This window comes from Klebsiella oxytoca NBRC 105695, assembly GCF_001598695.1.
Lineage (GTDB): Bacteria > Pseudomonadota > Gammaproteobacteria > Enterobacterales > Enterobacteriaceae > Klebsiella > Klebsiella oxytoca.
On the sequence record NZ_BCZK01000005.1, the window covers coordinates 227311 to 283794 of the forward strand.

Annotated in this window: 57 protein-coding genes and 1 pseudogene (2 of these 58 cut by a window edge); 24 read left to right on the forward strand and 34 right to left on the reverse strand. The window is 55.1% G+C overall.

Going from position 1 to position 56484, the window contains the following annotated elements:
• From fecA to fecI, 3 genes are all read right to left on the reverse strand, one after another.
• On the reverse strand, nt 1-2120 hold the 5' portion of the coding sequence (gene fecA, locus KO1_RS10975; protein WP_023320729.1) for a TonB-dependent Fe(3+) dicitrate receptor FecA. The gene continues 211 nt to the left of window position 1, outside the view; only the first 2120 of its 2331 coding nucleotides appear in the window; its start codon is at nt 2118-2120; its stop codon lies off the left edge, out of view.
• A 97-nt stretch (nt 2121-2217) separates the two neighbouring features.
• On the reverse strand, nt 2218-3165 hold the full coding sequence (gene fecR, locus KO1_RS10980) for a ferric citrate uptake sigma factor regulator FecR (RefSeq protein WP_004101218.1): 948 nt from the start codon (nt 3163-3165) through the stop codon (nt 2218-2220).
• Nucleotides 3162-3683, reverse strand: a complete 522-nt coding sequence (gene fecI / locus KO1_RS10985; RefSeq protein WP_004101219.1) for a ferric citrate uptake sigma factor FecI — start codon at nt 3681-3683, stop codon at nt 3162-3164. The genes fecR and fecI overlap by 4 nt, the downstream gene beginning before the upstream one ends.
• A 257-nt stretch (nt 3684-3940) precedes the next feature.
• On the opposite strand from fecI, the gene KO1_RS10990 reads away from it, so the two are divergent.
• The 4 genes from KO1_RS10990 to KO1_RS11005 all read left to right on the forward strand — a co-directional run bounded on the left by KO1_RS10990 (nt 3941) and on the right by KO1_RS11005 (nt 7302).
• Nucleotides 3941-4729: a class I SAM-dependent methyltransferase gene (locus KO1_RS10990; RefSeq protein WP_023320730.1), complete on the forward strand. Its 789-nt coding sequence runs from the start codon at nt 3941-3943 to the stop codon at nt 4727-4729.
• 538 nt (nt 4730-5267) lie between these two features.
• A complete protein-coding gene (gene lpxP / locus KO1_RS10995; RefSeq protein ID WP_004101221.1) occupies nt 5268-6182 on the forward strand; it encodes a kdo(2)-lipid IV(A) palmitoleoyltransferase in 915 nt (304 codons plus the stop codon).
• An 89-nt stretch (nt 6183-6271) separates the two neighbouring features.
• Complete coding sequence (gene leuE / locus KO1_RS11000; RefSeq protein WP_023320731.1) at nt 6272-6910, forward strand: leucine efflux protein LeuE; 639 nt, start codon at nt 6272-6274, stop codon at nt 6908-6910.
• 128 nt (nt 6911-7038) lie between these two features.
• On the forward strand, nt 7039-7302 hold the full coding sequence (locus tag KO1_RS11005) for a DUF2534 family protein (protein WP_004112248.1): 264 nt from the start codon (nt 7039-7041) through the stop codon (nt 7300-7302).
• Nucleotides 7303-7350: 48 nt separating this feature from the next.
• On the opposite strand, the gene KO1_RS28145 is transcribed toward KO1_RS11005, so the two are convergent.
• The 4 genes from KO1_RS28145 to KO1_RS11010 all read right to left on the reverse strand — a co-directional run bounded on the left by KO1_RS28145 (nt 7351) and on the right by KO1_RS11010 (nt 8863).
• On the reverse strand, nt 7351-7476 hold the full coding sequence (locus tag KO1_RS28145; RefSeq protein WP_085955747.1) for a hypothetical protein: 126 nt from the start codon (nt 7474-7476) through the stop codon (nt 7351-7353).
• 140 nt (nt 7477-7616) lie between these two features.
• Nucleotides 7617-7691 (reverse strand): protein YoaJ, encoded by a 75-nt coding sequence (yoaJ, locus tag KO1_RS28910; protein WP_100248259.1) that lies wholly within the window; start codon nt 7689-7691, stop codon nt 7617-7619.
• Nucleotides 7691-7792 carry a YoaK family small membrane protein gene (locus KO1_RS28155; protein ID WP_004101234.1) on the reverse strand — a complete coding sequence of 34 codons (102 nt, stop codon included), beginning with the start codon at nt 7790-7792 and terminating at the stop codon, nt 7691-7693. The genes yoaJ and KO1_RS28155 overlap by 1 nt, the downstream gene beginning before the upstream one ends.
• 57 nt (nt 7793-7849) lie before the next feature.
• Nucleotides 7850-8863, reverse strand: coding sequence for a sensor domain-containing diguanylate cyclase (locus KO1_RS11010; protein WP_023320733.1), 1014 nt, complete (start codon nt 8861-8863; stop codon nt 7850-7852).
• 296 nt (nt 8864-9159) lie between these two features.
• On the opposite strand from KO1_RS11010, the gene KO1_RS11015 reads away from it, so the two are divergent.
• On the forward strand, nt 9160-9399 hold the full coding sequence (locus tag KO1_RS11015; RefSeq protein ID WP_023320734.1) for a putative hemolysin: 240 nt from the start codon (nt 9160-9162) through the stop codon (nt 9397-9399).
• A gap of 3 nt (nt 9400-9402) precedes the next feature.
• Here the strand turns inward: KO1_RS11015 and KO1_RS11020 are convergent, their stop codons facing one another.
• Both KO1_RS11020 and KO1_RS11025 read right to left on the reverse strand, forming a co-directional pair.
• Nucleotides 9403-9750: a DUF488 domain-containing protein gene (locus KO1_RS11020; protein ID WP_004101238.1), complete on the reverse strand. Its 348-nt coding sequence runs from the start codon at nt 9748-9750 to the stop codon at nt 9403-9405.
• Entirely contained in the window at nt 9737-10246 is a 510-nt protein-coding gene (locus tag KO1_RS11025; protein WP_004101240.1) for a 2-thiouracil desulfurase family protein, read from the reverse strand. The genes KO1_RS11020 and KO1_RS11025 overlap by 14 nt, the downstream gene beginning before the upstream one ends.
• A 162-nt stretch (nt 10247-10408) precedes the next feature.
• Between KO1_RS11025 and KO1_RS11030 the strand changes: the two genes are divergently transcribed.
• Nucleotides 10409-11101: a CTP synthase C-terminal region-related (seleno)protein gene (locus KO1_RS11030; protein WP_004101242.1), complete on the forward strand. Its 693-nt coding sequence runs from the start codon at nt 10409-10411 to the stop codon at nt 11099-11101.
• Between the two features lie 37 nt (nt 11102-11138).
• Here the strand turns inward: KO1_RS11030 and KO1_RS11035 are convergent, their stop codons facing one another.
• Nucleotides 11139-12323 carry a CynX/NimT family MFS transporter gene (locus KO1_RS11035; protein ID WP_004101244.1) on the reverse strand — a complete coding sequence of 395 codons (1185 nt, stop codon included), beginning with the start codon at nt 12321-12323 and terminating at the stop codon, nt 11139-11141.
• A gap of 100 nt (nt 12324-12423) precedes the next feature.
• Here KO1_RS11035 and KO1_RS11040 point away from each other — a divergent pair, with 100 nt between their 5' ends.
• The gene (locus KO1_RS11040) at nt 12424-13215 is read left to right on the forward strand and encodes an AraC family transcriptional regulator (RefSeq protein ID WP_004101246.1); all 792 of its coding nucleotides are present in this window, start codon (nt 12424-12426) and stop codon (nt 13213-13215) included.
• Here the strand turns inward: KO1_RS11040 and KO1_RS11045 are convergent.
• From KO1_RS11045 to dgcJ, 3 genes are all read right to left on the reverse strand, one after another.
• Nucleotides 13199-13645, reverse strand: coding sequence for a DUF441 domain-containing protein (locus KO1_RS11045; protein WP_004101248.1), 447 nt, complete (start codon nt 13643-13645; stop codon nt 13199-13201). The two genes, KO1_RS11040 and KO1_RS11045, sit on opposite strands and share 17 nt — an antisense overlap.
• Before the next feature lie 179 nt (nt 13646-13824).
• Nucleotides 13825-14325 carry a YbaK/prolyl-tRNA synthetase associated domain-containing protein gene (locus KO1_RS11050; RefSeq protein WP_023320736.1) on the reverse strand — a complete coding sequence of 167 codons (501 nt, stop codon included), beginning with the start codon at nt 14323-14325 and terminating at the stop codon, nt 13825-13827.
• Between the two features lie 33 nt (nt 14326-14358).
• Nucleotides 14359-15855, reverse strand: a complete 1497-nt coding sequence (gene dgcJ, locus KO1_RS11055; protein WP_004101251.1) for a diguanylate cyclase DgcJ — start codon at nt 15853-15855, stop codon at nt 14359-14361.
• A 454-nt stretch (nt 15856-16309) separates the two neighbouring features.
• On the opposite strand from dgcJ, the gene KO1_RS11060 reads away from it, so the two are divergent.
• A complete protein-coding gene (locus KO1_RS11060) occupies nt 16310-17467 on the forward strand; it encodes a glycosyltransferase family 9 protein (RefSeq protein WP_004101253.1) in 1158 nt (385 codons plus the stop codon).
• A 45-nt stretch (nt 17468-17512) separates the two neighbouring features.
• Here KO1_RS11060 and KO1_RS11065 read toward each other — a convergent pair whose 3' ends face one another.
• Nucleotides 17513-18796: a YeaH/YhbH family protein gene (locus KO1_RS11065; protein ID WP_004101255.1), complete on the reverse strand. Its 1284-nt coding sequence runs from the start codon at nt 18794-18796 to the stop codon at nt 17513-17515.
• 130 nt (nt 18797-18926) lie between these two features.
• On the reverse strand, nt 18927-20861 hold the full coding sequence (yeaG, locus tag KO1_RS11070) for a protein kinase YeaG (protein WP_004101257.1): 1935 nt from the start codon (nt 20859-20861) through the stop codon (nt 18927-18929).
• Between the two features lie 427 nt (nt 20862-21288).
• Here yeaG and KO1_RS11075 point away from each other — a divergent pair, with 427 nt between their 5' ends.
• A complete protein-coding gene (locus KO1_RS11075; protein ID WP_004101263.1) occupies nt 21289-22035 on the forward strand; it encodes a MipA/OmpV family protein in 747 nt (248 codons plus the stop codon).
• 93 nt (nt 22036-22128) lie between these two features.
• On the forward strand, nt 22129-22983 hold the full coding sequence (locus tag KO1_RS11080) for an aldo/keto reductase (RefSeq protein WP_004101265.1): 855 nt from the start codon (nt 22129-22131) through the stop codon (nt 22981-22983).
• Between the two features lie 163 nt (nt 22984-23146).
• On the opposite strand, the gene KO1_RS11085 is transcribed toward KO1_RS11080, so the two are convergent.
• Complete coding sequence (locus KO1_RS11085) at nt 23147-24031, reverse strand: D-hexose-6-phosphate mutarotase (RefSeq protein WP_004112268.1); 885 nt, start codon at nt 24029-24031, stop codon at nt 23147-23149.
• A gap of 269 nt (nt 24032-24300) precedes the next feature.
• Complete coding sequence (gapA, locus tag KO1_RS11090; protein WP_004101269.1) at nt 24301-25296, reverse strand: glyceraldehyde-3-phosphate dehydrogenase; 996 nt, start codon at nt 25294-25296, stop codon at nt 24301-24303.
• 339 nt (nt 25297-25635) lie between these two features.
• Here gapA and msrB point away from each other — a divergent pair, with 339 nt between their 5' ends.
• On the forward strand, nt 25636-26049 hold the full coding sequence (gene msrB / locus KO1_RS11095; RefSeq protein ID WP_004101271.1) for a peptide-methionine (R)-S-oxide reductase MsrB: 414 nt from the start codon (nt 25636-25638) through the stop codon (nt 26047-26049).
• 43 nt (nt 26050-26092) lie between these two features.
• The gene (locus tag KO1_RS11100; protein WP_004101272.1) at nt 26093-26368 is read left to right on the forward strand and encodes a YeaC family protein; all 276 of its coding nucleotides are present in this window, start codon (nt 26093-26095) and stop codon (nt 26366-26368) included.
• A 49-nt stretch (nt 26369-26417) separates the two neighbouring features.
• Here the strand turns inward: KO1_RS11100 and yajD are convergent, their stop codons facing one another.
• Both yajD and chiD read right to left on the reverse strand, forming a co-directional pair.
• Nucleotides 26418-26762, reverse strand: a complete 345-nt coding sequence (gene yajD, locus KO1_RS11105; protein WP_004101273.1) for an HNH nuclease YajD — start codon at nt 26760-26762, stop codon at nt 26418-26420.
• A 100-nt stretch (nt 26763-26862) separates the two neighbouring features.
• On the reverse strand, nt 26863-28116 hold the full coding sequence (chiD, locus tag KO1_RS11110) for a chitinase ChiD (protein ID WP_024274039.1): 1254 nt from the start codon (nt 28114-28116) through the stop codon (nt 26863-26865).
• 323 nt (nt 28117-28439) lie between these two features.
• Between chiD and KO1_RS11115 the strand changes: the two genes are divergently transcribed.
• The 8 genes from KO1_RS11115 (at nt 28440) to KO1_RS11150 (ending at nt 37183) form a co-directional block, all read left to right on the forward strand.
• The gene (locus KO1_RS11115) at nt 28440-29516 is read left to right on the forward strand and encodes a zinc-binding dehydrogenase (protein ID WP_064406927.1); all 1077 of its coding nucleotides are present in this window, start codon (nt 28440-28442) and stop codon (nt 29514-29516) included.
• Between the two features lie 26 nt (nt 29517-29542).
• On the forward strand, nt 29543-30922 hold the full coding sequence (locus KO1_RS11120; protein WP_004112274.1) for an MFS transporter: 1380 nt from the start codon (nt 29543-29545) through the stop codon (nt 30920-30922).
• Between the two features lie 17 nt (nt 30923-30939).
• Nucleotides 30940-31983 carry an NAD(P)-dependent alcohol dehydrogenase gene (locus tag KO1_RS11125; protein ID WP_024274041.1) on the forward strand — a complete coding sequence of 348 codons (1044 nt, stop codon included), beginning with the start codon at nt 30940-30942 and terminating at the stop codon, nt 31981-31983.
• 24 nt (nt 31984-32007) lie between these two features.
• A complete protein-coding gene (locus KO1_RS11130; RefSeq protein ID WP_024274042.1) occupies nt 32008-32844 on the forward strand; it encodes a ketose-bisphosphate aldolase in 837 nt (278 codons plus the stop codon).
• A gap of 4 nt (nt 32845-32848) precedes the next feature.
• Complete coding sequence (locus KO1_RS11135; RefSeq protein WP_024274043.1) at nt 32849-33796, forward strand: carbohydrate kinase family protein; 948 nt, start codon at nt 32849-32851, stop codon at nt 33794-33796.
• A 9-nt stretch (nt 33797-33805) separates the two neighbouring features.
• The gene (gene ydjG, locus KO1_RS11140) at nt 33806-34789 is read left to right on the forward strand and encodes an NADH-dependent methylglyoxal reductase (protein ID WP_023320744.1); all 984 of its coding nucleotides are present in this window, start codon (nt 33806-33808) and stop codon (nt 34787-34789) included.
• Nucleotides 34790-34924: 135 nt separating this feature from the next.
• Nucleotides 34925-35683, forward strand: coding sequence for a DeoR/GlpR family DNA-binding transcription regulator (locus tag KO1_RS11145; RefSeq protein ID WP_004101292.1), 759 nt, complete (start codon nt 34925-34927; stop codon nt 35681-35683).
• 141 nt (nt 35684-35824) lie between these two features.
• Nucleotides 35825-37183: an MFS transporter gene (locus KO1_RS11150; protein ID WP_024274044.1), complete on the forward strand. Its 1359-nt coding sequence runs from the start codon at nt 35825-35827 to the stop codon at nt 37181-37183.
• A gap of 36 nt (nt 37184-37219) precedes the next feature.
• Here the strand turns inward: KO1_RS11150 and pncA are convergent, their stop codons facing one another.
• From pncA to sppA, 3 genes are all read right to left on the reverse strand, one after another.
• Nucleotides 37220-37861: a bifunctional nicotinamidase/pyrazinamidase gene (pncA, locus tag KO1_RS11155; protein ID WP_024274045.1), complete on the reverse strand. Its 642-nt coding sequence runs from the start codon at nt 37859-37861 to the stop codon at nt 37220-37222.
• Between the two features lie 10 nt (nt 37862-37871).
• Nucleotides 37872-38888: an asparaginase gene (gene ansA, locus KO1_RS11160; protein WP_004101295.1), complete on the reverse strand. Its 1017-nt coding sequence runs from the start codon at nt 38886-38888 to the stop codon at nt 37872-37874.
• 253 nt (nt 38889-39141) lie between these two features.
• Nucleotides 39142-40995, reverse strand: coding sequence for a signal peptide peptidase SppA (sppA, locus tag KO1_RS11165; RefSeq protein ID WP_004112300.1), 1854 nt, complete (start codon nt 40993-40995; stop codon nt 39142-39144).
• A 166-nt stretch (nt 40996-41161) separates the two neighbouring features.
• On the opposite strand from sppA, the gene KO1_RS11170 reads away from it, so the two are divergent.
• Nucleotides 41162-41713 carry an NAD(P)H nitroreductase gene (locus KO1_RS11170; protein WP_004101297.1) on the forward strand — a complete coding sequence of 184 codons (552 nt, stop codon included), beginning with the start codon at nt 41162-41164 and terminating at the stop codon, nt 41711-41713.
• Nucleotides 41714-41944: 231 nt separating this feature from the next.
• On the opposite strand, the gene phoC is transcribed toward KO1_RS11170, so the two are convergent.
• Entirely contained in the window at nt 41945-42691 is a 747-nt protein-coding gene (gene phoC, locus KO1_RS11175) for an acid phosphatase PhoC (protein WP_004101298.1), read from the reverse strand.
• A gap of 227 nt (nt 42692-42918) precedes the next feature.
• Here phoC and selD point away from each other — a divergent pair, with 227 nt between their 5' ends.
• A complete protein-coding gene (selD, locus tag KO1_RS11180; RefSeq protein WP_004101299.1) occupies nt 42919-43962 on the forward strand; it encodes a selenide, water dikinase SelD in 1044 nt (347 codons plus the stop codon).
• A 4-nt stretch (nt 43963-43966) separates the two neighbouring features.
• Nucleotides 43967-45899: pseudogene (locus KO1_RS11185) on the forward strand (DNA topoisomerase III); the annotation flags it as partial.
• A gap of 95 nt (nt 45900-45994) precedes the next feature.
• Here KO1_RS11185 and gdhA read toward each other — a convergent pair.
• Both gdhA and KO1_RS11195 read right to left on the reverse strand, forming a co-directional pair.
• Nucleotides 45995-47338: an NADP-specific glutamate dehydrogenase gene (gene gdhA, locus KO1_RS11190; RefSeq protein ID WP_004101304.1), complete on the reverse strand. Its 1344-nt coding sequence runs from the start codon at nt 47336-47338 to the stop codon at nt 45995-45997.
• Nucleotides 47339-47520: 182 nt separating this feature from the next.
• Nucleotides 47521-47931 carry a pyrimidine (deoxy)nucleoside triphosphate diphosphatase gene (locus KO1_RS11195; protein ID WP_023320747.1) on the reverse strand — a complete coding sequence of 137 codons (411 nt, stop codon included), beginning with the start codon at nt 47929-47931 and terminating at the stop codon, nt 47521-47523.
• Between the two features lie 86 nt (nt 47932-48017).
• On the opposite strand from KO1_RS11195, the gene KO1_RS11200 reads away from it, so the two are divergent.
• A complete protein-coding gene (locus KO1_RS11200; protein ID WP_017146086.1) occupies nt 48018-48635 on the forward strand; it encodes a CDP-alcohol phosphatidyltransferase family protein in 618 nt (205 codons plus the stop codon).
• A gap of 264 nt (nt 48636-48899) precedes the next feature.
• Here KO1_RS11200 and KO1_RS11205 read toward each other — a convergent pair whose 3' ends face one another.
• The 9 genes from KO1_RS11205 to xthA all read right to left on the reverse strand — a co-directional run.
• Nucleotides 48900-49127 carry a hypothetical protein gene (locus KO1_RS11205; RefSeq protein ID WP_017146085.1) on the reverse strand — a complete coding sequence of 76 codons (228 nt, stop codon included), beginning with the start codon at nt 49125-49127 and terminating at the stop codon, nt 48900-48902.
• Nucleotides 49128-49184: 57 nt separating this feature from the next.
• Entirely contained in the window at nt 49185-50480 is a 1296-nt protein-coding gene (locus KO1_RS11210) for a rhodanese-like domain-containing protein (RefSeq protein ID WP_023320748.1), read from the reverse strand.
• A gap of 78 nt (nt 50481-50558) precedes the next feature.
• Nucleotides 50559-51191 carry an ATP-binding cassette domain-containing protein gene (locus KO1_RS11215; protein WP_016808491.1) on the reverse strand — a complete coding sequence of 211 codons (633 nt, stop codon included), beginning with the start codon at nt 51189-51191 and terminating at the stop codon, nt 50559-50561.
• Nucleotides 51191-52726: an ABC transporter permease subunit gene (locus KO1_RS11220; RefSeq protein ID WP_023320749.1), complete on the reverse strand. Its 1536-nt coding sequence runs from the start codon at nt 52724-52726 to the stop codon at nt 51191-51193. The genes KO1_RS11215 and KO1_RS11220 overlap by 1 nt, the downstream gene beginning before the upstream one ends.
• The gene (locus KO1_RS11225) at nt 52699-53859 is read right to left on the reverse strand and encodes an ABC transporter substrate-binding protein (RefSeq protein ID WP_023320750.1); all 1161 of its coding nucleotides are present in this window, start codon (nt 53857-53859) and stop codon (nt 52699-52701) included. The genes KO1_RS11220 and KO1_RS11225 overlap by 28 nt, the downstream gene beginning before the upstream one ends.
• 9 nt (nt 53860-53868) lie before the next feature.
• The gene (locus KO1_RS11230) at nt 53869-54420 is read right to left on the reverse strand and encodes a carboxymuconolactone decarboxylase family protein (protein WP_004112333.1); all 552 of its coding nucleotides are present in this window, start codon (nt 54418-54420) and stop codon (nt 53869-53871) included.
• Nucleotides 54417-55115: a TVP38/TMEM64 family protein gene (locus tag KO1_RS11235; RefSeq protein ID WP_016808493.1), complete on the reverse strand. Its 699-nt coding sequence runs from the start codon at nt 55113-55115 to the stop codon at nt 54417-54419. The genes KO1_RS11230 and KO1_RS11235 overlap by 4 nt, the downstream gene beginning before the upstream one ends.
• Nucleotides 55105-55767, reverse strand: coding sequence for a TVP38/TMEM64 family protein (locus KO1_RS11240; RefSeq protein WP_017146083.1), 663 nt, complete (start codon nt 55765-55767; stop codon nt 55105-55107). The genes KO1_RS11235 and KO1_RS11240 overlap by 11 nt, the downstream gene beginning before the upstream one ends.
• 183 nt (nt 55768-55950) lie before the next feature.
• On the reverse strand, nt 55951-56484 hold the 3' portion of the coding sequence (xthA, locus tag KO1_RS11245; protein WP_004101319.1) for an exodeoxyribonuclease III. The gene runs 273 nt beyond the window's last position; the window shows 534 of its 807 coding nt (coding positions 274-807); its start codon lies beyond the right edge, outside the window; the stop codon is at nt 55951-55953.

Below are 56484 nucleotides of genomic sequence, written 5' to 3' on the forward strand. Positions count from 1 at the left end.
TCGGCGCTTTCGGCAACGGTATTGGCGTTATCGGCAAACTGGCTGGACTGGAAGTCGCCGTTAAGGTTAAACGTCCAGCTGCCGGGGCTGTAATCGACGCCAAGGGTGCCTTTGTGCTTCGGCGAGAAGGGAACCTGGTTTCCGTAGGTGTCGCCTTTCTCGCGGATTTCAGCATTAACGTACGCATAGCTGGCGTAGACCGAGAGATTATCAAGCGCGGGTGAGAGTTCGCCGAGGGCGTAACGGGTTTGCGCTTCCAGGCCGCTATGACGCGTTTTACCGCGGGCGGTAACCGTGTCATTGGTCTGGTTGGAATCGTACTGATTGTTGAAGTTAATCAGGAACAGCCCCATTTCGGCGGTCAGCGCGCCGTCGTCGTAGCGGGTGCCGACTTCCCAGGTACGCGCTTTTTCTGGTTCCACATTGCCGCTTTGTACAGCCTTGCCAATCTGGCTGTACTGTACGGTGCCGAATGAGCCTTCTGTGTTGGCATAAAGATTCCAGCTGTCGGTGAGGTGATAAAGAACATTCAGCGCCGGGAGCGGAGCGTTATAGCTGACCCGTTCGCGGGTGCCCAGCAGATTATTGTCCTGATAAGACTCCATGTGCTCAAAGCGCATTCCTGGCGTAATCGTCCAGTTGCCAATATCCACGCGATCGTCGATATACCAGGCGTGGGCTTCGGTACCGGAACGGGTATCGCGATCGTAGGGGCTGGCGGTGCTGGGCAGCTCGCCGCTGGTGGTTGCGGTGTAGTAACGCATCTCGTGGGTCGATTCGTTGACGTAGCGATAGCCGACGCCGACCTCGTGGGCGGATGGGCCGATCATAAAGCTTTGGCTGTAGCGCGGTTCGATGCCGCGGACCCAATATTCGCGCGGGGAGAGGGTAATGCGCTTACCCTGTTCCAGGTAGCCGCTGCGCAGGGTATGGGTATAGAACCCCTGAATATTAAATTTATGCTGCGCATCCGGCTGGTACTGGTAGCCGAGGCTGGCGAGCTGGCGGCGCCCCCAAAAACGGTCATAAGGACGCGTGGACTGCCAGCGGTCGGCGTTGTAGTCGGCGCGGGAGAGGCCGCCGGGCATATCGGCTTCTCCGTCATAGTATTGCAGCAGGCTGTTAAAGGTATGGACTTCGTTAGGCGCGTATTTGCTTTTCAGCATCACATCATCAATCCGCGTGGCGCTGTGTTCGCGCCAGTCGCTGCCCCGGGTGCCTGAGTAAAGCAGGGCGGAGCCGAAACCGTTGTCCGCCGTGCCGCCGATCGCGAGGTTATGCGTCTCTTTCGGGTTGTTTTGTGAAGAGGTGGGGCTGAGCTGCCCTTCCATGCCGCCCTGAATGCCAAAATCCTCGGGGATTGCGCGGGTGACGAAGTTCACCACGCCGCCGACGCTCTGCGGCCCGTAGCGCACCGCGCCGCCGCCGCGCACGACATCGATGGCGTCCATATTGCCGACCGAGACCGGCGCCAGCGAAAGCTGCGGCTGGCCGTAGGGGGCAAAGGGAACCGGGATACCGTCCATCAGCACCGTGGAACGGCTGGCAAGCCGCGGGTTGAGGCCACGAATACCGAAGTTCATTGCCAGATCGTGACTGCCGGTACCGGTATTTTCCGGCGCGTTGACGCCGGGGATCCGGTTCAGCACTTCGCGTATCGTGGCGGCTCCGGTTTTGGCGAAATCCTCCCGACGGATAACGTCGCGGGCGCCGGCGTGTTCAAAGACATCATTCTCGCGCGCGTCGCCAAGCCAGTCCCCGACGACGGTGAGGGTGGAGTCTGAACTGTCAGGAGCGGGCTCCAGGGTCCAGGCATTCTTGCCCAGCGGCTTTAGCCGTAATCCGCTGCCGTTCAGCAGCCTGCGTAACCCCTCTTCGGTTTCGAAGCTGCCGTGCAGGCCCGGGCTATGCTTGCCGCGCGTCAGGCTGGCGTCGGCGGAAAGCGTGATACCGCTGCGGGCGGCATATTGGTTCAGGGCGTTGTCTAATCCCCCGGCGGCGATGTCATACTGCACGGCGGCGTATATCGGCGCGGCAGCCAGCCCTGCTAGCGGCAGCAGCGTTAAACGGATTGCTATTACCAGAGGCATCGGTGTGCGTAAAACGCGTAAAGGCGTCATCTCTTCTCCACGAACGTTTATGGTTATATTCATCTAATAAGTCGAACGAGCCGGGAAAAGGGACAATAGATAATGAGAATTTTTTCGATTTTTCTTCTCAGGCTGGAACGAGCGTCACCCAGTAGCGAGTGACAAACCGTAATGAAATCGGCAGCGTTTGCGCAATAACCTTCAGAATGGCGTCAGGATCCTCCAGCGGAAAGGTGCCGCTCAGGCGTAATTCGGCCACCGCGGGATCGCAGCGCAACACCCCGGAGCGATAGCGGGCGAGGGTTTCGACCACCTCGCTTAGCGGGGCGTCGCGGAAGGTCAGCACGCCTCTGATCCAGCTATCCTCGCCGTCGTTGAACTTAACCAGGGCGAAGAAGCGATTGCGGGTAAACCACAGGCTTTCCCCGGCGTTGACGATTTGGACGCTGCCGGATGGTAAAACCACCTCCACGGCATGCTGCTGTACCGCCAGCCGGGTGCCGCCGGCAAACTGACGGACGGTGAATTCGGTACCGAGCGCGGTGAGCGTGCCTTCCCGCGTTTGCACGCGGAAAGGACGCTGCAGGCTGTCGTGAGCGGTCCTGATGGCGATTTCGCCGTAGCGTAAATGAACCATGCGCTGTCGTCTGTCAAAACGGACGTCGGCGGCACTTTCGCTATTCAGCGTTAGGAGCGAACCGTCGGCAAGCTGCTGCTGGCGAGGTATTTCTTTCGCCGTACGATAGTCGGCGCCCAGGCCCTCCGCCAGTTCGGAATCCCAGAGCCGCCAGCTGCCTCCGATGACCAGCAAAAGCATCAGACCCTTCAGTACGTGGCGACGCGCCAGTCGGCTATCGTTAAGGGCACGGCTGGCCAGGCCGCCCGGCAGTTGCCCCATCTGCTGTCGCAGGTTTTCTACCTGCTGCCAGGCCCACTGATTTTCTTTGTTTTGCTCATACCACTGCTGCCAGCGGGCCTCCTGCTGCGGACTCACGCATCCATCGCTGAGCACCGCGTACCAGTGCGAGGCGGAGCGCAGCGCCTGACGACGAGATTCGCTCAGCGTCGGTTTCACAGGCCATTCTCCAGTCGAAACAGTAGACAGTGCTCGGTGGCTTTCGCGATATATTTCTTAACCGAGCTTACGGAAACCGCCAGGCGGCTGGCGATTTCGGCATAGGTCAGCCCTTCAAGCTGCGAGAGCAAAAACGCTTCCCGGACTTTTGCGTTAAGCCCGTCCAACATGGCATCAATCTGCTGTAACAGTTCGAGCTGGCTCTGCCGTAGCTCCGGTGAGGGAGAGAGCTCTGGGGGAAGCTGCGAAAGCATGTCTAACCATGCACGCTCCAGGGCGTTACGGCGGAACAGGTCGATCATCACCCGTTTAGCAATCGTGCAGAGAAAGGATTTTGGATCGCGAATCGTCAGCAGCGACTCGTTGGCCATAATTCGGACAAAGGTATCCTGCGCTACGTCGTCGGCGTCATAAGCGGATTGCAGCTTACAGGTAAGCCATTTTTTCAGCCAACCATGATGATCGCTATAGAGCGAGGCAAGCGTTAGCGGAGAGGCGATGGCGGAAGAAGAGGGCATAGCCAGGTTCAGGAGAGTTGATCAATACGGCACATGCTAATATGAGAATGGTTATCATTTCAATAAGTCGCGCCAGCAATACAGGCCATACAGAACTTTAGTAACGATAAGTAATTGTTAAACATTGAATATATTTTATTCCTCATTGCACCTTTTCTTTAACCTCGTCCTTAATGCAAATAAAATTCATTATCATTATTCCCTCTCTCACTTTAATGTTGTATTTATAATGCATCTTATGAGGTAAGGAGAGTCAGATGAACGCTAGCGAAAAAGCCGGACATACTTTTTTGGCAAGTTTGGGGAAAACCCGCTTACGTCCCGGCGGCATTGAGGCCACTGAGTGGCTATTTAAGCAGGCAGGGTTTAGCGCCGACAATAAAGTCCTGGAGGTGGCCTGTAATATGGGGACAACCTCTATTGAGCTGGCGCAGCGTTTTCACTGTACCGTTTACGCCATCGATATGGATAAAGGCGCGCTGGCGAAAGCCCGGCAAAATATCGTTCGCGAAGGTGTGGATCATCGGGTGATAGTGATGGAGGCGAATGCGGGTCGGCTGCCATTTGCCGACGAGACGTTTGATGTGGTGATAAATGAAGCGATGCTCACCATGTATGCGGATAAAGCCAAAGAAAAACTGGTGGCAGAATATTTTCGCGTTCTCAAGCCCGGTGGCCGTTTGCTGACGCACGATATCATGTATACGCATGATACGCTGGGAGAGGACGCCCGGCGACAGCTGCAGGGGGTCGTGAAATCCAACGTCAGCCCGCTGAGCGCTGCCGCCTGGCGGACCCTTTTCCAACGGAGCGGCTTTGATGCCGTAAGCATTCATCATGGACCGATGTCGCTGATGTCGCCGCGAGGGTTAATGAAAGATGAAGGTTTTATACAGGCGCTAAAAATTGTCTGCAATGGCTTGCTAAAGCGCGAGAATCGTCCGAGATTTTTATCAATGCTGCGCTTTTTTCAACGTCATAAAAAGCATTTAAACTTTATTGCCTGCTGCTCGGTTAAAGCAATTCAGGTAAAAAGTCCGAAATAAGGGTGACGAAATGGGTAATTGTCGATAATTATTAATTATTGTCAGGAAAGTAAAATAAGGTGATTCTTATTTCAACTTTGGCTTCGGGAAGCTTTCTTATATTCTTCTGTTAAATCAAAAAGCGTTAAGAGAGATGAATGGGTAGCGCAAGCGCTGACGTGGTTAAAGGGATAACGGAAAACCAAAATTATCCCGGTACCATTGCTGCGCAGCCCTGTCCTGACGCGGCCTCCGCCGTTGCCTGCAGGGAGCGCAGCGTTCTCCTGCTTTGAGAACAGCTTGCCTTATGATGAATGATTAGCGTGTTAATCATTCTTGTGGTGGATATTTGTAATGATTTATTCATTTTTTGTTTTACATTTTGTTACAGGTGTGCGGGTAATGTGTTTTTTTCTGTTGGCGTAGTTTTTTACTTGCCGCAGTGAATTTAACAGGATTATTATTGTCTGAACTGCTACACGTACCGCCTAATGACAGATGAAGGGACTCGTTTTTTCCTTAAGCGTTACCTCATGTTCTAATGTTTACAGGAAAAAACATGTCTTACGCTTTTAATAAAAGTCTTCTTCACCCTCGTAATTGGGGTACCTGGTTTGGCCTGGGCGTACTCTGGCTGATTGTCCAGCTTCCTTATCCCGTTTTGCATCTTATCGGCACCAGCGCGGGACGCGCCTCCCGGCGCTTCCTTAAACGTCGTGAGCATATCGCCAGACGTAATCTCGAACTCTGCTTCCCCACAATGTCGCCAGCGGCGCGCGAAAAGCTGATCGAGCAAAATTTCATGTCTCTGGGAATGGGGCTGATTGAAACCGGTATGGCATGGTTCTGGAGCGATGAGCGAGTGAAAAAATGGTTTGACGTCGAGGGGATGGTCAACCTCAACAATGCGCTGAGCGAAGGGAAAGGCGTGATGGTTGTCGGCGTCCACTTTATGTCTCTTGAACTGGGTGGCCGCACGATGGGGCTGTGTCGCCCCATGATGGCAACCTACCGTCCGCATAACAGTCCGTTGATGGAGTGGGTGCAGACGCGCGGTCGCCTGCGCTCGAACAAGGCGATGATCGACCGCCGAAATTTATCCGGACTCGTGCATGCATTAAAGTCGGGCGAAGCGGTGTGGTTCGCGCCGGATCAGGACTACGGCCCGAAGGGGAGCGTATTTGCCCCGTTCTTCTCGGTCCAGCAAGCGGCGACGACCAACGGCACCTACGTGCTTTCTCGTTTGTCAGGCGCAAAAATGCTGACGATCAGCATGGTGCGTAAAGCGGACCGCAAAGGTTATAGCCTGCATATCAGCGATGTGATGCGCGACTATCCTGGAGAAGATAAACAGGATGCGGCGAGCTATATCAACAAGATTATCGAGAAAGAGATCCTGCGCGCCCCTGAGCAATATCTGTGGGTTCATCGCCGTTTTAAAACCCGTCCGCTGGGCGAAACTTCGCTCTATTAAGCCCTCCGCACTCGCGGCGCTTTCAAAATGGTCCCGGTTGCGTTAACGTGCGCGGGATCATATTTTTGTTGTAAGCGAAGGAGTGCGTTGTGTTCGCTGAGTTTGGTGTACTGAATTACCTGACCTATCTGGTTGGGGCTATCTTTATCATTCTGGTGCCCGGTCCCAATACCTTTTTTGTCCTCAAGACGGGCGTCGCTCACGGCGTGAAAAAAGGCTATCTGGCGGCAGCGGGCGTGTTTATCGGTGATGCCATTCTGATGTTTCTGGCGTTTGCCGGGGTCGCGACCCTCATCAAGACCACGCCGGTATTATTCAATATCGTCCGCTACCTGGGGGCGATTTATCTACTGTGGATGGGCGGGAAGATGCTCTACGCGGTGTTGACGCAGCGCGATGGGCATTCGTCTTCTGATTCCGAGCCGGGGAGCGCGATTCTTAAGCGTTCGCTGACCCTCAGCCTGACGAATCCGAAAGCGATTCTTTTTTATGTCTCATTCTTCGTGCAGTTTATTGACGTCAATGCCAAAACTCCCGGGCTGGCGTTCTTTATTCTGGCGCTGACCCTGGAGATAATTAGCTTTATTTACATGAGCTTCCTTATCGTCTCCGGCTCTTTCGTCACGCGCTACGTAAAAACGAAAAAGAAACTGGCGAAAATCGGTAATAGCCTGATTGGCCTCGTGTTTGTCGGTTTTGCCGCTCGGCTGGCAACGCTACAGTCGTAATCGTTGGGGCCGGTATATGCCACCGGCCCGCCGCTGGCTCTCTGTGCTTTGTAACAAATTCCCTTCAATTTTGATTGCATTGGTGTTACATATACAGCCGATTATCGCTCAGAAAAAAGGGAACCCGGATGATTCTGCAGAAACTCACCAGCAATAAAAACAGCAAGAAGTTCTTTATGTCGATAGCGGCGATATTTGCCATCGCGCTTTTCGTGGTAGGGCGTGCAACCTTTGGCGGCGTGGTGAGCGAGTACAATATGCCGTACTCAGAGTGGACGACTTCAATGTTTTTCCTGCAAGGGGCGATGGTGACGGTTTATAGCATCGTGTTTACTCTGCTGTTCTCCATTCCGCTGGGATTCCTTTTTTTGGGCTCCGACCGCCGGGACTAATCGTATGCGACAAGGCGAACCGAAGTTCGCCTTGTGATGTTTTGCGCTTTATCGCCAGCCTCTGTCGTCGTGATGATGATGACGGTGCCCGTGGTGATAGCCTCTGTCGACGATACATCCCGATAATAGCGTGCAAAGCGCGAGCACTAACGGCAACACGATCGATTTTTTCATTTCTCACTTCTCCAGTTAAATCTGTCCGCGAACGGCGACAAGCGCAAACGGCTGATGAAGTGAGTCTATTCTTTTAAGTTATTGAGTAGATAAGAAAATCCCGCAATGTTTGCCAGTCTGAAGGGCGAATATTCCTGGTTTTACCACCAGCCCAGCTGCGTACCCGCCACGGCCACAATTGCGACAATAAGCATAATAATGGTGCTTTTCTTCATTACGCCCCGCCCGGTGCCGCATAGCCGCCGACAAAAAACCAGCCCAGAAAAACAACGGCGACGATAAAAATAGCCACCGGAAATAGAATACCCAGTCTCATTATTGAGCCCCTGTAGGTGCGAATCGTGCTTAATATGATACGGGATTTCACCGTATATTAGTCAATATGAAAAAATGTTCCCTGGCGACGTGACTTTTTATCCTGATACATCGCGTCGTCGGCGCTTCGTAGCGCTTGCTCAACGTCCATTGCCTGTGGGTCGGCTTCAATCACGCCAAAGCTGGCGCCGGGATAGTTAATTCGGTACGCGCCAAGGAAATAGATCCCCGTTAGCTCTTTACGTAAAGCGGCAATATACTCCTGTTGTTCCTCCGCTTCGGAACATAGGCCAACCAGCAAAAATTCATCGCCGCCCAGGCGGCCAACAATATCGCCGCAGCGGACGCGGGCCAACAGACGTTCTCCAACCTGAATGAGAAAGCTGTCACCGCAGGGGTGACCGAATCGGTCGTTGATTGCCTTGAAATCATCGAGATCGATAAAAATGAGCAGTACGCTGCGCTGGCGTTCTCTGGCCTGCGCAAACTGTGCGGCAAGATGCTTGAACAACGAGCGGCGATTCGGCAAACCGGTGAGTTCATCGGTGTACGAGTGCATCTCCAGCGCGACGTTTGCAGCCCGAAGCTGCTGCACCAGGGTCTCTTTCTCAACATAGTGCGAAATGAGGTTGGCAAACAGATTCATCACCTGCTCACCCTCAATGTTATAGGGTTGTCTTTCCCGGCTGGTGGCGCAGAGCGTGCCGAATAATGAGCCATCGGTCAGGCGCACGGGGATGCTGAAAAAGGTTGCGATACCCAAATCCTGGGCGGCGATACACGAACGCCAGCGCTCGGCGACATCGTTGCTGAATATGCAGCGGTCGTCCAGCGCACGTTTACACAGGGAGTCATTCCAGGGAACGGAGAAACCTTCAGGGATCTGCATTTCGCTGCTATTGTGCGCGTACATAATCTGCTGGCGCTGCGCCTCGAAGTCGATACGAGTCAGGTAGGTAGATTCCATTCGGGTAACAAGCTCCAGCATCTCAAGCAGCTGTCGCACCAATGTTTCCAGGGTGTGTTCATTGGCGAGCGTTTGCGAAACGCGAGCGAGGAGAAAATCGGACATGAGGAATACGGCTCCCGAACGCTAATCGTAACTACCGGCAAGCTATGCGAAACGACAATTAGCGCAGAATTAACAGAGATACACAAAATTTAACACATCTGTCGGGAGAATACCTGCATCGAGGGTGGGAAAAAAGCCCCGTCGGGGGCGACGGGGAAAAACTCATTGATTATGGAATGATCTGTTCTCTGGTCAGTTCGAGAACAGGGCTACTCTACGATGCAAAAGTGCAGCTAAAATGGAGAAAAGGTGGAGATTCAGGGCGAAAGTCCGTTTTGATCAATTAAGGAGTAGAAATGAAGTGGATGATAGCTATGTTGCCTCTGGCGATGGCCGGATGTACGCAGACTCAGCCGACGCAACCTGCGCATCCGGTGGGGATGGCTAACCCGGCTTCGGTTTACTGTCAGCAGCTCGGCGGCACGCAGGTTCCCATCCAAAGCCCGCAGGGCGTACGCACTGAATGTAAGCTGCCCAGCGGGGAAACGTTAGATGAATGGGCGCTCTGGCGGCGCGATCACCCGAATAAGCCGTAGCGTTTATTGTAGCGATTTTAGCCAGTCAGCCAGCACCTGCGCATGGTTTTGCCGGGTGTTTTTCGCCGCATAGAGTAACGTCAGCGGCTGTTGACTGGCCAGGGCCGCCAGGCGTTTGCCTTCCTCCCGTTGAGCCTCAAGCTCCTGGCGATAGAGTTGGCTAAAGTGGGCGAAATCGATGGTCTCGCTGTGAAAAGCCTTGCGTAAATCTGCTGATGGCGTCAGCGTTTTACACCACTCATCGTAGTTCAGCGTTTCTTTTTTTATCCCGCGCGGCCACAGACGGTCTACCAGTATCCGGTAGCCGTCGCTCGTTTCCTGCGGGTCATAAACGCGTTTACACTGAATCATCATTGCCCTCCCTTTGTTCCATCCACGCCAGCAGCTGCGGGAGCTGCTGCTCAGAAAATACCTTAATGCCGTGCTCACGAAGCAGGGCGGCGGCAACACCAGCACCGGGTTTGCGCTGGCCTTTAAAGGTACCATCATAGATAAACTGGCTGCCGCAGGTGGGGCTACCATCGGTAAGCAGAGCCGCAGCGCACCCTTCTTCTTGCGCCGCTTTTAGCGCCAGCCAGGCGGCCAACTGGTATTGCGCAGTGACATCCTTGCCGTCGCTTTCAACAATTTGCCCGCGATTTTGCATCACCTCTGCGCCCTGGACGTTGAGGATCTCAGCCGGTAGTCGCGGTACAGGCAATCCGGCCGCCAGCTCCGGGCAGTGGGTGACCAACCGTCCCTCACGCTGCCAGCGAGTCAATGCGTCAGTCAAGCGGGCCTTGTGGCTGCCGTTATAGCGAACCTGAAAGCCCATCAGGCAGGCGCTAACCAGAATTTTGCTCTTCATCGTGTATCCATAGCCATTCTTCTGTCCTATACCATACCGCCAGTCGGCGCAAAATGCCCGTCTTCAGGCGCAGAGAAAATAAGGATTGTTTTCTGCATGTGAGATCGCTAATCTGAGGCTCCTTGTGTTGCCTGATAATCGCTCTGACATAAGGATCCTGCTATGAACTCCCCCCTGCGTATTGCCCTGGTTGGTGATTACAACCCCGATGTTGTCGCCCACAAAGCGATTCCCCTGGCAATAGATGATGCTGCAGCCGTCCTCGAGCTTTCGTTGCGCTATGACTGGCTGGCAACCAGCGAGATAAACTCTACTGAGGATCTTGCTGACTACGATGCTATTTGGGTGGTACCCGCCAGCCCCTATAAAAACGCCGCAGGCGCATTTATCGCCATTCGCCACGCCCGTGAAAACAGCATACCGTTCCTCGGTACCTGCGGTGGGTTTCAGCACGCCATTATTGAGTATGCGCGCAACGTTATGGGCTGGCAGGATGCCGCGCATGCGGAAACCGATACCGAAGGCCGGATGGTCATCGCGCCGCTAAGCTGCTCGCTGGTTGAAAAGACGGATAATATTGAGCTGCGCGCCAATACGCTTATCGCGCGCGCTTACGGTCGCGATAGCATTCAGGAGGGATACCACTGTAATTATGGGATTGCCGACGATTTCGCTCGGGAACTGGAGCAGGGCGATCTGCGGGTGACCGGCTGGGACGATGACGGTGAGATTCGTGCGGTCGAGCTGATTACGCATCCATTCTTTGTCGCCACGCTGTTCCAGCACGAGCGCAATGCGCTGGAGGGGCGGCCCGCGCCGCTGGTTCACGCGTTTTTACACGCCGCGAGCCGTTAAATAAACGCCCGGCAGCGTTTGCCGGGCGAGAGTGCCTCTAGCCGTGAATTTCCCGATCGCGGCCAGCCAGCGCGCCGAAGACCGCCATCACGACAGAAATTAGCGCCACGGCGATCAGCGGAATATGCCAGTCGCCCGAGGCGTCATGAATTTTACCCATCACCGGCGGCCCGCAGGCGGCCAGCAGATAGCCCACCGCCTGCGCCATTCCCGACAGCGCAGCGGCCTGATGGGCTGAGCTGGCGCGCAGTCCGATAAAGGTCAGCCCCAGAATCATGGTCGCGCCGGAGCCAAAGCCGAAGATAAGCGTCCACATTACCGCCTGGCCCGGGAGAAACCATAATCCGAGCGCGCTGACCGCGCACATCATGGCAACCAGCACCGCAATACCGCGCTGATCTTTTAACCGATGAAGGATTAAGGGAATCGCCAGTCCCGGCGCGGCGGTCGCCAGCTGCAGCAACCCGTGCAGGGAACCCGCCTGCGCTTCGCTGTAGCCAATACTTTGCAAAATGGCCGGCAGCCAGCCGATGATAACGTAATAGACCAGCGAGTTAATGCCAAGAAACAGCGTCACCTGCCAGGCTAACGCAGAACGCCAGATACCGCGGTTATGGATGGCTCCCGAACCGGTCAGCGGCGCGGTAGCCTGTCTGCGCGACTGCGGCAGCCAGACAAACAGCGCCAGCAGTGGAAAAACCATCAGCGTCAATAGCGCGCCGCGCCAGCCAAGTCCGGCAAGCGCCAGCGGTACCACCATGGCCGAGCCCAATGCCGCCGCGCCACCCATGGTGAGAGAGTAAGCGCCGGTCATTTTGGCGACGTGCTGCGAAAAGTCGCGTTTGATTAACCCCGGCAGCAGTACGTTCCCCAGCGCGATACCGCAGCCGATCACCGCGGTGCCGATAAACAGTAGCGAGACGAAGGGCAGGGAGCGCAGACCAATTCCGAGGCAAATCAGTATCATCGCCAGCAGCAGGCTGCGTTCAATGCCGAAGCGGCGAGCGACTCCCGCAGCCAGCGGTGACACCAGGCCGAAGGCCAGCAGCGGCAGCGTCGTTAACAGCCCGGTTTGTGCGGTAGTGAGGCCATATTCGCTGCGAATGGCGTCGAGCAGCGGCGCGGCGCCGGTAAATGCCACGCGTAAGGTCGTGGCGATAAGCAGAATACCGGCAATCAACAAAAGAGGACGGCGGCCGGCAGAAGGTAAAACAGAATTCATGGCGATCTCAAACAAGAATACGAGGCGTTCACAATAGCCTGTTTGTGGGATGTTTAAATCAAGCTAAAATGACAGATTATCGCTAAAATCGGACAATTTTATGATCGGACTCGGCCTGGACGGCTACGACCCGGACAGCGGCCACGAGGCGGCGCTGGCTTTTCGTATTCAGGTTGTTGCGGATGAACAGTACATTCCGCGCCATCAGCATCGTAAAGGGCAACTCATACTTGCCCTTCACGGGGCGCTAACCTGTGAAGTCGAGAACGCCATGTGGATGGTGCCGCCGCAGTACGCGGTATGGGTGCCCGGGCAGGTACCGCACAGTAATCGCGCGACGCCGGAGGCGCAAATCTGCTTCTTATTTATTGAACCCGATGCGGCGCCGATGCCGGATTTCTGCTGTACGTTAAAGATTTCGCCGCTGGTGCGCGAGCTGATCCTCGCGATGGCCCAGCGCGGCAGGGCCTGGCTCGGTAAACCGGAGATGGACCGGCTGGTGCAGGTGCTGTTTGATGAGCTACCGCAGCAGCCGCAGGAGCATCTGCAGCTACCGGTCTCCGGACATGCCAAAATTCGTCAAATGGCGGAAATGATGGCCGTCGACCCGGCCCGCTGGCAAACCCTGGCGCAGTGGGCGGCGGAGTTTGCCATGAGTGAACGCAATCTGGCGCGGCTGGTGGTGCGCGAGACGGGGCTGAGCTTTCGGCGCTGGCGGCATCAGCTGCAGCTTATTCTCTCCCTGCAGATGCTGATTCGCGGGCAAACGGTACAGCAGACGGCGCAGAGCCTGGGCTACGACTCCACCACCGCTTTTATTACTATGTTTAAAAAGGGCCTTGGGCAGACGCCGGGACGCTATCTTGCCAGCCTGGCTACGACTTCCCGATAAACAGCGAAATTATCCCGGCGGCGATCAACGGGCCGACCGGTACGCCGCGGAAGAGGGCGACGCCGAGCACGGTGCCGACCAGCAGCCCGGCAACCAGCTGCGGCTGCGAGCCCATCAGCGCTACGCCGCGCCCGCCAAGCCAGGAAACAAAAACGCCTACCGCGATGGCCAGCAGCGATTTCCAGTTAACGAAGGAATGCAGCAGCGTTGAAGGCGGGAGCGTACCGCTGGCGATTGGCGCCATCACGCCAATGGTGAGAATAATTATACCGATGGTCAGCCCCTGCTTTTCTATCCACGGAAAGAAAGCGTTAAGCGGGGTGACGCGAACGATAATTAACACCAGGATAGAAATAGCCACGGTTGTGTTATGGCTAACAAAGCCGAGCGCCGCCAGGCCCAGCAGTATTAACAGGGTGGTGTCGAGCATGTGCAGAGGTCCTTGCCAGAAAACAAAAAAGAGAAGCCCGTTTACTCTACGCATAATTGCGTGACTAAACAGGCTTTTTTTATCTCAGAATGATGTTTTCAGGCATCTGCCCGATGGCGATCTTCCCGCCGCGAAGCTCGCAAAAAAGCGGAAATGGGCTGCAGACGGCGGGAGCAGACTCAGGGCTGGCGATGAAAAGCCGCCAATTCCGGCCGAGCAATGCGCAGATAGTCGGCGGTATCCAGGATGATCGATTTATCAAGCTGCCCGGCGTTAAAGGCGATTTCCGGGAAACGCTCGAACAGGACCGGATCGGCAACCAGCCGCAACGCCGGGTGGAAACTAAAGGGGGGAATCGCGCCAAACACGCAGGCGGTCAGGGAGTCCACTTCCGCCGGGCTGGCGAGGGAGGCTTTACTGCCGCCGATATACTCGGCCAGACGGGCTAAGTCCGCCTGCAGGTCGGCGGCAAGAATCGCCAGAACGTGCTGATTTACGCCATGACCTTTAATTTTGCATACCAGCGCTTTGGCTCCCTGACCCAGCGCGGTACCGCGGATCTTCGATACCGCTTCACATTTCCCGACGGCTTCATGTTCCACAACCCGGTAGCGGGCATGGGAGCGGTTAAGCAGCGCGATCAGCTGCTGATGAATGCTGAGTCCTGCAGACGCGTTCATGCTGATGGTTCCTTAAAAATTTAAAGCTAAAGATTAATCCTCTCGCCCTGGATGGACGTGCTTTTTTTGTTTTTTATTTTCGTACAGCCGGGCATCGGCGATTTGCATGGTATCGGCCAGGCTATCTCCCGGCGCCATGCTACAGGCGCCCCATGAGAAGTTAACGCGCTTGTTGACGTCAATCGTTCGCAGATGCTGGCGGATACGCTCGGTAATATTTTTGGCGTCTTCTTCGGCGTAATCAATCAGTATCAGAAAGAACTCATCGCCGCCCAACCGGATACCGTAATCGCTTTTGCGTATGGCGGCGGATATGGACTGAGCAAGCATCACAATTGCGCGGTCGCCTTCGTTATGCCCAAAGGTATCATTAATGAATTTAAGCCGGTCGCAGTCCAGCGCCATAAACACAATATTCACCCCCTGTTCCGTCAGCTTTTGCATGCGCGATTCCAGCAACGAGGAGAGAATTTTACGGTTGTAAAGACCGGTTAATGAATCACTAATATTTTCTTTAAAAACATCGATATACAAACGAAAATGCATGCGAACAAGATGAAGCAGCACGCCGGTAGATATCAGGTAAAACAGGAAGAGCTTCCAGGAGCTGAGCAGGAAATACATCACGTCCAGCGACAGCGAGATCTGCAGGTTTGTGGCTACCGCATGTTGATAATGGGCATAGCTAAAAAGATGCGTTTTGCTGCGGTGAACAATGATTTCTGAGGTTGAGTCCGAATCCGTTAATGTGATGTCGAGATAACGCCACACCAGCGGGCGGTCAGCGGTATACAGGAGCTCTTCGATATCTTTACGGCTGACATCGACCATGACGACCCCTTTAAGCCCTTCGTGGTGATACACCGGGGACAAAAACGAGAGAATATTTTGCCCGGTCACCGCGTCCACGTAGATGCTGGACATCAACGTGCGGCCGCGCAGTAAGCTGTTAAGGTTAGTCTGGGTAATACCTAATTTGCCGTCGTGGAGAAAGTTCCAGTTGTCCAGTGCGCGGTTTTTAATCTCGACTTGAGTATGGAAATACACATATTTATTTTTAAAATCAATGAAGTAACGTAATTTGTTGTCGGATTTATAAGGACCGGTTTCCTGGCCATGGTGGGTTCTGTTATGGTCGATAATGGTATCAAAGGCCTGCAGCGCGGGCAGATCGTTAACCCACGCCAGGCAGGAAGACTGATTCGCACTGAGCGTGCCGCTAAGCAGGGGAAAGGTGTACTCCGTAATATTCAGACCGCTAACGCTGCCTTTTGTTTGTACGCTGTCGCATGCCTGTTGAGCAACTTCAGCAGAAGGTAGGGTATCTAACTTGCGGGCGATCTGGGAGATAACCAGCTGATTTTGATATTTATCGTAGAGAAAAGCGTACTCGCCTTTTTCGACAATATAGTGCATATATTCCGACATATCCCGATGGCTGACGACTAACTCATAGACCAGGAATGAAGAGGTCAGGACCACTACCCCAGCCGAAATCAAATGACGAAGTAATTTATTCTTTAATTTCATTACGTTAGTTCACCAGATCGTTAAGGTCAGTTTACCTGCGCACGGTCTATTCATGTCATGAAGGGGAAAAATCAGGATACGCTGTGATAAAACTTAAGCAGTTGTCACCGGTAGATTCTAGCAAAAGCGTGTGCATGTTTAGCCACATTACGTGTTGAATGGAGAAAGAGTTCACTTTGTGTATGGCGATCCCGATAGCGATATGAAAACTGAAACCAGAATTCATGCAAACTATAAGCAAGCTAATTGTAGGCTTTCATACCCCTTTTATCCACATTAACTTCACTTTTCCCTCATTTTGCATGCAATAACATATGCTGCAATAACGAAACGTATTACTATTCGCCCTGCGCCAAAAACAGGATAATTTTATATAACAAGAGAACTTTTCTTATTTTCGTTAGTCATTAGGATGACTAGCAGAGGTGTTGTTGATTGTGGTGACGAGGTTATGATGATGGAAAACGCAGCGGTGCAGGTAGCTCCCCGGAAGTTTAAAAAAATAAGAGAGCTCAACCGGCGCCGCAATTATTTTTTTAAGAAATTACGCAATATTCTGCGGGTTTATATCGCAAAAGCGTTGTGGGATTGTCGCGCGCGTCGCGAAGCAGATTTAACGTCCGCCAAAACGGTACTGCTTATGCGCAATGAAGGCGCGATAGGGGACGTTGTCGTTGATTCTGCGCTGGTTAAATGCCTCCATAAGGCAGGTATGACTGTTGATTTTCTGTTAACGAAATCGAACAGCCAGGTCATGCGTGATAATCCACATATTCGCCATATTTATGAAGCTGAGAATGTCGACTCGGCGGCTTATCTGCGTAAGTTTACCCATAACGTTCCTCAGCCCGTTATTAATGAGCTTGCGAATAATAAGTATGATATTGTTATTGACCCCTCGCTTTTTGATATTCCGGTGCACCGGATGCTGCTGTTACGGCAGATAAAAGCGCGCTCGGTGCTGGGGTTTAATAAATGGCCTTCTATTAATCACTATACCCGCTCTTTTGATTTTGACTGTGCAAACTGGCACGTCAGCAAGACCTTTACGCTCATTGCCGATTATCTCCAGCTGGACAAAAAATATCTGCAGTCTTATGACTTGCATATTCCCGAGAATGTCGAACACGAGGTGCGTGATTATCTGGCGGCTAAAAGTGGACGAAATGTGGTCATTAATATTTTTGCCGGCCATCAGGACCGCAGCATGTCGCAGGAGCAGCTGGCCACGCTTCTCACCCGACTGCGCGAAGAGTATCCCGCTATCAATATTATATTGCTCGACCACCGCAATGAAATTCGTCTTTCTCTGCCGGAGAAGGTCAGCGTGAATCCGTTTAAAACGCTGCACCACTGCATGGCGCTGATTGCGCAGGCCGATTTGGTTATCTCGCCGGATACCTCGGTGGTACATATGGCGGCTGCGTGGAAAAAACCGCTGGTCGCAGTGTATAAGGATGTGCGCATGAATAATCGGCTGTGGGCGCCGGGATATGATAGGGCCCGGCAGATCATCGTTAAGTGCGGTAAGGTGCACCAGCTGGAGAGCTTGCCCGACCTGATCATGGCGGAGATTGACCCTGGCACTCTACAGCAGACCCGGGCCGGATAAAGCGCAAAAAACAGCCAGCTGTGAAGGCTGGCTGTCCGGAAGAGATTAACCGTCCGCTTTTGAGGTTTGCTTGTGAAACAGTTCCCGGAACACCGGATAAATATCTTCCGGGTCGCGAATATGCTGCATGGCAAAGTTTTCAAAGGTCGACTGCAGATGTTCATACTCCCGCCACAGCGTCTGGTGCGCACGGCGGGTTATCTCGATATAGCTGTAGTAGCGGACCACGGGCAGGATTTTCTTCGCCAGCAGCTCGTGACACAGCGGTGAATCGTCCGCCCAGTTATCGCCGTCCGATGCCTGAGCGGCGTAGATATTCCACTGCGCCGGGTCATAGCGCTCTTTAACGACTTCGTCCATCAGCTTCAGAGCGCTGGAGACAATGGTGCCGCCGGTCTCCTGCGAATAAAAGAATTCGTGTTCGTCGACCTCTTTTGCCTGCGTATGGTGGCGGATATAAACCACATCAACGTTTTTATAGGTCCGGCTGAGGAACAGATACAGCAGGATGTAAAAACGTTTTGCCATATCCTTTGTCGCCTGATCCATCGAGCCGGAGACGTCCATCAGGCAAAACATCACCGCCTGACTTGAGGGCTCTGGCCGCTTTTCGTAGTTCTTGTAGCGCAGATCGAAAGTATCGATAAACGGCACGCGGTCGATTTTCGCCCGTAGCTCGGCAATCTCTTTGCGCAGCCGCTCCTCCTCCAGCAGCTGTGCCGGTTCGCTTTTGCTAATACTCTCCAGATCTTCTTCCAGAGCATGCAGCTCCCGGCGCTTACCGGCGGTCATCGCCGTGCGCCGCGCCAGCGAGTTTTGCAGCGAGCGAACGACGCTGATGTTGGCGGGAACCCCGTTAGCGGTGTAGCCTGCGCGATGGGTTTTGAATTCCGTCAGCTGCCGATGCTGATTTCTCTTCAGATTCGGCAGGGCAAGATCTTCGAATAACAGATCCAGATACTCATCTTTCGAGATCTGAAAAACAAACTCATCCTGGCCTTCGCCATCGGCGCTGGCTTGCCCCTGACCGCTTCCTCCACCGCCTCCGCCGCCCTGAGGGCGTTCAATACGGTCATTCTGCACGAAGTGATCGTTACCGGGATGAACGCGATTGCGCAGGCCGCCGCGCCCCTGATGAAACATCGGTTCGTTGATATCGTCCGTTGGGATGGAGACGGACTCTCCGCTCTGAATATCGGTCACCGAGCGCTTGTTTATGGCCTCGGAGATCGACTGCTTTATCTGCGCTTTGTAGCGGCGCAGAAAGCGCTGCCGGTTGACGGCGCTTTTATTTTTCCCGTTCAGGCGTCGGTCTATGAACCAGGTCATATGCCCTCCTGTACTGCATTTGCCAACTATGCCCCGGCCATTCAAGCGCCGGAATGTGCCTGGCGCTGAATGTCATTGGGTCTTCGCAGTTATTATTCGCCCGGCAGCAGTTGCCTGCCGGGCTGGTCTATCAGGATGATTTACGTACCCGCAGATACCATTCGCACAGCAGGCGAACCTGCTTGCGGGTATAGCCTTTCTCCATCATGCGGTCGACAAAGTCATCGTGTTTTTTCTGCTCATCGGTTGACGTTTTGGTGTTGAACGAGATCACCGGCAACAGCTCTTCGGTATTGGAGAACATTTTCTTCTCAATAACCGTGCGCAGTTTCTCGTAGCTGGTCCAGTTTGGATTGCGTCCGCTGTTGTGCGCTCTGGCGCGCAGCACGAAGTTGACAATCTCGTTGCGGAAGTCTTTCGGATTACTGATCCCGGCCGGCTTCTCGATTTTTTCCAGCTCCGCATTCAGCGACTCGCGATCAAACAGCTGGCCGGTATCCGGGTCGCGATACTCCTGATCCTGAATCCAGAAATCGGCGTAGGTCACATAACGGTCAAAAATGTTCTGCCCGTATTCCGAGTAGGACTCAAGGTAGGCGGTCTGGATCTCTTTCCCGATAAACTCGGCGTATTTCGGGATCAGATAACCTTTGAGGAACTCCAGGTAACGTTCGGACTGCTCCTGCGGGAACTGTTCACGCTCAATTTGCTGCTCCAGGACATAGAACAGATGCACCGGGTTCGCGGCGACTTCGGCGTGATCAAAGTTAAATACCCGCGACAGAATTTTGAACGCGAAGCGGGTAGACAAGCCGTTCATCCCTTCATCAACGCCGGCATAATCGCGATACTCCTGATAGGATTTCGCTTTCGGGTCGGTATCTTTCAGGCTTTCACCGTCATAGACGCGCATTTTCGAGTAGATGCTCGAGTTTTCCGGCTCTTTCAGGCGCGACAGAATCGAGAAGCGCGACAGCGTTTCCAGGGTTCCCGGCGCGCAGGGCGCGTGAGTCAGTTCGCTATTATTGAGCAGTTTTTCATAGATGCGGATCTCTTCCGAGATGCGCAGGCAATAAGGCACCTTGACGATGTAAACGCGGTCGAGGAAGGCCTCATTGTTCTTGTTATTGCGGAAGGTAACCCATTCCGATTCGTTGGAGTGGGCGAGGATAATCCCGTTAAACGGCAGGGCGGAGATCCCTTCAGTACCGTTATAGTTCCCTTCCTGCGTCGCGGTCAGCAGCGGATGCAGCACCTTAATAGGCGCTTTAAACATCTCTACAAATTCCATCAGCCCCTGGTTGGCGCGGCACAGGGCGCCGGAATATCCGTAGGCATCCGGATCGTTCTGCGCATAGTGTTCCAGTTTACGGATATCCACTTTGCCCACCAGCGCGGAGATATCCTGGTTATTCTCATCGCCGGGCTCGGTTTTGGCGATGGCAATCTGCGCCAGGATTGACGGCCACACTTTCACCACGCGGAACTTAGTAATGTCGCCGCCGAATTCCTGCAGACGCTTGGCCGCCCACGGCGACATAATTGTTCCCAGATAGCGGTTTGGAATGCCGTACTCTTTTTCGAGGATTTGCGCATCCTCTTGCGGGTTAAACAGACATAGCGGATGGTCGTTGACCGGGCTACGCTCTCCGTTTGCGCTAAGCACATAGATAGGCACGCGCTGCATTAAGGACTTAAGGCGTTCGGCAAGCGATGATTTACCGCCGCCCACGGGGCCCAGCAGATACAGAATCTGTTTCTTCTCTTCAAGCCCCTGAGCGGCGTGCTTTAAGTAAGAAACAATTTGCTCGATGGCATCTTCCATACCGTAAAACTCTTCAAATGCCGGATAGCGCGCAACGACCCGGTTTGAAAAGAGACGGGATAGCCTGGGTTCCAGGGCCGTATCGACCATGACCGGCTCACCGATGGCCATCAGCAATCTTTCTGCTGCGTTAGCATAAGCACTGCGATCTTGCCGACAGATGGTAAGAAACTCCTGCAGTGTGAACTCTTCGTCCTTGGCAGCTTCATAGCGCTGGCGATAGTGATCGAATATATTCATGGCATGCCGTCCTTTCGTTTTTAGCACAGGTTGAGAGCCGTTCATATGAATAGTGGGAGCCCCCGGAAGAGGTAAGCTGCACAGCGCTCTCTGATTCTCCAGCAACCCTTATGCCAGGTTGGCGAAGTCTCGGGATAACGTGCCCCGCATTTACTTCTTCTAAATTAAAGCGTAGATGCATTTGGAAAACTTGCATGGCGTGGAAAATCAATTTCAATGACTTATCAACAACTCATCCGGAAAAGCAGCCTCTCATTTCCACTTCTGGTTTCACGCCGTCATGACGCTGTCATTCGGCTGTCAGCGAATGGTCATCTGAGGATGAGAATCTGGTGAATTCAGTGTAATGACTGGTAAAGAATTTGAGGCATGACGTATACAACGTTAAACTGCCTGCGCTAATAATTTGACAACAGGAATATGGATCGTGACTAAAATCAAACTTCTGGCACTTGGTGTGTTGATTGCGACTTCAGCATCCGCCGTACACGCTGAAGGGAAGTTCACTTTAGGGGCGGGTGTAGGCGTCGTTGAACATCCGTACAAGCAGTATGATGCTGATGTTTACCCGGTGCCGGTGATTAATTACGAGAGCGATAACTTCTGGTTTCGTGGTTTAGGCGGTGGTCTTTACCTGTGGAATGATACCAACGATAAGCTCTCCGTGACCGCCTACTGGTCGCCGATGTACTTTAAGCCAGGCGACAGCGATAGCGAGCAGATGCGCCGTCTGGATAAACGTAAATCCACGGTGATGGCAGGACTTGCGTACGAACACTATACGCAGTACGGTTTCCTGCGCACCGCGCTGTCAGGGGACACCCTGGATAACAGCAACGGTATCGTATGGGATCTGGCCTGGCTATATCGCTACACCAACGGCAACCTGACGCTTACGCCGGGTATTGGCGTTGAATGGAATAGCGATAATCAGAACGAGTACTACTATGGTGTTTCGAAACATGAGTCGAATCGCAGCGGCATGCGCAGCTACGATCCGGACAGCAGCTGGAACCCGTACCTCGAGCTGTCGGCAAACTATCGTTTCCTCGGCGACTGGAGCGTATACGGCGTGGCCCGCTACACCCGCTTGTCTGACGAAATCACCGATAGTCCGATGGTGGACAAATCCTGGAGCGGTCTGATTTCAACCGGGATCACTTACTCCTTCTGATAGTGCTTTATTACAGAGCAATTTGTGCATCAAAACAGGGCGTAATGCCCTGTTTTGCATTACGGTGGTGCAATCAAACGACAGGAGGTAGTCATGGCACAAAGGACAATCAGTTTTGGCGAGCATCCAGCGGTTCCCGTCATAGGGCAGGGGACCTGGTACATGGGTGAAAACCCGGCGCTGCGCACTCAGGAGTCTGCTGCACTACGCGCGGGCATCGATCTTGGGCTCACGGCGATCGATACGGCGGAAATGTATGCTGACGGCGGCGCCGAAGAGGTTGTCGGCGAAGCCATTCGCGGCCAGCGCGAGCGCGTGGTGCTGGTGTCTAAAGTGTATCCGTGGAACGCTGGCGGTCGCAAAATAGCCAGCGCCTGCGAAGCCAGCCTGCGCCGCCTGAAGACCGACTATCTCGATCTCTACCTGCTGCACTGGCGCGGCGACTACGCATTGCAGGAGACGGTGGCAGGTATGGAAGCGCTCGTTGCGCAGGGCAAAATTCGTCGCTGGGGCGTATCGAATCTTGATTACGCTGATATGCAAGAACTCTGGCAGGTTGACGGCGGCGAGCAGTGCGCAACTGACCAGGTACTCTATCACCTGGCTTCTCGCGGTATTGAACATGATTTGTTGCCATGGTGCCAGCAGCAGCGGCTGCCGGTGATGGCCTACTGTCCGCTGGCCCAGGCCGGCCGTCTGCGCAATGGACTTTTAAATCATACCGTTGTGAAAAATATTGCGCAGGCCCGGGGCGTAACCGCCGCGCAGGTGCTTCTGGCATGGGTTATCAGCCATCAGGGGGTACTGGCGATCCCGAAAGCATCGAGTATCGAACATGTTGAGCAAAATGCTGCGGCGCTGGACATCGAGCTAACCGCTGAAGAGAGGGCGCTGCTGGAAAAAGCTTACCCGGCACCGGGAAGAAAAACACCGCTGGATATGGTCTGAATAGGGTATAAAGAAAAGCCCCGACTCTGCGGGGCTCCGGTCGCGAGCTGCCACCAGGCATGAATACGATCGCAATCAGTGCGTCAGGCCGGGCAAAGCGTCAGCCGCCGCCCGGCAGAAATACGCGCACTAGATTTTAACCCGTATGCGCTCCTTCAGTGCGTTAGCGTTTCACCACGCGAATGGTTTGCGCCAGGCGCGAAGGTTTCTCTTCGCTGGCCTTCTGCGATTCGGTTACGCAGCAAGTTTCTACGCAAACGAAGGTCTTGTAGCCATCATCGGGCATATCGCCCATGCTGACGGAAAGGGCCGGTCCCGGGTTCCAGCCAACCACGTTGCTGTTGTGATGATGGACGACATCGATGTTGCGGCTGAGCGCATCATCGTGAATGACGCTGCAGGTTTCTGCATTCAGATAGACGCGGTCGGTACGATCCGGGAAGGTTTCAGTGCCGTTGCTTAATACGCCTTCTTCGGCATTTTTCACTTTATCAATATAACGGTCGCCCAGACCGCTGACCTTCACTGCCGCAATGTCACCGACGTTGAAATAGGTGTGAAGGGCGGAAGTGGTTTCAAATTCGCCGTGCGCTTCCAGCTCAATTTCGCAGGTTTTACCCAGTTTGAAACGCGCTAACAGGGTGAACTCATGCGGCCAGTACTGGCGAGTGGCATCGCTGCTTTTTAGTTCAAAGGTCAGCACCACGCCGTTATCGTCTTCATCGTGGCCTTTCAGGGCCCACGGCAGATTGCGGGCAAAACCGTGCGACGGCAGACCCTGCTGAGCTGATGGGCCAAACCATGGCCAGCAAATCGGCACGCCGCCGCGCAGGGCAACGCCATTTTTGAATGGAGTATTGCCGCTGAGCCACAGGACCTCTTCTTCGCCTGCGGGCTTCCAGGAGAGCAGGTGAGCGCCCTGGAAAGCCACGGAAGCTTTAACCTGCGGATGATCAACCACGATCAGTTCCAGGTCATCAAGCTGGCGACGGGAAAGGACAGGGGTAAGCTGTTCGATAACCGGGAGGGCAAAAATCTTATTAATCATTACGCAATCCTTTTTACCCTAAATAATTCGAGTTGCAGGAAGGTGGCAAGTGAACGACAAATTCGTCAGGAACGAATTTGAACAACCGAAGATGGCCTTCGGTCAGGGACATGGATGTCCCTGATTCATCCCGATGAGCTTACCGTAGTAAGTGATTCGGGTGAGCGAGCGTAGCCAACACACCTGTAACTTGAAGTATGACGGGTATATTTTTAGACAAAAAAAAGAGCGACCGGAGTCGCTCTTACAGATTACGGTCTCATCTCAACTTATTTGGAGATGTGAGCAATCAGGTCCAGAACCTTGTTGGAGTAACCAGTTTCGTTATCGTACCAGGAAACCAGTTTCACAAAGTTGTCGTTCAGAGCGATACCCGCTTTAGCATCGAATACGGAAGTGCAAACTTCGCCGTTGAAATCGGTAGAGACAACGTCGTCTTCGGTGTAGCCCAGAACGCCTTTCATTGCGCCTTCGGAAGCAGCTTTGATTGCTTTCTTAATTTCTTCATAAGAAGCAGCTTTTTCCAGACGAACGGTCAGGTCAACAACGGATACGTTCGGAGTCGGAACGCGGAACGCCATACCGGTCAGTTTGCCATTCAGTTCTGGCAGTACTTTACCTACAGCTTTAGCAGCGCCGGTAGAGGACGGGATGATGTTCTGAGCTGCGCCGCGGCCGCCGCGCCAGTCTTTATGAGACGGGCCATCAACGGTTTTCTGAGTAGCGGTAGTGGCGTGAACAGTAGTCATCAGACCTTCGATGATGCCGAAGTTGTCGTTGATAACTTTTGCCAGCGGAGCCAGGCAGTTGGTGGTGCAGGAAGCGTTGGAAACGATGTCCTGGCCTTCATATTTGTCAAAGTTAGCACCTTTAACAAACATCGGAGTGTTGTCTTTGGACGGGCCAGTCAGAACGACTTTTTTCGCGCCAGCGGTGATGTGCTTACGAGCGGTTTCGTCGGTCAGGAAGATACCGGTTGCTTCAGCAACAACGTCAACACCCACTTCGTCCCACTTCAGGTTAGCCGGGTCACGCTCAGCGGTAACACGGATTTTTTTACCGTTAACGATCAGATGACCGTCTTTCACTTCAACGGTACCGTTGAAACGGCCGTGAGTGGAGTCATACTTCAGCATGTAAGCCATGTAGTCAGCGTCTAACAGGTCGTTGATTGCAACGATCTCGATGTCAGAACGTTCCTGAGCAGCACGGAAAACAATGCGACCGATACGGCCAAAACCGTTGATACCTACTTTGATAGTCATATATTCCACCAGCTATTTGTTAGTGAATAAAAGGTTGCCTGTAAAATTACAAAAACCTTACGCAGCGTCAAGCGGAATCGTGTCAATCATTGCGACAAATCAATCCGGAGCATGCCTTTGCGCGGTTGATTTATCCCACTTTCCCTTTGAGCCCAATTCCATATGGGGGCTGCGCCCGGAATTTTAAAGGTCATTTGAGATAAAAATGTGATATTCATCACAATTGTGTGGCTGCCTTTTGGCGTCGCCTAAGTTTAGAACAAAAGTGCACGCTTCATTGTTAATATTTTGTTAGAATTAAGCCGAAAAAGTTGTCCTTTCACAGCGAGAAGCAAGCCAATGTCGAATAAACCCTCTTCGGACGAGCTCAAAAAAAATTTGAGCGAGATGCAGTTTTACGTGACGCAGAATCACGGTACTGAACCGCCGTTCACCGGGCGGCTACTCCACAACAAACGCGATGGCGTCTACCACTGCCTGGTATGCGACGCGCCGCTGTTTAACTCGCAATCCAAGTATGATTCAGGCTGCGGTTGGCCGAGCTTTTATGAGCCGGTAAGCGATGATGCTATTCGCTATCTTAACGATTACTCCCACGGTATGCAGCGCACGGAAATTCGCTGCGGAAACTGCGATGCTCACCTTGGACACGTCTTCCCGGATGGCCCGCAGCCTACCGGTGAGCGTTTTTGTGTTAATTCGGCCTCTTTAAGCTTCACCAATGATGAAAATGGTGAGCAAACCAAGGGTTGAAAAAACGATTCAGCAAATTATTCCAACATGAGGTGGGAGAACGATGGAAATTGAACGGATTATCGACGGCATGACGCCGGAAGTGTATCAGCGTCTGGCGACGGCGGTGGAGCTGGGAAAATGGCCCGACGGCGTGGCGTTAACAGCCGAGCAGAAAGAGAATTGTCTGCAGCTGGTGATGCTCTGGCAGGCCCGATATAACGTTGACGCGCAGCATATGACCATCGACACCAACGGACAGATGGTGATGAAGAGTAAACAGCAGTTGAAAGTGGACTTTGGTATTTCGCCGCAACCTATCGCGACGTTTAAATCCTGAGCCTGAACGGCCCGGCCAATTGAACGCCGGGCTTAGCGTCAGCTGGGCGTTATTTCTTGTTCATCATCGCTTTTAGATCGGCGAAAGGGTTATATTTCGCTTCGCCGACGCTTTTCTGCGCATCTTCGCCGGCCACCACCGTTGAACCATACTGATCGGCCTCGGTGTATTTTGAGTGCTCATGATCGTGGCAGTAGAGGCACAGCATCTCCCAGTTGCTACCATCTTCCGGGTTATTGGAGTGGTCGTGGTCGATATGATGTACCGTCAGTTCACGCAGATTCGAATAGACAAACTCACGCGAGCAGCGTCCGCAGACCCAGGGGAAGAGCTTCAGCGCTTTTTCGCGATATCCGACTTCCAGACGGGCGTAGTTTTTCGGGATATAAGCCATAATACCCATGCCTTCTGTTGCAAATGAAAAGCTGCGCCGGAGCTGGCGCAGCGGAATGTGCTTATCATAACCTATTGTGCAGGCGGTGACATCGCGCAGATCAGCGTTTGATCTCCAGGGATTCGGCCAGCTGTTTCGCTAGCTGGTTTTGATCATCGGCGCCGTACTCCCAAAACATCGCGCCTCCCAGTCCTTTGCTCTTGATATAGTCGGCTTTGATCGCCACCGAACGCGGGTTCTCGTAGGAGAGGGCAAAGAGCGCTTTACCGTCGGAAGAAGTTACCGACAGCCACGGCACTTTCGCTTCATCATCCCAATGCTGAGTAAAGCGCTTCTGCGGATCGTTGATGAACTTCGCCACGATATCGTTATATTTCACGTAGGTATCTTTTGACAGATCGACGCCTAGCGTTTTGAACAGCTCGACCTGCTGCGGCTCAAAATAAGGCTGCGTTGCCGGATTTTTCTGCGCATCCGGTTTGCTCCAGTCAATGCCCGGCTCGACGGCGCGTTTCGGTACCCGCCCATAGAAACCAATCCCCAGGTTCATCTGGCTGGGCTTCAAACCCGCCGCAAGATAGTTGTTGACCACGAAATCAGCGCTGTACTTATCGGCTTCTGCGACCGTCGGCCATTGAGAGGAGTCGTACAGGTTGGAATTGAAGTACTGGGTGCCGTAAGCCATGTCGTAGGTCATCAGGTTGATGTAGTCGAGCGAGGGGGCTATCGCTTTGACATCCACCCAGCTCTTCGGACTCTCCGCGTTAGCGCCCACGGCGATGGTCACCAGTTTTTTATTGCCCACCGCCGCACGCAGCTCTTTCAGCAGGGCGGTAAAATTATCGCGATCGGCCGGTTGGCTGTCGACCAGTCCCCATGCGCCGTTGACCGGATACTCCCAGTCCAGATCGATACCATCAAGACCATATTTTTCAATGATCTCCTGCGCCGACTGAATAAACAGCGCTCGGGTTTCTTTTGTCGCCGCCGCGCCGGAGAATCCGCGCGCTCCCCAGCCGCCGACGGAAAGCAAAACTTTCAGGTTCGGATTCTGCTGGCGCAGATGCGGGATTTTCTGTAAATCAGCCTGCACTTTCGGCGACAGCCAGATTTGATGCAGCCTGCCGGGGTCTTTCAGGGCCGCGTTGGTTTCACCTTTTTCGTCGTTATAGATCAGACCAAACGAGTAGTTGAGATGGGTAATCTGCCGGACGTCAAGTTTATCGATATTGCCGCCAGGTCCGGCAGTGACGTCGCCGCCGCCGTTAAAGTAGCCGACGGACATCAGGGTATTAGCTGAAACGACGCTCGCGCAGAGCAGGGGTAAAGCTGCCAGTAATGGCAAAAGTTTCATAGCAAATCCTCTTTGACAGAAAAGTGACTTAGTAAAACAAACACGCCACGGAAATGGCGTGGCGAAAAAACAGCTCGTGCAGGCTAGCATCTTCCATTGCGCAAAACTGCGAAGGGGTTCACGCTGCATCAGCGAAGCCGCGCCATGCCAACGCCATAAGCTTTCCTTCACATCTCTCCCCGCCATCCATTTTGCCGTATTTGTGATCTAAGTTGTGAAATGCAGATCAATATCTGTGTTTTAAAGATTTAATGTTGACCTTAAAGATTTCGTGGTTAAGTATTGCTCCCACTGATGCAAAACCACAAACAAAGGAAGACGCAATGAAAGCACTGGCAAGATTTGGTAAGGCCTTTGGCGGCTATAAGATGATTGATGTTCCGGAACCGGTCTGCGGTCCGGATGATGTGGTGATTGAAATCAAGGCGGCAGCCATTTGCGGCGCGGATATGAAGCACTACAACGTCGATAGCGGATCCGACCAATTCAACTCCATTCGCGGCCATGAGTTTGCCGGTGAAATCGTCCGTGTCGGCGAAAAGGTTAAGGACCGGAAAGTGGGCCAGCGGGTGGTTTCTGATAATAGCGGGCACGTCTGCGGCGTGTGTCCGGCCTGCGAACAAGGTGATTTTCTGTGTTGTACAGAAAAAGTTAATTTAGGTCTTGATAACAATACCTGGGGCGGCGGGTTTTCGAAATACTGCCTGGTGCCGGGGGAGATCCTCAAAATTCATCGCCACGCGCTGTGGGAAATCCCGCTGGGCGTTGATTACGAAGAAGCGGCGGTGCTGGATCCTATCTGTAACGCCTATAAATCTATCGCTCAACAATCCAAATTTCTCCCCGGTCAGGACGTGGTGGTCTTCGGTACCGGTCCGTTAGGGCTCTTTGCCGTACAGATGGCGCGCATCATGGGGGCCGTCAATATCGTGATGGTCGGGCTGGAAGAGGACGTCGCGGTGCGTTTCCCCATCGCTAAAGCGTTGGGCGCGACGGCGGTGGTCAACGGTTCGAGCGAAGATGTGGTTGCGCGCTGTCAGGAAATTTGCGGCAAAGATAATCTCGGTCTGGTTATCGAATGTTCAGGCGCCAACATTGCCCTCAAACAGTCTATCGAAATGCTGCGCCCCAACGGTGAAGTGGTCCGCGTGGGGATGGGCTTCAAACCGCTGGACTTCTCCATCAACGACATCACTGCCTGGAACAAAAGCATCATCGGCCATATGGCTTACGACTCCACCTCCTGGCGCAACGCCATTCGCCTGCTCGCCAGCGGCGCGATCACAGTCAAACCAATGATTACTCATCGCATTGGCCTGTCGCAGTGGCGCGAAGGTTTTGATGCCATGGCCGATAAAACCGCGATTAAGGTCATCATGACTTACGACTTTGATGAATAACCCATTTATTAAAGGAAGGTTCCCGGATGGAACAGATAGCAAAACCGCACTGCGGCGCCAGGCTCGATCGCCTGCCCGACTGCAGCTGGCACGCTTCAATGTTTGCCATGGTCGCTTTCGGATTACTTGTCTGCTGGAGTAATGCCGTAGGCGGGTTAATACTCGCGCAGCTAAAAGACCTGGGCTGGACCGATAATTCCACGACCGCTACGTTTTCTGCCATTACCACGGCGGGAATGTTTCTTGGCGCGCTCGGCGGCGGCATTATCGGCGATAAGATCGGGCGTAAAAATGCGTTCATCCTGTATGAAGCGATTCATATTATTGCCATGGTCATAGGGGCGTTTTCGCCGAATATGATCTTTCTGATTGCCTGTCGTTTTATCATGGGGGTAGGGTTAGGCGCGCTGCTGGTGACCTTATTTGCCGGATTCACCGAATATATGCCCGGCAGAAATCGCGGCACCTGGTCCAGTCGGGTCTCGTTTATCGGCAACTGGTCTTATCCGCTCTGTTCGCTGATTGCGATGGGATTAACGCCGTTAATCAGCGCGGAATGGAACTGGCGCGTACAGCTGCTGATCCCGGCGGTGCTGTCGCTAATTGCTACCGTTATTGCCTGGCGCAGTTTCCCTGAATCGCCCCGCTGGCTGGAGTCTCGCGGACGTTACGCGGAAGCGGAAAAGGTGATGCGGGCCATTGAAGAGAGGGTCGTGCAGCAAACCGGTAAGCCATTGCCGCCAGTGGTAATAGAAGATGATGGTAAAGCGCCGCGCGCGGTTCCTTATTCAGCCTTATTAACCGGCGTATTACTCAAGCGGGTTATTTTAGGCTCCTTCGTCCTGATTGCCATGAATGTCGTCCAGTATACCTTGATTAACTGGCTGCCGACGATATTTATGACCCAGGGCATTAATCTGAAAGACTCCATTGTTTTAAACACCATGAGTATGTTCGGCGCGCCGTTTGGCATTTTCATCGCCATGCTGGTGATGGATAAAATACCGCGGAAAACTATGGGTGTGGGCTTATTGGTATTAATCGCCGTGCTGGGATATATCTATTCTCTGCAAACCAGTATGCTGCTCATCACGTTAATTGGCTTCTTCCTGATTACGTTTGTCTATATGTACGTTTGCTACGCCTCGGCGGTCTATGTGCCGGAAATATGGCCGACCGAAGCGAAGCTTCGTGGTTCAGGCCTGGCGAACGCGGTGGGGCGCATCAGCGGTATCGCCGCACCCTATGCGGTGGCGGTATTACTTAACGGCTATGGCGTAACCGGGGTATTTGTGCTGCTGGGGGCCGTCTCCATTATTGTTGCGGTCGCTATCGCCACAATCGGAATTGAAACTAAAGGCGTCTCTGTCGAAAGTCTCGGTATTGATGCCGTTACCAGCAAATAATATTGACGGAAAATAAAATGAATAATTCAAAAGCGATTTTAAAAACGCCGGGTATGATGAAAATCATCGCTGCTGATATTCCGGTACCCAAAGAACATGAAGTGCTGATCAAAATTGAATACGTTGGTATTTGCGGTTCAGATGTTCACGGTTTCGAATCAGGTCCCTTTATTCCGCCGAAAGATCCCAATCAGGAAATTGGTCTGGGGCACGAATGCGCCGGTACGGTGGTCGCGGTGGGAAACCGCGTGAGCAAATTTAAACCCGGCGACCGGGTGAATATTGAACCCGGGGTGCCGTGCGGCCACTGCCGCTACTGTCTGGAGGGGAAATACAATATCTGTCCTGACGTTGATTTCATGGCCACGCAGCCAAATTATCGCGGCGCGTTAACCCACTACCTGTGCCATCCGGAGAGCTTCACCTATAAGCTGCCCGACAATATGGACACGATGGAAGGCGCGCTGGTGGAGCCTGCGGCGGTCGGCATGCATGCCGCAATGCTGGCGGACGTCAAGCCTGGCAAGAAAATCGTCATTCTTGGCGCAGGCTGTATTGGTTTAATGACCCTGCAGGCATGCCTTTGCCTGGGGGCTACTGATATCACGGTGGTTGATGTGCTGGAAAAACGCCTGGCCATGGCCGAACAGCTCGGGGCCAAAGTCGTTATCAACGGCGAAAAAGAGGACACCGTCGCGCGCTGCCAGCAGTTATCCGGCGACATGGGGGCTGATATCGTATTCGAAACCGCCGGTTCGGCCATCACCGTTAAGCAGGCACCGTATCTGGTCATGCGTGGAGGGAAAATCATGATCGTCGGTACGGTCCCCGGGGATTCGGCAATTAACTTCCTGAAAATTAACCGCGAAGTATCGATTCAGACCGTTTTCCGCTATGCCAACCGCTACCCGGTGACTATTGAAGCTATCTCCTCCGGCCGTTTCGATGTGAAGTCGATGGTGACGCACATTTACGACTACGAGGATGTTCAGCGCGCGTTTGAGGAATCTGTTAATAACAAACGCGAGATGATTAAAGGCGTTATTAGAGTTAACCATTAATTTATTAAAAAGGGAGAAACAACTATGCTGGCTGATATTAAATATTGGGAAAATGATGCGCAAAATAAAAATTATGCCATTGCCCACTTTAACGTGTGGAATGCCGAAATGCTGATGGGCGTTATCGATGCCGCGGAAGAGTCAACATCGCCGGTGATTATCTCTTTCGGCACCGGATTTGTGGGCAATACCTCGTTTGAAGATTTTTCGCATATGATGGTTTCAATGGCCAAAAAGGCCTCGGTACCGGTGATTGCGCACTGGGACCACGGACGCAGCATGGAAATTATCCACAATGCGTGGGCCCATGGCATGAACTCCCTGATGCGCGACGCTTCCGCCTTTGATTTCGAAGAGAATATTCGTCTGACCAAAGAGGCGGTGGACTTCTTCCATCCGCTGGGTATTCCGATCGAAGCGGAGCTGGGACACGTGGGCAATGAAACGGTCTACGAAGAAGCGCTGGCGGGCTATCACTATACCGATCCGGATCAAGCGGCGGAATTCGTCGAGCGCACCGGCTGCGATTCCCTGGCGGTAGCGATTGGTAACCAGCACGGGGTCTATACCTCAGAGCCGAAACTCAACTTTGAGGTGGTGAAACGCGTGCGCGAGGCGGTATCCGTTCCGCTGGTACTGCACGGCGCATCCGGCATTAGCGACGCGGATATTAAGCAGGCTATTTCGCTGGGTATTTCCAAAATTAACATTCATACCGAACTGTGCCAGGCGGCGATGGCGGCAGTGCAGGAGAACCAGAATCAACCGTTCCTGCACGTTGAGCGCGAAGTACGCAAAGCGGTCAAAACGCGCGCGCTGGAGAAAATCAAACTGTTTGGCTCTGACGGTAAAGCGGAATGACAACATGGATAATATCGAGGTTATTTGTATAGGCGCGGCCATTGTTGATATTCCCCTGCAGCCGGTGAGCAAAAATATCTTTGATGTTGACTCATATCCCTTAGAACGCATCGCCATGACCACCGGGGGGGACGCAATTAACGAGGCAACCATTATTTCCCGACTCGGTCATCGAACGGCATTAATGAGTCGGGTAGGGGACGACGCGGCGGGACATTTTATTCTTGCACACTGTCGCCGGGAGAATATTGATATCCACAGCCTGAAGCAGGATGGCGAAATCGATACCTCCATTAATGTGGGGCTGGTCACCGCCGATGGCGAGCGTACTTTTGTGACTAACCGCAATGGTAGTCTGTGGAAGCTGAATATTAACGATGTGGACTTTGGCCGCTTTTCTCAGGCAAAACTGCTGTCGCTGGCGAGCATTTTTAATAGCCCGCTGCTCGATGGTAAAGCGTTAACGGAGATATTCACTCAGGCCAAAGCGCACGCGTTAATTATTTGCGCCGATATGATTAAGCCGCGGCTTAACGAAACTCTGAACGATATTCGCCAGGCGCTGAGCTACGTCGATTATCTGTTTCCCAATTATGCCGAGGCAAAACTGCTCACCGGCAAAGAGACGCTGGATGAGATCGCCGATAGCTTCCTGAACTGCGGGGTGAAAACGGTGGTTATTAAGACCGGCAAGCGAGGCTGCTTTATTAAGCGTGCCGATATGAAGCTGGAAGTGCCGGCGGTTTCAGGCATTACCGCCATCGACACCATTGGCGCAGGGGATAATTTTGCCTCGGGATTTATCACCGCGCTGCTTGAAGGCAAACCGCTGCGCGAGTGCGCGTTGTTTGCTAACGCCACGGCGGCGATCTCGGTGCTGAGCGTAGGCGCCACGACGGGTGTGAAGAACAGAACGCTGGTTGAACAACTTCTCGACGAATATGAAGGATAATAGCAGCAGATGAAAATGATTTCTTTAGGCAGTACGGATATCACGCTTTCCCGAATGGGATTAGGCACATGGGCCATTGGCGGCGGCCCGGCGTGGAACGGCGATCTCGATCTGCAGATATGTATCGACACCATTGTTGAGGCGCATCGCTGCGGGATCAATCTGATTGATACCGCGCCAGGCTACAACTTTGGCAACAGCGAAGTGATTGTTGGCCAGGCGCTTAAACAGCTGCCGCGCCGCGAAGTCGTTGTCGAAACCAAATGCGGTATCGTCTGGGAGCGCACGGGCAGCCTGTTTAATAAGGTGGGCGATCGCCAGCTGTATAAAAACCTGACGCCCGAGTCGATTCGCGAAGAGGTGGAGGCCAGCCTGCAAAGGCTGGGCATCGATACTATTGATATCTATATGACCCACTGGCAGTCGGTAGAGCCCTGCTTTACGCCAATTGCGGAGACCGTAGCCACGCTGAACGCGCTTAAGAAAGAGGGGAAAATTCGCTCTATCGGCGCGGCGAACGTAGATGCCGGGCATATCAGAGAGTACCTCAAGCACGGCGAGCTGGATATCGTGCAGGCCAAGTACAGCATTCTTGACCGGGCGCTGGAGGCCGAGCTACTGCCGCTCTGTCAACAGAACGGCATTGTAGTGCAGGTCTACTCGCCGCTTGAGCAGGGGCTACTGACCGGGACTATCGGCCGTGATTATGTTCCCGGCGGTGCGCGGGCCAATAAGGTCTGGTTCCAGCGGGAAAATATGCTGCGCGTGATTGATATGCTTGAGCAATGGCAGCCGCTATGCGAAAAATATCGCTGTACCATCCCCGCGCTGGCGCTGGCGTGGATATTAAAGCAAAGCGATCTCATTACCCTTCTGAGCGGCGCTACGGCGCCCGAGCAGGTGCGCGAGAATGTCGATGCGCTGAACATCGCTCTGACCGATGATGATTCATTATTGATGAGGCGAATGGCGGAAGCGCTGGATCCTAAATAAGAGAGAAGACGCGGACCTCTGTTTCTGTGTAAAAGAGTATTAAATCTGTGATTCAGACAGGTTCTTTTGAAAATAAACATGGCCTGTGCAATACTAGAATCTTATTATGACTTTGCAGGAAACAGAGGTGTCATCGTGGCGGCAAAAGACAGGATTCAGGCCATAAAGCAAATGGTGGCTAATGATAAGAAAGTAGCGGTTTCTAATTTAAGCGCAATTTTTCAGGTCACTGAGGAAACCATCCGTCGCGATCTGGAAAAGCTCGAAGATGAAGGTTATTTGACCCGCACGTACGGCGGCGCTGTATTAAATACCAATGCTTTAGCTGACAATATTCATTTTTATAAACGCGCTAAATCTTTTTTAGAAGAGAAGCAGATCATTGCCCGCAATGCATTACCGTTTATAAAGAATAAAACCACCATGGCTGCCGACTCCAGCAGTACCGCGATGGAGTTATTAAAGCTATTGAAAGAGAGAAACGATCTCACGCTGTTAACCAACTCGGCAGAAGCCTTTCATGAGCTGGCACAGTCTGAAATCAACGTGGTATCTACCGGCGGCGAGCTCAACAAGAATACGCTGTCGCTGCAGGGAAGGATCACTAAGGAAATTATTAGCCGCTATCATGTTGATATTATGGTGATGAGCTGCAAAGGGCTGGATATGCAGAGCGGGGCGCTGGACTCTAACGAAGCGGAAGCGGAAATTAAGAAAACCATGATCCGCCAGGCCACCGAAGTCGCTTTGCTGGTCGATCATTCAAAATTCGATCGCAAAGCATTCGTCCAGCTCGTGGATTTTAGCCATATTAATTACCTTATCACCAATAAGGCGCCGGGTGCACAGTGGATTGCATTTTGTAAAGAAAATAATATTCAACTTGTTTATTAACATTAAGATTGGCTGTATCGATATTATTTTAATTTGCACCTGGATAATGCCATAAAAATTTAATGATGATGGCTGGCGCGGCAAAAATGATTCTGCCGCGATGGCCATACTTTATATTTTATCTGAATTTGAGGCATCCAGATGGAACAATGTGACCCTATCGGCGCAAGATTAGACCGCTTACCTTTATCGCGATTTCATTTTCGTATTTTTGGCATTATTAGTTTTAGTTTATTAATCACCGGTTTTCTCAGCTATTCCGGCAACGTGGTGCTGGCAAAGTTAGTCAGCAATGGCTGGTCAAATAACTATCTCAACGCCGCATTTACCTCGGCGCTGATGTTTGGCTACTTTATTGGTTCGTTGACCGGAGGTTTTATAGGTGATTATCTCGGGCGACGTAAAGCATTTCGGCTGAATTTACTGATCGTCGGGGTCTCTGCCTGTGCGGCAACCTTTGTGCCCAACATGTACTGGCTTATCTTTTTTCGCTGTCTGATGGGCTGCGGAATGGGGGCGCTGATTATGGTGGGCTATGCCTCCTTTACCGAATTTATTCCGCCCGCGGTACGTGGAAAATGGTCCGCCCGGCTCTCCTTTGTCGGCAATTGGTCGCCTATGCTATCGGCGGCAATTGGCGTCGTGGTGATTGCTTTTTTAAGCTGGCGGATGATGTTTCTGTTCGGCGGAGGAGCCATGCTGCTGGCCTGGTATCTGTCGGGAAGATACTTTATTGAATCTCCCCGCTGGCTGGCCGGAAAAGGGCAGCGCAGCGCCGCTGAAAAGCATCTCCAGCAGGTAGAGTCGCAAATCGAGAGAGAGAAAAATATTACCTTACCGGCCTGGCAAAGCGCGGATCAAACGGCGGATGTGTGTGTGGAAAGCGGCTCTTTCTGGCTGCTGTTTAAAGGCCAGATGCTGCGGCGCACGCTAGTGGCAATCACGGTGCTAATCGCCATGAATATTTCGCTCTATACCATTACGGTGTGGATCCCGACAATTTTCGTCAATTCGGGCATCGACGTGACGAAATCAATCTTGATGACCGCGATTATTATGATTGGCGCGCCGGTGGGAATATTTATCGCCGCGCTGATTATCGACCGTTTTCCGCGGCGGTTATTTGGCTCATCGCTGCTGATTATTATTGCGGTGCTCGGCTACTTCTATTCGATTCAAACCTCAGAGTGGGCCATCTTAAGCTATGGCCTGGTGATGATCTTTTTCCTGTATATGTACGTCTGCTTTGCCTCGGCGGTGTACGTGCCGGAGCTGTGGCCAACGCATCTCCGGCTGCGCGGTTCAGGCTTTGTCAACGCGGTAGGGCGAATTGTCGCCGTCTTTACTCCCTACGGCGTCGCTGTCCTGCTGACCCGCTACGGCGCGATTACGGTTTTTATGGTGCTCGGGGTGATGCTGGTACTCTGTGCGCTGATCCTGTTCTGCTTTGGCATCGAAACGCGCAAGATATCGCTGGAGGAGATTTCAACGCTGGCCTGAAAATGCGCCGACAGGGAAAATGCCTGTCGGCACCGGTTATGCGTGGGTTTCCAGCCAGTCGTCCAGGGTATAGAGGGTGGCGCCCGCGGCGGCCATCTCCATAAATGCCTGATTGCTGTCGTGCGGCTGAATATTCACCCCGCGGCAGCCGTCGGTAATGACGTTGACGTTATAGCCCAGATTGAGAGCGTCGAGCACGGTAAACTTGACGCAGTAGTCGGTGGCCAGACCCAGCACCGTGAGTTCGCGAATATCGCGCTCGCGCAGCCACGCATCAAGCTGCGTTTTCTGTCGGTGGCCGTTGTCGAAAAAGGCGCTGTAGCTATCTATGGCCGGATTTTCGCCTTTGTGGAAGACGGCGGCGATATGCTGCTTTTGGAGCAGCGGATGCAGAGCCGCGCCTTCGCTGTTTTGCACGCAGTGATCCGGCCAGAAAGTTTGCGCCAGGCCGTCGAGCTCGCCCTGGGTATAGGGTTCAACCTGATGCTGGCTGGCAAAGCTGCCGTGATTCGCCGGATGCCAGTCCTGGCTGGCTACCACCGTTTCGCCCCGCGTCAGGCTCCAGTCGATAAGCAGGTTGGCGACGTCAACCGTACTATCGCCCTGCGGGACCGCAAGTGCGCCACCGGCGCAGAAATCATTTTGTAAATCGACCAGAAGCAGCGCGCGCTGGGTCATGTGTTTCTCCTTACTCATCGGGGGTCAGTTCGCCGCGCAGGTTCTCCTGCATTGCGCGACGGATAGCCGCAACGTCCAGATCCTGACTCAATAAATAGTGTAGCTTGGTCAGCGTGGCTTCTACGGTCATATCAAAACCGCTAATCACCCCGGCCTGAGCCAGCGCGTTACCGGTGGCGTAACCGCCCATATTCACCTTGCCGGACATACATTGGGTCAGGTTAATCACCACGATACCGCGCTGGCTGGCTTCAGCCAGGACCTGAATAAATTCGCCGTTCTGCGGCGCGTTACCGACGCCATATGAGCGCAGGATCAGCGCTTTGACCGGCTGGCGCAGGAAATTGCGCACGACGTCGGCGGAAATGCCGGGATAAATGGTCACCACGCCAATCGGCTGCGGCGTGATAGGGTGAACCACCAGCTCACCGCTGCCGTGCGGTGCGGGAGGGGTGCCGAGACGGCGAATATGGATCCCGGCTTCCAGCAGCGGCGCCAGGTTTGGCGAAGCGAAGGCGTTAAATCCGTCGGCGTGGGCCTTTGTTGTACGGTTGCCGCGGTAGAGACGGTTGTTGAAGAACAACGACACTTCGTTAATCGGATAGTTGGCGGCGACGTACAGGGCATTGAGGAGATTAATCTGCCCGTCGGAGCGTAGCTCAGCGAGCGGAATTTGTGACCCTGTCACAATGACCGGTTTCCCCAGATTCTCCAGCATGAAGGAGAGCGCCGAAGCGGTAAACGCCATGGTATCCGTACCGTGCAGGATCACGAAACCGTCGTACTGGTCATAACGATCGCGAATATCCTCGGCGATATGCTGCCAGTCTTCCGGCGTCATATCGGAGGAGTCCATCAGCGGAGCATATTCATGAATGGTGAAGTCCGGCATCTCCGGACGGTGAAACTCGGGCATCAAAGCCAGCTGGCGCTGGAGATGGCCGGAAACGGGAATGTAGCCGTGTTCAGAACGCTGCATACCAATGGTGCCGCCAGTATAGGCAACGTAGATAGATTTCTTCTGCATAGCATCGCTTAGGTTAAACGTAGACAGGCGCAGTATATACCCGTCACGCCGCAAGTTGCAGGGGCGTCGGCTGCTTTCGTGTATTGCATGGCTTGCCTGACACAAAAACATTTACGCTGCATCGAGGCGGCAAGCAATGAAATCTATGGGAGCATAGTGACTATGGGGCCAGCGTTGCTGCGCGTAGCCAGGAAAGAGGCGGCGGGAAGGATGAAGTGAAAAATGCCGCCCCGTGGAATGGGGCGGCGTGGGATTAACGAATGTTGGCGCAGGTCAAGCAGAAGGCGTAGCGATTCTGCGGATCATTAAAGGCCGCCAGCTTGTCGCTTTCGTTTTTCACTGCATTAGCCGCAGCGGCCACCGGCGCAGGCAAATAAGCCTGAACCGCCGCCGGCAGCGCCGCGCGAACGGAACCGGTCAGGCTATCGACCACCATCGAGAAGAAGGTCGGCTCTTCCTGATAATAATTGATATGCCACTCTTTCAGCTTCGCCAGCTCTGCGGCTTTTGCCACCGCGTCGTCAAAGTCGCCAAGGCTGTCGACCAGACCGTTTGCTTTCGCATCTTCACCGGTCCAGACGTGGCCCTGGGCGATTTGGTCGATTTTTTCCGGCGTGCTCTTACGCGCGTTCGCCACCAGGGTGATAAAGCGCTTATAGCCGTTTTCGATGCTGAGCTGCATCAGCTGTTGTACTTCCGGCGGAAGCGCTTTAGTGGTGGAGACATCGGCCAGCGGAGAGGTGGCCACGCCATCGGTATGAACGCCAATCGAGCCGAGCGTATTTTCGACGGTGTTAATTACCCCAAAGATACCGATAGAACCGGTCAGGGTGCTGGGGTTCGCGACGATATAATCCGCCGGGGTGGAGATCCAGTAGCCGCCGGAGGCCGCCATGCCGCCCATCGATACCACCACCGGTTTGCCGGCCGCTTTTGCCGCCGCCAGCTCTTCGCGAATCACCTCCGAGGCGCTGACGCTGCCGCCAGGGCTGTTTACCCGCAGTACGATAGCTTTTACTTTCGGATCGAGGCGGGCATCGCGGATCTGCGCAGCGGTAGTGTCGCCGCCGACGTTACCCGGCGTTTCCTCGCCATCCATAATCGCGCCGTTAGCAAAGATAACCGCTATCGCGGAGCCTTTATCGGCAGGCGTTTTCACGGTGTAGTCGTAGTAGCTGATCGCGCTGTAGTTATTATCCGCTTTGCTCCAGCCAAACTGCTTAGTCAGCGCTTTCTCCACTTCGGTAGAGGTGCCAAGCTCGTCAACCAGCTTGTTATCCAGCGCGTACCTGGCGGTGTCGCCATCAACTTTACGCAGACCGTCGAGGACCCCCTGAGCGCCAGGGAACAGCTGCTGTGCGGAGATCTGGCGGTTGGCGGCGATGGTGTTGAGGTAGTTTTGCCACAGTTCGCCAATCCAACGGCTATCCGCCTCGCGCGCTGCCGGGGACATATCATCGCGGATAAACGGCTCTACCGCTGATTTATAAGTGCCGACGCGGAAAACGTGGGTCGATACTTTGAGTTTGTCGAGCAGCGATTTGTAGTACAGGCCGTTGGTCGCGAAACCATGCAGATCCACTTCGCCCTGCGGCGAAAGCCAGATTTTATTGGCGAAGCTGGCCAGATAATACTGCCCCTGGCTGTAGCTGCTGCCAATGGCGTAGACCGGTTTGCCGCTATCGCGGAATTCGCGCAGCGCTTTACCGATGTACTGCATCGATGGCTGATCGCCGCCGGCAAAGTTTTTCAGATCCAGCACGATGCCGGTGATATTGCGGTCGTCTTTCGCCTGGCGAATTGTCTGCACAATATCAAACAGCGAGTTTTCCTGTAGGCGATCCGAGCTGGCGCCAAACAGTTGACGGCCAATGACCCCAAGTTTGCTGCTGGCCGAAGGTTTATCGACCACCACGCCGGTGATATCCATCAGCAGCGCGCCGCGAGTGGTATGCTCTGTTGTGTTACTGCTGAACTGGGCCCAGATACCGACGCAGGCCAGCACCAGCACAAGGAAAACCACGTTCAGTGCGAGCTGGCGAATGAAGTTGAGCACTCGCCATGTCCATTTAAAGATTCCGGCGAGCAGTCGCCAAAGAGTTCGCATGTATTCTCCCTAACCATTATCAAAATAGGGCAAGCCGCAGGGGCTGCCGCGTCTGGCTATCCTAATGAGAGTGCCGACGGTTGTCAGCAGGAATCACCCGCTGGGCTGTAACAAAATCCTTGTGCATGTTAATTTTATGAAAAATGACATCACAGGAGTTACACAGATGGATGCTCTCGAACTACTGGTTAATCGCCGCAGCGCTTCACGTTTGACCGATCCGGCGCCGGCTGGCGAACAGCTGGAAAACATCCTTCGCGCGGGGCTGCGCGCGCCGGACCACGGAACGCTACAGCCGTGGCGCTTCTTCATTATTGCCGATGATGGGCGCGAGCGCTTCAGCCAGCTGCTGGAAAAAGGCGCCGTGGCGGCAGGCGGAGATGAAAAGGCGATTGAAAAAGCGCGCAGCGCGCCGTTCCGCGCGCCGCTGATTATTGCGGTGGTGGCGCGCTGTGAAGATCATCCGAAGGTCCCCAGGTGGGAACAAGAGATGTCGGCGGGCTGCGCGGTGATGGCCATGCAGATGGCGGCCGTGGCGCAGGGTTTTAACGGTATCTGGCGCAGCGGCGCATTAACCGAGAGCCCGGTCGTCCGTGAAGGGTTTGCCTGCCGCGAGCAGGATAAAATCGTGGGCTTTCTTTATCTGGGAACGCCGCAGCTCAAAGCTTCAACCACCATCACTTTGCCGGATACCGCGCCGTTCGTGACGCGCTTCTGAGTCCATTCTCGTTATGCCGGGCGGGCCCGGCTCACCGCCGCCTCCGGGATTGTAGCCCGGCTAAGCGCAGCGCGAGTCGGGTGGAAGCCGTACCAGTGTACCAGGCTCGACACCTTTCCCGGAGGCGGTGCTGGCGCATCTGCCCGGGCGACCAAACCGCGGACGGCTGGGAACCCGTAGCCCGGATAAGGCGCGTCAAGCGCCGCCTCCGGGAATTTAACAGCGATGAGGTTACTTCTGCCGTTTGGCGAATTCGTCTTTCGCTTTCTGAAGCTGCTGCTGGAAGGCCGGGTTGGTATGCAGCGTGGCAACCACCGCCGAACCGACAATCCGCGCCGCGTCGACGTCGCTCTGCCAGTGATAGCCGCAGATCACCCGGCTTTCGCCCAGCTCAAAGCCGCGCTTAAGAATTTCATTTTGCCGCTGCGGATTAATCTCAGCCAGCACCAGCGCGGTGGCCCAGCCGATAGAGGTGTGGCCGGAGGGGTAGGAGCCGTTTTTCGATAGCGTATCCTGTTCCTTGGTGTTACAGGTGGCGACTCCGTAAAACGCAAAGGGGCGAATGCGCATGTATTTCTCCTTCGCCCCTCGCGTGGCCAGGTCGCCGGCATCTTCAATCATATTGGTGAGCAGCTTGTGCAGCTCCGGCGCATCTTTGGCGGTAATGGGCGAGCCGAAGGCACCCGAGAAGGCGTTGGCGACGCCGCCGCCGCTCAGGTTTGCGTCTTCCGCCGCCAGTTTGCCGCGCTCGGTGCCGCGCAGCAGGCGTCCCTTCTCATACATGGCCTGATCGTTTAAAAACGCGATACTGCCCACCTCCGGCGGCGGCGGTAGCAGCGCGAGGCTGTCGATAGCCTGCGCATTGGTCAGGTAGTAGAGATCCGGTTTGGTGGTGACGTCGTTACCGGCGGGAACCAGGGCGAAAGCGTTGATGGAGAAGAAACTGGCCAGGCAAAGGGCGAGAACACGCTTTTTCATGAAAACTTCCTTACGTTGTTATATGTCCAGACAAAACAGAATTTTTTGTTGTTACATTTCTGTCATTTTTTAGTAAAGGGTAAAATGACGACGAAAAAGCGGGCCCGCATCGCAAAATCGGTTTTTTGTCTGCTTAATGAGCAACCATACGCGATTTCGGACTGTCGCACTTACCACTCCGCCATTTGGGCGCTACCATATCGGGATTGCAATGACAGGAGATGTCCATGAGCGAGCAAGCCATTCGTTTAACGCAATACAGCCACGGAGCCGGTTGCGGATGTAAAATTTCCCCTAAAGTGCTGGAAACCATCCTGCAGAGCGACCAGGCCAAATTTATTGACCCGAATCTGCTGGTGGGGAATGAAACCAGCGATGATGCCGCGGTCTACGATCTCGGCAACGGTACCTCGATTGTCAGTACTACCGACTTTTTTATGCCGATCGTCGATAATCCGTTCGACTTTGGGCGCATTGCCGCGACAAACGCCATCAGCGATATTTTCGCTATGGGCGGCAAGCCGATAATGGCCATCGCTATCCTCGGCTGGCCCATCAATACGCTGGCGCCGGAAATTGCCCGTCAGGTAGTTGATGGCGGGCGTTTTGCCTGCCAGCAGGCGGGGATCGCGCTGGCCGGGGGCCACTCGATTGATGCGCCTGAACCCATCTTCGGTCTTGCGGTGACCGGCGTGGTTCCGACCGAGCGGGTGAAGAAAAACAGTACCGCTCAGGCCGGATGCAAACTCTACCTCACGAAACCGCTGGGTATCGGCGTGCTGACCACTGCCGAGAAAAAGTCGCTGCTGAAGCCGGAACATCAGGGGCTGGCGACGGAAACCATGTGCCAGATGAACCTCGTCGGCTCGGCGTTCGCCAACATTGACGGCGTGAAGGCGATGACCGACGTCACCGGCTTCGGACTGCTGGGGCATCTGAGCGAAGTGTGCCGCGGCGCGGGCGTACAGGCGCAACTCACCTATGCCAGTATCCCGAAACTACCGGGCGTGGAAGAGTATATTGCGGCCGGTGCGGTGCCGGGCGGAACCGGGCGAAACTTTGCCAGCTACGGGCATCTGATGGGCGAAATGCCGCCTGAGTGGCGCGATCTGCTGTGCGATCCGCAAACCTCCGGCGGCCTGCTGCTGGCGGTAACGCCGGAAGCCGAGGACGAGGTGCTGGCAGCAGCCGCTGAATATGGCATCACGCTGACCGCTATCGGCGAGCTGGTGACCGCCCGCGGCGGACGCCCTATGATCGAGATTCGTTGATTTCATGCGGCTGTTTATTGCAGAAAAGCCGAGTCTCGGCCGCGCCATTGCCGATGTGCTGCCAAAACCGCATCGCAAAGGCGATGGTTATATTGAATGCGGCAACGGACAGGTGGTCACCTGGTGTATCGGCCACCTGCTGGAGCAGGCTCAGCCGGACGTCTATGATGAGCGCTATGCGCGCTGGAATCTGCTCGACCTGCCTATCGTTCCGGAAAAGTGGCAGCTCCAGCCCAAGCCCTCGGTGACCAAACAGCTTAACGTGATTGAGCGTTTGCTTGGCGATGCGCAGGAAGTGATCCACGCGGGTGACCCGGACAGAGAAGGTCAACTGCTGGTGGACGAGGTGCTCGACTACCTGCAGCTGGCGCCGGAAAAGCGCCAGCAGGTGCAGCGCTGCCTGATTAACGATCTCAACCCGCAGGCGGTGGAGCGGGCGATTAACCGCCTGCGCGCCAATAGCGAGTTCGTTCCGCTGTGCGTCTCGGCGCTGGCTCGCGCCCGCGCCGACTGGTTATATGGGATCAATATGACCCGCGCCTACACCATCCTTGGGCGTAACGCGGGTTATCAAGGGGTGCTATCGGTCGGACGCGTGCAAACGCCGGTGCTTGGCCTGGTTGTACGCCGCGATGAAGAGATTGAAAACTTCGTCGCCAAAGACTTCTTCGATGTGAAGGCGCATATCGTCACCCCGAAGGAGGAGCGTTTTGTCGCCACCTGGATCCCCAGCGAGGCCTGTGAACCCTACCAGGATGAAGAGGGACGGCTGCTGCATCGTTCGCTTGCCGAACATGTGGTCAAGCGCATTGAGGGCCAGCCGGCGACGGTGACCGCTTATAACGACAAGCGGGACTCCGAGCCAGCGCCGCTGCCGTTTTCCCTCTCGGCGCTGCAGATTGAAGCCGCGAAGCGCTTCGGATTTAGCGCGCAGAACGTGCTGGATATTTGCCAGAAGCTGTATGAAACCCATAAGCTGATTACCTATCCGCGTTCGGACAGCCGCTATCTGCCGGAAGAGCATTTTGCCGGAAGACATGCGGTGCTGAACGCCATCAGCGTACATGCGCCTGACCTGCTGCCGCAGCCGGTGGTGGACCCGGAGATCCGCAACCGCTGCTGGGACGATAAAAAGGTCGATGCCCACCACGCCATTATCCCCACCGCGCGCAGTTCGCAGGTGAAGCTCAGCGACAACGAAGAAAAGGTTTACACCCTGATTGCCCGCCAGTATCTGATGCAGTTCTGCCCGGATGCGGTGTTCAGAAAGTGTCAGATCGATCTTGATATCGCCAACGGTAAGTTTGTGGCCAAGGCGCGTTTTCTGGCAGAAGCGGGCTGGCGAACCCTGTTAGGCAATAAAGAGCGCGATGAAGAAAACGACGGCATGCCGCTGCCGGTGGTCGCTAAAGATGATGAGCTCCTGTGCGAAAAAGGGGAAGTGGTGGAGCGCCAGACCCAGCCGCCGCGTCACTTTACCGACGCCACGCTGCTGTCGGCGATGACCGGTATTGCCCGCTTTGTGCAGGATAAAGACCTGAAGAAAATTTTGCGCGCCACGGACGGTCTCGGTACGGAGGCGACCCGCGCCGGAATTATCGAGCTATTGTTCAAACGCGGTTTTCTGACCAAGAAAGGGCGCTATATCCACTCTACCGATGCCGGCAAGGCGCTTTTCCATTCGTTGCCGGAGATGGCGACGCGTCCGGACATGACTGCCCACTGGGAGTCGATTCTGACGCAAATCAGCGAGAAACAGTGCCGTTATCAGGATTTCATGCAGCCGCTGGTCGGGACGCTGTTCCAGCTTATTGACCAGGCCCGTAGCACGCCGGTACGCCGCTTCCGCGGAATTGCGGCGCCGGGGGAGGGGAAGAAAAGCTTTAGCAAGGGGAAAGGCAGAGCCAAAGCGAAAGATAAAAAAAGCGCCGCCGGCCCTGCGGCGGAAAACCCGCAGTAAAAAACCCCGGGAAGCCGGGGTTTTTCAATTATGCACCGAATCCGCATGCAGGGGTTCATTCAGCGAGTGGGCTTAAATCACACCCTGAGCCAGCATAGCGTCAGCAACCTTCACGAAACCGGCGATATTGGCGCCGCGCACGTAGTTGGTCTGCTTCGCTTCGCCGCCGTACTGCACGCAGGCGTGGTGAATATCCAGCATGATGTGGTGCAGACGCGCATCCACTTTTTCCGCTTTCCAGCCCATGCGCGCGGCGTTCTGCGCCATTTCCAGGCCGGAGGTGGCGACGCCGCCGGCGTTCGCGGCTTTACCCGGCGCGAACAGTACGCCCGCTTCAAGGAACAGATCGGTGGCGGCGATGGTGGTTGGCATATTGGCGCCTTCCGCTACGGCCTTCACGCCGTTAGCGATCAACTGACGGGCGGCATCGACGTCCAGCTCGTTCTGCGTCGCGCACGGCAGCGCGATATCCACCGGTACGGACCACGGCTGTTTGCCTTCCAGATAGGTCAGGCCAAACTCGCGCGCGTAATCCGCTACGCGGCCATGGCAACGCTCTTTAATGTCGATCAGGCGCGCCAGTTTTTCTTTGGTGAAGCCTGCCTCGTCGACGACGGTGCCGTTAGAGTCGGACGCTGTAATCACCCGCGCGCCAAGCTCCATCGCTTTCTCGATGGCGTACTGCGCCACGTTGCCAGAGCCGGAAACCGCCACGCGAGCGCCTTCAAAGCCCAAACCGTGGCGCTTAAGCATCGCTTCGGTGAAGTAAATCAGGCCATAGCCGGTGGCTTCCGGACGAATCAGGCTGCCGCCGAAGGAGAGACCTTTGCCGGTAAATACGCAGGCGCTGTTGTTAGAGAGCTTACGCATCATCCCGGCCATAAAGCCGACTTCACGACCGCCTACGCCGATATCACCGGCAGGCACGTCGGTATCCGGCCCCAGATGACGATACAGTTCGGTCATCAGCGCCTGGCAGAAACGCATGACTTCGCCGTCGCTCTTGCCTTTAGGATCGAAATCGCTGCCGCCTTTACCGCCGCCCATAGGCAGGGTGGTCAGGGCGTTTTTGAAGGTTTGTTCAAAGCCAAGGAATTTCAGAATCGACAGGTTTACGGAGGGGTGAAAACGCATACCGCCCTTGTACGGGCCGATGGCGGAGTTGAACTGCACGCGCCATGCGCGGTTAACCTGAACCTGGTTACGGTCATCAACCCAAACGACGCGGAACTGGATAGCACGCTCCGGTTCAACCAGACGTTCCAGCAAATTCATCTGGCGATAGCGCGGATTTTCCTCAAGGAAGGGCCACAGGGTGGTCATCACCTCGCGGACGGCCTGAGCAAATTCAGTTTGATTTGGATCGCGCTGTTGAACGCGGGCGAGAAAACCTTCCAGAGTGCACGTCTGATCCATAGATATAATTTCCCCTTATGGTTGTGGTTGCGTCTATTTATTATGATTCGGCCCTTGAAAAAGCCGATTTTCCGACTATACCACCGGGAATCGTTAGGTAAGCAAGGAAAAATTGTTCGGAAAGCAAAATTTATAATCAGGCATGGGTCATAATCAAAAACGATGACCGCTGCCTGACAGAATTAGCGGGAGAGGAGATCGGCGCGCTGGGCGATAAAGGCTTCCAGCAGGGGGATGTCCGCTGGCGCAAGGTTGAAGCTAAAGGCCTCCTGCGGGGAACACCAGCGCAGCTGACTGTGATAGCGGGCGATGGGTTCGCCGCTAAAATGAGGGACCCACCAGGCGTGAAGATGAATCAGGCGAGCGGAAATTTCGCGCCGATGGCTGGCGATATAGCATCCCGGGCTGGCGTCGATCTCCAGCTCTTCCCGGAGCTCGCGGGCCAGCGCCTCGGCCTGGGTTTCGCCGGGTTCGACTTTACCGCCGGCAAATTCCCACATCCCCGGCTGATCCGCGTGGGGAGGGCGCTGCGCCAGCAAAATTTGCCCGTTGCGTTCGATAATGGCGGCAACAACATCAAAAGTTTTTAGCATGTGAATCATCGTTCTGTACGAAAGAAACGCCTATTATCACCGCCCTGGTACTCTGCAAACAACCCTGAATCCGCTGGAGAAACTTCGTGCTTGATCGTTATCTGCATCCGCGTTTGAAACCTGCCCTCAACGCCACCGCCGCTCTGCTGGATCGTCCAGCCGTTTCTCCCGACGGTCTGACCCTGCTTGGCTTTGCAATTGGCGTACTGGCGCTGCCGTTTTTAGCCCTGGGCTGGTATCAGGCGGCGCTGGCGGCGATAGTGCTTAACCGCCTGCTGGACGGCCTCGACGGCGCACTGGCCCGGCGACGCGGATTGACCGATGCGGGCGGTTTTCTCGATATTTCCCTCGATTTTCTGTTTTACGCCCTGGTGCCGTTTGGCTTTATTCTGGCCGACCCGGCGAGCAACGCGCTGGCGGGCGGCTGGCTGCTGTTCGCGTTTATCGGTACCGGCAGCAGCTTTCTCGCCTTTGCCGCGCTGGCGACAAAGCATCAGATCGCCAATCCGGGCTACGCCCACAAATCGTTTTACTATCTTGGCGGATTGACGGAAGGGACGGAAACCATCGCGCTGTTTGTGCTGAGCTGTCTGTTCCCGGCATGGTTTGCCTGGCTGGCGTGGATTTTTGGCGCGCTGTGCTGGCTGACGACCTTTACGCGGGTGTGGAGCGGATACCTGACCCTGAAACAGGTAAAAGAGTGATGAGCAGGTTTTATGCCGGGCGGCGGCTGACGCCTTGCCCGGCCTACGGGTTCGAAGCCGTCTGCGGGCCGGTAGCCCGGACAGATGCGCCGCACCGCCTCCGGGAAATTCACCCACTCTGCGCGATGCTCCCGGGGGCGGCGCTTAACGCGCCTTGCCCTGGCTACGGGTTCTGACGACCGTTACACAGGTGTCTGAGTCTAAAGGAAAATCAGCGCCAACAAGAAAATAACAGCGCTGGTGGTACGGCGAATCAGGAGTGAATTAGTTTGTAAGGCTGGCCAGAACCAGGCCAAAACCCACCCCAGCGCTGAGAATTAGTGTCAGGATCGCATTGCGCCATACGCGCCAGTGTTTGCCGAAAGTATCGGGATCGGATTTGTGTTTATGCCAGGTTTGCCATGCAACGGCGACAGTAGCCACGATGGGCAAACCCACCATAAATGTCAGAATAAGATTTTCGATATACTCGGTATTAATGGTCAATTTCATCGTCCTTTATCATTAACGTGCCGGGCAAATCCATCGCCCGGCATCAAAGCCGCGATATCACTCCGGCTTGCGATCGCCAGTCGCAATCGGATTTTTCGGATCGCTGCTCCACTCGTACCAGCCGCCGTCGTAGACCGAGACGTTGTTCCAGCCCATCGCCCTGGCGTACATAAACGTTTCTGAGGCGCGCCATCCGGTGCCGCAGTAAAAAGAGACCTGCTGGCTCGGCAGAATATTCCATGATTTCCACATCGCGGCGATATCATCAGCGCTACGCATGGTGCCGTCCGGATTATGGAAATCCTCCATATGGGTGGAATCGCTTCCGGCATGACCCCAGCGAGCCCCGGCAATTTCGCCCTTCGGCTTGATATAGCTGTAGCCGCTGGTGGTACCGATAAACTCCGGCCAGGAACGGATGCTGACCAGCGAAGCATCCTGACGATGCAGCAGGGCGCGAGCCTGCTCGGTATTGAGCATCAGCTGCGGCTGGCCCGGGATGGGGGCGCCAAAATCCGGTTCAGGTTTCTGTTCTGGCGGCGTTCCGCGCTCAACCGGCAGACCGGCATCGGACCAGGTCTTCCAGCCGCCGTCGAGCAGGCGCACATCCTTCACGCCGGCGTAGAGCATAATCTGCGCCACGCGGGCGGCGGCATACACGTCGCGACCGTACAAAATTACCGTGGTGTCATGGCGAATGCCGTGTTTTGCCAGCATCGCTTTTAGCTGCGCGTCGGACACTTTATTCCATAGCGGTTCGCTCTCCACCTCGTTAGTGTCGATATAACCGGCGCCCGGAATATGGCTCAGCAGATAAAACTTCGGCGCGCCCCAGGCGGCTTCAAAAACTTTCCATTCACCGGCAGGCGCGGCGGTAACCGGCTCGCCGCGCTGGAGGTCGTGCAGCCACTGCGGATATACCAGCTGTTCAAAATGCGGCAGCTTTTGCAGGCGACCTGCCTGGCTCAGGGCATCGCCGAGGGAGCTGAGATGAGTGAAACCAGCAGCCTGAAGGCGCGCCGCGACTTTCGCGTTGTCTTCGGCGTTGCCGTATAGCGCAATTGGCGTAGAGGTCTGCAGATTGTGCAGCTTAGCCCAGGCGCTCAGCTGTTCGTCGTTCATCGCGCCAAGCCAGCTGGCTGACAGGTTAAGCGCCTGCGGTTCATGACCCTGAGGCCCGTTAGCGCTTTGCGGCCAGCCGTTATAGAAAGCGCTGAGACGCGTATCAATAGCGACGCCGTTCTGCTGTTGCAGCGTGGAGAGCGTTAGCGTTGGCATGGATTCAGCGGCGGAGGTGGAAGCAGCAAGCCCCATCAGGAGGGCGAGTGCGGTCAATTGAGAAACACGTTTCATCGAAATGCCCGACAGTAGAAAATTGAGCGGCAATTCTCGGCGTTCTCAGCGGAAAAATCCTTGCGATAGCGCAGGCTTTCATTGCCACTGGCTCATATGTAAACAGCGCCCGCCGACGGGAGAGTCCTGGCGATCGTGCGTCACCAGCAGCGCCGGAATGGCCAGCCGCGCCAGTTCGTCGAATACCCAGCGGCGAAAATCGGCGCGCAGCTCAATGTCGAGGCGATTAAAGGGCTCATCAAGCAGCAGCGCCCGCGGTCGGGCCAGCAGGGCGCGCATCAGGCTGACCCGCGCCCGCTGGCCGCCGGAAAGGGTGGCCGGATCGCGGCTGTAGAAACCCTCCAGACCGGCGCGCTCCAGCGCCTGTTCTACCTGCGGTTTGCGCTGGGAACGCTGGACGTCAGCGGGCAGCGCCAGCCGCAGATTTTGTCCGACGCTGAAGTGGTCAAACAGCAGCGCGTCCTGGAACAGGATGCCGATACGCCGCCGCTCGGTGGGTAAACTGTCGCAGCGCTGGTTATCCAGCCACAGCTCCCCTGCGGCGCGGAAATCTTCCGCCAGCGCGCCCACCATCCAGGCGAACAACGTCGATTTGCCGCTGCCGGAGGGGCCCATCAACGTCAATATCTCGCCCGCTGCGACCGAAAAATCGACGTCGCGCAGCAGCGGCTGCCCGTTGAGTCTGAGAGTCAGGTTTTTGACGATCAACATTAGCGTAATCCTTGTCGATAGCGGCCAATCGGCCAGGCCAGCAGAGCGGTGAGAGCAAAGAATACCGCCGGTAGCAGCAACTGCCACAGCGCCTGCGCGGCGAGGGTGGCGATATCGCCGCCGCTGCTCAGCGCCACGGCTTCGCTGGTCAGCGTTGGGATCCGCCCGCCTCCCAGCCATAACGTCGGTAGATATTGCGCAATGCTTACCGAAAAGCCCACCGCCAGCGCCGTCAGCAGCGGACGCGTCAGGGCAGGTAAGGTGACCAGCCAGAAGATACGCCCCTGATGCCAGCCGAGGGTTCGGGCAACCAACTCCGCGCGCGGATCGGCCGCGCGACGCGCGGGATGCAGAATAAACAGCATCCATGGTACCACCCATAGCAGATGGCCCCATAAAACGGTAAGCCACTCGCCGTCCTGCCACGTATACAGCGCCAGCTGATATTGCCCGTCCACCAGCGGCAGCGCCGGTAAAATTAGCGGCAGCCAGATCCAGCCGCCGAAGCGGGAAGGGCCAAGCTCCAGCCACAGCAGGCAAACGACCGCGCCGAGAAGCGCAGAGCAGAGACCGAGCCACAGACTGTTGCCGATACTATCGCCGAGCGGAGCACGACTCTGCGCCGTCGCCGCCAGCAGCAGCGCGCAGAGCACGCCACACAGCGGCAGGAGAATCGCGAAGCTTTTCCCGACGAGCGCCCGCGGCTGCGGGCGGCGGATCCCCTGAACCGGTGGGATCCGCCGCCGCCAGACGCGCCAGGCTCCCCATGCCAGCAGCGCCATCATGACGAGCGTCAGCAGTAATACCAGGCTGGCAAGGGCCCCTTTGGCCTGCTGTTGTTCATCGCCCTGGCTCAACCATTGCCAGGCCAGCACCGCCAGCGTCGGCGGGTTGCCCGGCCCAATTACCAGCGCGACATCAACCGCCGAAAGGCTCCAGGCGGCGGTCGCCAGCAGCGCGATCGCCAGCGCTGGCAGCAGGGCGGGTAGCACAAGCCACTTCAGGCACTGCCAGCGGCCGTAGCCGAGGCTTTTTAATACCGTTGCCTGTCCCGCCAGCCGTTTCTCACCTAACAGGCCGTAAACCACCCACAACAGAAATGCGCTCTCTTTGACCGCCATCGTCAGACCCAGGCCAATGCCGTAGCGGTCAACTGGCGGAATGAAAAAGGGCAGCAGGCGAGAGAGCCAGCCGCCTTCAGCAAATAGCAGCAGGGCGGCGGTAGCGAAGGCGACATGGGGTACCGCCAGCAGCAGCGGCAGCCTGGCTGCCAGCCGGCGCCAACCGCTTGATGGCCAGAGTGCGGCAACAACCGAGAGCGTGATGATCAGCGCGCCGCCAACCGAGAGCAGGGTTGAGACGAGAGTCGCCGCCAGCGCCTGCCAGAACTGCGGATCGGCAACCAGCGACTGCCAAAGCGTCAGGCGCAGCGCCGGAAGCGTCATCAGAGAAACGGCCGGCAGCAGCGGGAGATAGATCAGCGCGACGGCGGCCCAGGCCAGCAGCCTTAGTGCGTGCCGTAGCGGCGCAGCCATTCCTGCTCCAGCGCTTCTACCCAGGCCGAGTGCGGTTCTCCCAGCATTGGCGGCAAATCCTGCGGCACAACGGCGTTGAAGGACTGGCGCTCATCTGCCGTTAACTTCGCCGGATCCAGCACGCTGGGGTCGCCCCACACCGCCGGGTCGGCCTTGCGCAGCTGCGCCTGCGGTGAGAGCAGGAAATTGGCGACAACTTTCGCCCCTGCCGTCGCGCGGGCGTTAACCGGGATCGCCACAAAGTGGACGTTGCCGAGCATCCCCTGGCTAAAACCGAAGCCGTAGCTGTCTTTCGGCAGCTCGCCGCTGGCCGCTTTTTGCTGCGCGTGCAGCGGGTTGAAGGTGATTGACAGCCTGAGGACACCGTTCGTCAGCATGGTATCCATACGGGCGGGCGAAGCCGGGAAGTCGCGGCCCTCGCGCCATAGCAGAGGGTGAAGCTGGTCAAGGTATTGCCACAGCGGCGCGGTCGCGGCGGCGAAGTTGGCCTCTTGCGGCGGCTGACGCAGGGCGTCAGGATTTGGGGTCAGCGTCAGCAGCAGCTGTTCGAGAAAGGCGGTACCGGTAAAATCCGGCGGCCGCGGATAGGTAACGCTACCGGGGTGCGCGGCGGCGAAAGCCAGCAGCGCCTGCGGATCGTTGGGCGCGTCGGGCGTTTGCGAACGGCGGGCGATAAAAGTGAGCTGCGCGCCGCCCCACGGCGACTCCGCCCCGTCGGTAGGAATGGAGAAATCTTCGCGCACCGGCTTTTGCGTATCGACAAAGCGCCAGTTGGGCAGGGTTTCCGCCCACTGGGTTTGCAGCAGATTTGCGCTTTTCAGGGTGCGGAAATTCTCGCCGTTAACCCACAGCAGGTCGATAGAACCGCCAGAACTGCGTCCGGCGCGGGCTTCGCTTTGAATGCGCTTTACCGCGTCGGCGGCATCGGCGATATGCACGATGCGCAGATCGATGGCATAGTCGCGCTTCACCTCTTCGCTGACCCAGTCGAGATAGCGGTTAACCGCCGGATCGCCGCCCCAGGCGTTAAACCACACCGTCTGGCCGCGAGCCTCTTGTTGCGTGGATTGCCAGTTGGCGCTGGCGGACAGCGGAGAAAGCAACAGCAAAGCGAAGACCAACAAACTACGCATAACCACTCCTTATGGTTTCGAATCGGTGGGAAGCTGGCATAACCCCTGGGCGGGGATCGCCATCGCCGAATTAAAGCGCGCTGACAGGTTTTGTAACCCGATCAGCGCCGTGAGTTCGGTCAGCGCTTGAGCATCAAACTGTCCCGCCAGCTTATCGCGCAGCGCGTCGTCGACGGCCGGAGGCGTCATGCTGGCCGCTTCGGCATACTCCAGCGCCAGCCGCTCGCGTTCGCTGAATAGCGCGCTATCTCGCCATCCGGCTACAGCCAGGAGTTTATCGCTGCCGCCGCTGCGCTCCGCCAGCTTCATGCTGGTGATATCAATACAAAACTCGCACAAACACAGCTGCGCGATGCGGGCGCTGACCAGCGAACGCAGCACCGGCTCGAGGGGCGAGCGTTTGCGTTCCAGATAACCGACGAACATCGACACCAGATAAAAGACCAGCGGAATGCGACCCCACCAGCGAATAGGGCTCAGCACCTCGCCGTAGTGGCGGCGATGCAGCCAGGCCTGCGGGCGCAGAATCAGGGGAATTGACTTCAGGGGGGGTAAGCTCATCGTGAACGCCTCTTTTGTTGTTCAAGATAGAGTGCTTTCGCGACGACCACCAGGATCGCCAGCGCAAACAGGATCGATAAACCGGTTACCAGCCAGAATGTACCGCCCGTCAGCAGGCTGCCGGTCCACGAGTAGACTATCGTGGCGGGCAACTGGCCCAGACCGGTAGCCAGCATAAAATGGCGAAAGCGTATTGAGGTCAGTCCGGCCGCGTAACTTACCGGATCAAAAGGTACAAAGGGCAGCAGGCGGCAAACCAGGATGGTGTGTTTACCGTAGCGGGTAAAAAAGCCATCCATACTCTGCAATACGCTTTTGCCGGTCAGCTTTTCCACCGCTTCGCGGCCAAATACTCTGGCGATGAAAAAACACAGCGCCGCCCCGGCCATGGCGCTCACCCACGATAGCGCGCCGCCCCAGAAGGCGCCGAACAGGGAAGCGTTAGCGAAGGTGATGAGAAAAGCGGGAAGCGGGGCGATAATCGCCTGCAGAATCATCAGCGCAAAGGAGACCAGGGCCGCCTGCGGCCCCCAGGAGTCGATAAAACGCTCAATAGCCAGCTGATCGAGCGTGGCAAAGGCGGCGAGGCTGCGCTGCATAAACCCATTAACGCCGGGGATCAGCCACCATGCCAGCAGCCCCGCCAGCAGCGTAGCGCCAATGATTATCCGGTAGATCGCCTGGCTATTTTTCATCGTTGATTCGCCACCGTTGCGTGTCGATCCGCCGATAGCGGGCATATCTTTTGGCTGCCTGAATCAGGACAAATAACACCAGCCCGGCAAGCGTTAGCTTTAGCACAAAAAGGGAAGTGATACCGTCGCGGATAAGTTCGCTGGCCATCAGCGTATAAATAAATATGCCGGGCAAGGTGGTTATGGCGGAAATAAAGGTAAACGACCAGAATGAAATAGCCGTGAGGCCATAGGCGTAATTCTGAATATTATAGGGAAACAGCGGGACTAACCGGGTCAGAATTAAAAAGTCGCAGCCGCTACGTTCAATGCCTCTTTCAATTGCCTGGAATATCGCCGTCTCTCCGAAGTATTTAAGCAGCAGCTCGCGGCCCAGCCAACGGGCGAGCAGGAACGACAGGGAGGAGGCGACCGACGCCGCCAGCAGCGATAGCAAGGTTCCCGTCAGAGGGCCAAAAAGTACACCGCCGGCAATGACCAGCGCACTGCCCGGAATCAAAAACAGGGTAGCGATAATAAACAGCAAGATATAGAGCGCATACCCGAAGCCACCGCTTTGGCGGATCATTTCGCGCAGATGGTGGAAATGAGTGACCAGCTCGGCAAAACCCGACTGCTGGATAATACAGGCGAAAATGCTCAGGATGACCACAACAGAAAGCAGCTTATACTCTGCTTTATGACGGCTTCTTTTGCATTGGGTTCTCCTGTCTTACGCGGGCGGTCAAAAGTGCGCGCGACAGTATAATAGTTTGCCGACGTTCACAATCTATTACGGCGGCTTTTTTGATATGGCTCAGGCTCTCCGGGCGGGAGAGCCTGACAGAGGGCATCATCAGACTTTAAAGGTGGCCCATACCGGGGCATGGTCGGAGGGTTTTTCCATGCCGCGAATTTCGTAGTCGATGCCGGTCTCGATACAGCGCTGCGCCAGCGGGTGGCTGGCCAGCAGCAGGTCGATACGCAGCCCGCGGTTATCGTCAAAGCCCTTAGAGCGATAGTCGAACCATGAGAAATGTTCGTTGTCCTGCGGGTTCGCATGGCGGTACGTATCCACCAGGCCCCAGCCCAGCAGACGCTCCATCCATTCGCGCTCTTCCGGCAGGAATGAACATTTGCCGGTACGCAGCCAGCGCTTGCGATTCTCTTCGCCGATGCCGATATCAAGATCGGTAGGGCTGATGTTCATATCGCCCATAATCAGCACCGGATTCTCTTTATTCAGTTCGGTATCAAGGTAGTTCTGCAGATTCTGATAAAAGGCCGCTTTCGCCGGGAATTTGGTTTCATGATCCCGGCTTTCGCCCTGCGGGAAATAGCCGTTGATTACCGTCACGTTGCCAAACGGAGACGGGATTTCCGCCATGAT

Bases quoted from the DNA above. Each gene is read 5' to 3' on its own strand.
- fecI (WP_004101219.1), bottom strand. From the start codon at position 3,683: ATGCCCTCTTCTTCCGCCATCGCCTCTCCGCTAACGCTTGCCTCGCTC.
- KO1_RS10990 (WP_023320730.1), top strand. From the start codon at position 3,941: ATGAACGCTAGCGAAAAAGCCGGACATACTTTTTTGGCAAGTTTGGGG.
- lpxP (WP_004101221.1), top strand. From the start codon at position 5,268: ATGTCTTACGCTTTTAATAAAAGTCTTCTTCACCCTCGTAATTGGGGT.
- KO1_RS11005 (WP_004112248.1), top strand. From the start codon at position 7,039: ATGATTCTGCAGAAACTCACCAGCAATAAAAACAGCAAGAAGTTCTTT.
- KO1_RS28145 (WP_085955747.1), bottom strand. From the start codon at position 7,476: ATGAAAAAATCGATCGTGTTGCCGTTAGTGCTCGCGCTTTGCACGCTA.
- KO1_RS28155 (WP_004101234.1), bottom strand. From the start codon at position 7,792: ATGAGACTGGGTATTCTATTTCCGGTGGCTATTTTTATCGTCGCCGTT.
- KO1_RS11010 (WP_023320733.1), bottom strand. From the start codon at position 8,863: ATGTCCGATTTTCTCCTCGCTCGCGTTTCGCAAACGCTCGCCAATGAA.
- KO1_RS11015 (WP_023320734.1), top strand. From the start codon at position 9,160: ATGAAGTGGATGATAGCTATGTTGCCTCTGGCGATGGCCGGATGTACG.
- KO1_RS11020 (WP_004101238.1), bottom strand. From the start codon at position 9,750: ATGATTCAGTGTAAACGCGTTTATGACCCGCAGGAAACGAGCGACGGC.
- KO1_RS11025 (WP_004101240.1), bottom strand. From the start codon at position 10,246: ATGAAGAGCAAAATTCTGGTTAGCGCCTGCCTGATGGGCTTTCAGGTT.
- KO1_RS11030 (WP_004101242.1), top strand. From the start codon at position 10,409: ATGAACTCCCCCCTGCGTATTGCCCTGGTTGGTGATTACAACCCCGAT.
- KO1_RS11035 (WP_004101244.1), bottom strand. From the start codon at position 12,323: ATGAATTCTGTTTTACCTTCTGCCGGCCGCCGTCCTCTTTTGTTGATT.
- KO1_RS11040 (WP_004101246.1), top strand. From the start codon at position 12,424: ATGATCGGACTCGGCCTGGACGGCTACGACCCGGACAGCGGCCACGAG.
- KO1_RS11045 (WP_004101248.1), bottom strand. From the start codon at position 13,645: ATGCTCGACACCACCCTGTTAATACTGCTGGGCCTGGCGGCGCTCGGC.
- KO1_RS11050 (WP_023320736.1), bottom strand. From the start codon at position 14,325: ATGAACGCGTCTGCAGGACTCAGCATTCATCAGCAGCTGATCGCGCTG.
- dgcJ (WP_004101251.1), bottom strand. From the start codon at position 15,855: ATGAAATTAAAGAATAAATTACTTCGTCATTTGATTTCGGCTGGGGTA.
- KO1_RS11060 (WP_004101253.1), top strand. From the start codon at position 16,310: ATGATGGAAAACGCAGCGGTGCAGGTAGCTCCCCGGAAGTTTAAAAAA.
- KO1_RS11065 (WP_004101255.1), bottom strand. From the start codon at position 18,796: ATGACCTGGTTCATAGACCGACGCCTGAACGGGAAAAATAAAAGCGCC.
- yeaG (WP_004101257.1), bottom strand. From the start codon at position 20,861: ATGAATATATTCGATCACTATCGCCAGCGCTATGAAGCTGCCAAGGAC.
- KO1_RS11080 (WP_004101265.1), top strand. From the start codon at position 22,129: ATGGCACAAAGGACAATCAGTTTTGGCGAGCATCCAGCGGTTCCCGTC.
- KO1_RS11085 (WP_004112268.1), bottom strand. From the start codon at position 24,031: ATGATTAATAAGATTTTTGCCCTCCCGGTTATCGAACAGCTTACCCCT.
- gapA (WP_004101269.1), bottom strand. From the start codon at position 25,296: ATGACTATCAAAGTAGGTATCAACGGTTTTGGCCGTATCGGTCGCATT.
- msrB (WP_004101271.1), top strand. From the start codon at position 25,636: ATGTCGAATAAACCCTCTTCGGACGAGCTCAAAAAAAATTTGAGCGAG.
- KO1_RS11100 (WP_004101272.1), top strand. From the start codon at position 26,093: ATGGAAATTGAACGGATTATCGACGGCATGACGCCGGAAGTGTATCAG.
- yajD (WP_004101273.1), bottom strand. From the start codon at position 26,762: ATGGCTTATATCCCGAAAAACTACGCCCGTCTGGAAGTCGGATATCGC.
- chiD (WP_024274039.1), bottom strand. From the start codon at position 28,116: ATGAAACTTTTGCCATTACTGGCAGCTTTACCCCTGCTCTGCGCGAGC.
- KO1_RS11115 (WP_064406927.1), top strand. From the start codon at position 28,440: ATGAAAGCACTGGCAAGATTTGGTAAGGCCTTTGGCGGCTATAAGATG.
- KO1_RS11120 (WP_004112274.1), top strand. From the start codon at position 29,543: ATGGAACAGATAGCAAAACCGCACTGCGGCGCCAGGCTCGATCGCCTG.
- KO1_RS11125 (WP_024274041.1), top strand. From the start codon at position 30,940: ATGAATAATTCAAAAGCGATTTTAAAAACGCCGGGTATGATGAAAATC.
- KO1_RS11130 (WP_024274042.1), top strand. From the start codon at position 32,008: ATGCTGGCTGATATTAAATATTGGGAAAATGATGCGCAAAATAAAAAT.
- KO1_RS11135 (WP_024274043.1), top strand. From the start codon at position 32,849: ATGGATAATATCGAGGTTATTTGTATAGGCGCGGCCATTGTTGATATT.
- ydjG (WP_023320744.1), top strand. From the start codon at position 33,806: ATGAAAATGATTTCTTTAGGCAGTACGGATATCACGCTTTCCCGAATG.
- KO1_RS11150 (WP_024274044.1), top strand. From the start codon at position 35,825: ATGGAACAATGTGACCCTATCGGCGCAAGATTAGACCGCTTACCTTTA.
- pncA (WP_024274045.1), bottom strand. From the start codon at position 37,861: ATGACCCAGCGCGCGCTGCTTCTGGTCGATTTACAAAATGATTTCTGC.
- ansA (WP_004101295.1), bottom strand. From the start codon at position 38,888: ATGCAGAAGAAATCTATCTACGTTGCCTATACTGGCGGCACCATTGGT.
- sppA (WP_004112300.1), bottom strand. From the start codon at position 40,995: ATGCGAACTCTTTGGCGACTGCTCGCCGGAATCTTTAAATGGACATGG.
- KO1_RS11170 (WP_004101297.1), top strand. From the start codon at position 41,162: ATGGATGCTCTCGAACTACTGGTTAATCGCCGCAGCGCTTCACGTTTG.
- phoC (WP_004101298.1), bottom strand. From the start codon at position 42,691: ATGAAAAAGCGTGTTCTCGCCCTTTGCCTGGCCAGTTTCTTCTCCATC.
- selD (WP_004101299.1), top strand. From the start codon at position 42,919: ATGAGCGAGCAAGCCATTCGTTTAACGCAATACAGCCACGGAGCCGGT.
- gdhA (WP_004101304.1), bottom strand. From the start codon at position 47,338: ATGGATCAGACGTGCACTCTGGAAGGTTTTCTCGCCCGCGTTCAACAG.
- KO1_RS11195 (WP_023320747.1), bottom strand. From the start codon at position 47,931: ATGCTAAAAACTTTTGATGTTGTTGCCGCCATTATCGAACGCAACGGG.
- KO1_RS11205 (WP_017146085.1), bottom strand. From the start codon at position 49,127: ATGAAATTGACCATTAATACCGAGTATATCGAAAATCTTATTCTGACA.
- KO1_RS11210 (WP_023320748.1), bottom strand. From the start codon at position 50,480: ATGAAACGTGTTTCTCAATTGACCGCACTCGCCCTCCTGATGGGGCTT.
- KO1_RS11215 (WP_016808491.1), bottom strand. From the start codon at position 51,191: ATGTTGATCGTCAAAAACCTGACTCTCAGACTCAACGGGCAGCCGCTG.
- KO1_RS11220 (WP_023320749.1), bottom strand. From the start codon at position 52,726: ATGGCTGCGCCGCTACGGCACGCACTAAGGCTGCTGGCCTGGGCCGCC.
- KO1_RS11225 (WP_023320750.1), bottom strand. From the start codon at position 53,859: ATGCGTAGTTTGTTGGTCTTCGCTTTGCTGTTGCTTTCTCCGCTGTCC.
- KO1_RS11230 (WP_004112333.1), bottom strand. From the start codon at position 54,420: ATGAGCTTACCCCCCCTGAAGTCAATTCCCCTGATTCTGCGCCCGCAG.
- KO1_RS11235 (WP_016808493.1), bottom strand. From the start codon at position 55,115: ATGAAAAATAGCCAGGCGATCTACCGGATAATCATTGGCGCTACGCTG.